Annotated in this window: 49 protein-coding genes and 6 pseudogenes (1 of these 55 running past the window's edge); 38 read left to right on the plus strand and 17 right to left on the minus strand. The window is 68.3% G+C overall.

Features of this window, described 5'->3' with window-relative positions:
• Positions 1 to 855: 855 nt before the first annotated feature.
• Entirely contained in the window at positions 856 to 1707 is an 852-nt protein-coding gene (locus ACWBNA_RS39535) for an aldo/keto reductase (RefSeq protein WP_482709392.1), read from the minus strand.
• 72 nt (positions 1708 to 1779) lie between these two features.
• Here ACWBNA_RS39535 and ACWBNA_RS39540 point away from each other — a divergent pair, with 72 nt between their 5' ends.
• Both ACWBNA_RS39540 and ACWBNA_RS39545 read left to right on the plus strand, forming a co-directional pair.
• On the plus strand, positions 1780 to 2454 hold the full coding sequence (locus ACWBNA_RS39540) for a helix-turn-helix domain-containing protein (protein WP_482709393.1): 675 nt from the start codon (positions 1780 to 1782) through the stop codon (positions 2452 to 2454).
• A 367-nt stretch (positions 2455 to 2821) separates the two neighbouring features.
• Positions 2822 to 2995 (plus strand): annotated as a pseudogene (locus tag ACWBNA_RS39545) (DDE-type integrase/transposase/recombinase); the annotation flags it as partial.
• A gap of 1 nt (position 2996) precedes the next feature.
• On the opposite strand, the pseudogene ACWBNA_RS39550 reads toward ACWBNA_RS39545, so the two are convergent.
• Positions 2997 to 4172: pseudogene (locus tag ACWBNA_RS39550) on the minus strand (IS110 family RNA-guided transposase).
• Positions 4173 to 5923: 1751 nt separating this feature from the next.
• Here ACWBNA_RS39550 and ACWBNA_RS39555 point away from each other — a divergent pair.
• From ACWBNA_RS39555 to ACWBNA_RS39565, 3 genes are all read left to right on the plus strand, one after another.
• The gene (locus ACWBNA_RS39555; RefSeq protein WP_482709441.1) at positions 5924 to 6301 is read left to right on the plus strand and encodes a ribosome-inactivating family protein; all 378 of its coding nucleotides are present in this window, start codon (positions 5924 to 5926) and stop codon (positions 6299 to 6301) included.
• A 17-nt stretch (positions 6302 to 6318) separates the two neighbouring features.
• Positions 6319 to 6501, plus strand: coding sequence for a hypothetical protein (locus ACWBNA_RS39560; RefSeq protein WP_482709394.1), 183 nt, complete (start codon positions 6319 to 6321; stop codon positions 6499 to 6501).
• Between the two features lie 488 nt (positions 6502 to 6989).
• The gene (locus ACWBNA_RS39565) at positions 6990 to 8258 is read left to right on the plus strand and encodes an SGNH/GDSL hydrolase family protein (RefSeq protein WP_482709395.1); all 1269 of its coding nucleotides are present in this window, start codon (positions 6990 to 6992) and stop codon (positions 8256 to 8258) included.
• Positions 8259 to 8476: 218 nt separating this feature from the next.
• Here the strand turns inward: ACWBNA_RS39565 and ACWBNA_RS39570 are convergent, their stop codons facing one another.
• Positions 8477 to 8824, minus strand: a complete 348-nt coding sequence (locus ACWBNA_RS39570) for a DUF4333 domain-containing protein (RefSeq protein ID WP_482709396.1) — start codon at positions 8822 to 8824, stop codon at positions 8477 to 8479.
• 207 nt (positions 8825 to 9031) lie between these two features.
• Between ACWBNA_RS39570 and ACWBNA_RS39575 the strand changes: the two genes are divergently transcribed.
• From ACWBNA_RS39575 to ACWBNA_RS39600, 6 genes are all read left to right on the plus strand, one after another.
• A complete protein-coding gene (locus tag ACWBNA_RS39575) occupies positions 9032 to 9298 on the plus strand; it encodes a hypothetical protein (protein WP_482709397.1) in 267 nt (88 codons plus the stop codon).
• Positions 9295 to 10086, plus strand: coding sequence for an ABC transporter ATP-binding protein (locus ACWBNA_RS39580; protein WP_482709398.1), 792 nt, complete (start codon positions 9295 to 9297; stop codon positions 10084 to 10086). Before ACWBNA_RS39575 ends, ACWBNA_RS39580 begins: the two co-directional genes overlap by 4 nt.
• Positions 10083 to 12086: an FtsX-like permease family protein gene (locus ACWBNA_RS39585; protein ID WP_482709399.1), complete on the plus strand. Its 2004-nt coding sequence runs from the start codon at positions 10083 to 10085 to the stop codon at positions 12084 to 12086. The genes ACWBNA_RS39580 and ACWBNA_RS39585 overlap by 4 nt, the downstream gene beginning before the upstream one ends.
• A 70-nt stretch (positions 12087 to 12156) precedes the next feature.
• Positions 12157 to 13167, plus strand: a complete 1011-nt coding sequence (locus ACWBNA_RS39590; RefSeq protein WP_482709400.1) for a YdcF family protein — start codon at positions 12157 to 12159, stop codon at positions 13165 to 13167.
• 929 nt (positions 13168 to 14096) lie between these two features.
• On the plus strand, positions 14097 to 15140 hold the full coding sequence (locus ACWBNA_RS39595) for an NAD(P)-dependent alcohol dehydrogenase (protein WP_482709401.1): 1044 nt from the start codon (positions 14097 to 14099) through the stop codon (positions 15138 to 15140).
• A gap of 204 nt (positions 15141 to 15344) precedes the next feature.
• Positions 15345 to 16346, plus strand: a complete 1002-nt coding sequence (locus tag ACWBNA_RS39600; protein ID WP_482709402.1) for an aldo/keto reductase — start codon at positions 15345 to 15347, stop codon at positions 16344 to 16346.
• Between the two features lie 35 nt (positions 16347 to 16381).
• Here ACWBNA_RS39600 and ACWBNA_RS39605 read toward each other — a convergent pair whose 3' ends face one another.
• A complete protein-coding gene (locus ACWBNA_RS39605; RefSeq protein WP_482709403.1) occupies positions 16382 to 16690 on the minus strand; it encodes a transposase in 309 nt (102 codons plus the stop codon).
• 772 nt (positions 16691 to 17462) lie between these two features.
• On the opposite strand from ACWBNA_RS39605, the gene ACWBNA_RS39610 reads away from it, so the two are divergent.
• The 6 genes from ACWBNA_RS39610 (at position 17463) to ACWBNA_RS39635 (ending at position 25754) form a co-directional block, all read left to right on the plus strand.
• Complete coding sequence (locus ACWBNA_RS39610) at positions 17463 to 18461, plus strand: LacI family DNA-binding transcriptional regulator (RefSeq protein ID WP_482709404.1); 999 nt, start codon at positions 17463 to 17465, stop codon at positions 18459 to 18461.
• A 547-nt stretch (positions 18462 to 19008) separates the two neighbouring features.
• A complete protein-coding gene (locus ACWBNA_RS39615; protein WP_482709405.1) occupies positions 19009 to 19818 on the plus strand; it encodes an ABC transporter substrate-binding protein in 810 nt (269 codons plus the stop codon).
• Between the two features lie 157 nt (positions 19819 to 19975).
• Complete coding sequence (locus ACWBNA_RS39620; protein ID WP_482709406.1) at positions 19976 to 23128, plus strand: family 78 glycoside hydrolase catalytic domain; 3153 nt, start codon at positions 19976 to 19978, stop codon at positions 23126 to 23128.
• Positions 23129 to 23387: 259 nt separating this feature from the next.
• Positions 23388 to 23717, plus strand: a complete 330-nt coding sequence (locus ACWBNA_RS39625; RefSeq protein ID WP_482709407.1) for a hypothetical protein — start codon at positions 23388 to 23390, stop codon at positions 23715 to 23717.
• A 106-nt stretch (positions 23718 to 23823) separates the two neighbouring features.
• On the plus strand, positions 23824 to 25092 hold the full coding sequence (locus tag ACWBNA_RS39630; protein ID WP_482709408.1) for a sensor histidine kinase: 1269 nt from the start codon (positions 23824 to 23826) through the stop codon (positions 25090 to 25092).
• Positions 25089 to 25754 (plus strand): response regulator, encoded by a 666-nt coding sequence (locus ACWBNA_RS39635; RefSeq protein WP_482709409.1) that lies wholly within the window; start codon positions 25089 to 25091, stop codon positions 25752 to 25754. Before ACWBNA_RS39630 ends, ACWBNA_RS39635 begins: the two co-directional genes overlap by 4 nt.
• Before the next feature lie 415 nt (positions 25755 to 26169).
• On the opposite strand, the gene ACWBNA_RS39640 is transcribed toward ACWBNA_RS39635, so the two are convergent.
• Positions 26170 to 26655, minus strand: a complete 486-nt coding sequence (locus ACWBNA_RS39640) for a MarR family winged helix-turn-helix transcriptional regulator (RefSeq protein ID WP_398429722.1) — start codon at positions 26653 to 26655, stop codon at positions 26170 to 26172.
• An 84-nt stretch (positions 26656 to 26739) separates the two neighbouring features.
• Here ACWBNA_RS39640 and ACWBNA_RS39645 point away from each other — a divergent pair, with 84 nt between their 5' ends.
• The 3 genes from ACWBNA_RS39645 to ACWBNA_RS39655 all read left to right on the plus strand — a co-directional run bounded on the left by ACWBNA_RS39645 (position 26740) and on the right by ACWBNA_RS39655 (position 29122).
• Positions 26740 to 27792 carry an ABC transporter permease gene (locus ACWBNA_RS39645; protein ID WP_482709410.1) on the plus strand — a complete coding sequence of 351 codons (1053 nt, stop codon included), beginning with the start codon at positions 26740 to 26742 and terminating at the stop codon, positions 27790 to 27792.
• A 139-nt stretch (positions 27793 to 27931) separates the two neighbouring features.
• Positions 27932 to 28393 (plus strand): MarR family winged helix-turn-helix transcriptional regulator, encoded by a 462-nt coding sequence (locus tag ACWBNA_RS39650; protein ID WP_482709411.1) that lies wholly within the window; start codon positions 27932 to 27934, stop codon positions 28391 to 28393.
• A gap of 99 nt (positions 28394 to 28492) precedes the next feature.
• The gene (locus ACWBNA_RS39655; protein ID WP_482709412.1) at positions 28493 to 29122 is read left to right on the plus strand and encodes a TetR/AcrR family transcriptional regulator; all 630 of its coding nucleotides are present in this window, start codon (positions 28493 to 28495) and stop codon (positions 29120 to 29122) included.
• Positions 29123 to 29360: 238 nt separating this feature from the next.
• Here ACWBNA_RS39655 and ACWBNA_RS39660 read toward each other — a convergent pair whose 3' ends face one another.
• From ACWBNA_RS39660 to ACWBNA_RS39670, 3 genes are all read right to left on the minus strand, one after another.
• Positions 29361 to 29891, minus strand: a complete 531-nt coding sequence (locus tag ACWBNA_RS39660; RefSeq protein ID WP_482709413.1) for an alpha/beta fold hydrolase — start codon at positions 29889 to 29891, stop codon at positions 29361 to 29363.
• Between the two features lie 165 nt (positions 29892 to 30056).
• Positions 30057 to 30989 carry a quinone oxidoreductase family protein gene (locus ACWBNA_RS39665; protein ID WP_482709442.1) on the minus strand — a complete coding sequence of 311 codons (933 nt, stop codon included), beginning with the start codon at positions 30987 to 30989 and terminating at the stop codon, positions 30057 to 30059.
• 845 nt (positions 30990 to 31834) lie between these two features.
• On the minus strand, positions 31835 to 32599 hold the full coding sequence (locus ACWBNA_RS39670; RefSeq protein ID WP_482709414.1) for a hypothetical protein: 765 nt from the start codon (positions 32597 to 32599) through the stop codon (positions 31835 to 31837).
• 392 nt (positions 32600 to 32991) lie between these two features.
• Here ACWBNA_RS39670 and ACWBNA_RS39675 point away from each other — a divergent pair, with 392 nt between their 5' ends.
• The 4 genes and pseudogenes from ACWBNA_RS39675 (at position 32992) to ACWBNA_RS39690 (ending at position 35296) form a co-directional block, all read left to right on the plus strand.
• Positions 32992 to 33390, plus strand: a complete 399-nt coding sequence (locus tag ACWBNA_RS39675; protein ID WP_482709415.1) for a hypothetical protein — start codon at positions 32992 to 32994, stop codon at positions 33388 to 33390.
• A gap of 43 nt (positions 33391 to 33433) precedes the next feature.
• Positions 33434 to 33574: pseudogene (locus ACWBNA_RS39680) on the plus strand (undecaprenyl-diphosphatase); the annotation flags it as partial.
• Positions 33575 to 34178: 604 nt separating this feature from the next.
• Positions 34179 to 34547, plus strand: a complete 369-nt coding sequence (locus tag ACWBNA_RS39685) for a hypothetical protein (protein ID WP_250293842.1) — start codon at positions 34179 to 34181, stop codon at positions 34545 to 34547.
• An 11-nt stretch (positions 34548 to 34558) separates the two neighbouring features.
• A complete protein-coding gene (locus ACWBNA_RS39690; RefSeq protein WP_250293841.1) occupies positions 34559 to 35296 on the plus strand; it encodes a nucleotidyl transferase AbiEii/AbiGii toxin family protein in 738 nt (245 codons plus the stop codon).
• 138 nt (positions 35297 to 35434) lie between these two features.
• On the opposite strand, the gene ACWBNA_RS39695 is transcribed toward ACWBNA_RS39690, so the two are convergent.
• Together ACWBNA_RS39695 and ACWBNA_RS39700 are read right to left on the minus strand one after the other, a co-directional pair.
• The gene (locus ACWBNA_RS39695) at positions 35435 to 36337 is read right to left on the minus strand and encodes a transposase (RefSeq protein WP_482709416.1); all 903 of its coding nucleotides are present in this window, start codon (positions 36335 to 36337) and stop codon (positions 35435 to 35437) included.
• Positions 36338 to 36610: 273 nt separating this feature from the next.
• Entirely contained in the window at positions 36611 to 36781 is a 171-nt protein-coding gene (locus ACWBNA_RS39700) for a hypothetical protein (RefSeq protein ID WP_482709417.1), read from the minus strand.
• A 20-nt stretch (positions 36782 to 36801) separates the two neighbouring features.
• Between ACWBNA_RS39700 and ACWBNA_RS39705 the strand changes: the two genes are divergently transcribed.
• The 3 genes and pseudogenes from ACWBNA_RS39705 to ACWBNA_RS39715 all read left to right on the plus strand — a co-directional run.
• Positions 36802 to 37668, plus strand: a complete 867-nt coding sequence (locus ACWBNA_RS39705; RefSeq protein WP_482709418.1) for a pentapeptide repeat-containing protein — start codon at positions 36802 to 36804, stop codon at positions 37666 to 37668.
• A gap of 233 nt (positions 37669 to 37901) precedes the next feature.
• A pseudogene (locus ACWBNA_RS39710) lies at positions 37902 to 38357 on the plus strand (transposase); the annotation flags it as partial.
• Positions 38358 to 38499: 142 nt separating this feature from the next.
• Positions 38500 to 39327 (plus strand): annotated as a pseudogene (locus ACWBNA_RS39715) (IS256 family transposase); the annotation flags it as partial.
• On the opposite strand, the gene ACWBNA_RS39720 reads toward ACWBNA_RS39715, so the two are convergent.
• Positions 39319 to 41415: an ISAzo13 family transposase gene (locus ACWBNA_RS39720; RefSeq protein ID WP_482709419.1), complete on the minus strand. Its 2097-nt coding sequence runs from the start codon at positions 41413 to 41415 to the stop codon at positions 39319 to 39321. The pseudogene ACWBNA_RS39715 and the gene ACWBNA_RS39720 sit on opposite strands and share 9 nt — an antisense overlap.
• Before the next feature lie 41 nt (positions 41416 to 41456).
• Here ACWBNA_RS39720 and ACWBNA_RS39725 point away from each other — a divergent pair.
• Positions 41457 to 41945: pseudogene (locus ACWBNA_RS39725) on the plus strand (transposase); the annotation flags it as partial.
• Between the two features lie 408 nt (positions 41946 to 42353).
• On the opposite strand, the gene ACWBNA_RS39730 reads toward ACWBNA_RS39725, so the two are convergent.
• The 3 genes from ACWBNA_RS39730 to ACWBNA_RS39740 form a co-directional block, all read right to left on the minus strand.
• On the minus strand, positions 42354 to 42527 hold the full coding sequence (locus ACWBNA_RS39730; RefSeq protein WP_157961274.1) for a hypothetical protein: 174 nt from the start codon (positions 42525 to 42527) through the stop codon (positions 42354 to 42356).
• Positions 42528 to 42741: 214 nt separating this feature from the next.
• On the minus strand, positions 42742 to 43092 hold the full coding sequence (locus ACWBNA_RS39735; RefSeq protein WP_190154430.1) for a hypothetical protein: 351 nt from the start codon (positions 43090 to 43092) through the stop codon (positions 42742 to 42744).
• Positions 43093 to 43094: 2 nt separating this feature from the next.
• Positions 43095 to 43559 (minus strand): prevent-host-death protein, encoded by a 465-nt coding sequence (locus ACWBNA_RS39740; RefSeq protein WP_406163894.1) that lies wholly within the window; start codon positions 43557 to 43559, stop codon positions 43095 to 43097.
• 300 nt (positions 43560 to 43859) lie between these two features.
• Between ACWBNA_RS39740 and ACWBNA_RS39745 the strand changes: the two genes are divergently transcribed.
• A complete protein-coding gene (locus ACWBNA_RS39745; protein WP_482709420.1) occupies positions 43860 to 44081 on the plus strand; it encodes a hypothetical protein in 222 nt (73 codons plus the stop codon).
• 21 nt (positions 44082 to 44102) lie between these two features.
• On the opposite strand, the gene ACWBNA_RS39750 is transcribed toward ACWBNA_RS39745, so the two are convergent.
• A complete protein-coding gene (locus tag ACWBNA_RS39750) occupies positions 44103 to 44288 on the minus strand; it encodes a DUF3732 domain-containing protein (RefSeq protein WP_482709443.1) in 186 nt (61 codons plus the stop codon).
• On the opposite strand from ACWBNA_RS39750, the gene ACWBNA_RS39755 reads away from it, so the two are divergent.
• Positions 44260 to 45045 (plus strand): class I adenylate-forming enzyme family protein, encoded by a 786-nt coding sequence (locus ACWBNA_RS39755; RefSeq protein WP_482709421.1) that lies wholly within the window; start codon positions 44260 to 44262, stop codon positions 45043 to 45045. The two genes, ACWBNA_RS39750 and ACWBNA_RS39755, sit on opposite strands and share 29 nt — an antisense overlap.
• A 90-nt stretch (positions 45046 to 45135) precedes the next feature.
• On the opposite strand, the gene ACWBNA_RS39760 is transcribed toward ACWBNA_RS39755, so the two are convergent.
• Both ACWBNA_RS39760 and ACWBNA_RS39765 read right to left on the minus strand, forming a co-directional pair.
• The gene (locus ACWBNA_RS39760) at positions 45136 to 45501 is read right to left on the minus strand and encodes a helix-turn-helix domain-containing protein (protein ID WP_482709444.1); all 366 of its coding nucleotides are present in this window, start codon (positions 45499 to 45501) and stop codon (positions 45136 to 45138) included.
• Positions 45384 to 48023: an ATP-binding protein gene (locus ACWBNA_RS39765; RefSeq protein ID WP_482709422.1), complete on the minus strand. Its 2640-nt coding sequence runs from the start codon at positions 48021 to 48023 to the stop codon at positions 45384 to 45386. Before ACWBNA_RS39765 ends, ACWBNA_RS39760 begins: the two co-directional genes overlap by 118 nt.
• 338 nt (positions 48024 to 48361) lie before the next feature.
• Between ACWBNA_RS39765 and ACWBNA_RS39770 the strand changes: the two genes are divergently transcribed.
• The 8 genes from ACWBNA_RS39770 to ACWBNA_RS39805 all read left to right on the plus strand — a co-directional run.
• Positions 48362 to 49189 carry an enoyl-CoA hydratase/isomerase family protein gene (locus tag ACWBNA_RS39770; RefSeq protein ID WP_482709423.1) on the plus strand — a complete coding sequence of 276 codons (828 nt, stop codon included), beginning with the start codon at positions 48362 to 48364 and terminating at the stop codon, positions 49187 to 49189.
• Positions 49190 to 49474: 285 nt separating this feature from the next.
• Positions 49475 to 49864, plus strand: a complete 390-nt coding sequence (locus ACWBNA_RS39775; RefSeq protein ID WP_482709424.1) for a hypothetical protein — start codon at positions 49475 to 49477, stop codon at positions 49862 to 49864.
• A 136-nt stretch (positions 49865 to 50000) separates the two neighbouring features.
• A complete protein-coding gene (locus tag ACWBNA_RS39780) occupies positions 50001 to 51017 on the plus strand; it encodes an NADP-dependent oxidoreductase (RefSeq protein ID WP_482709425.1) in 1017 nt (338 codons plus the stop codon).
• A 189-nt stretch (positions 51018 to 51206) separates the two neighbouring features.
• Complete coding sequence (locus ACWBNA_RS39785; protein WP_482709426.1) at positions 51207 to 51905, plus strand: SDR family oxidoreductase; 699 nt, start codon at positions 51207 to 51209, stop codon at positions 51903 to 51905.
• Between the two features lie 134 nt (positions 51906 to 52039).
• Positions 52040 to 53491, plus strand: a complete 1452-nt coding sequence (locus tag ACWBNA_RS39790) for a DHA2 family efflux MFS transporter permease subunit (RefSeq protein ID WP_482709427.1) — start codon at positions 52040 to 52042, stop codon at positions 53489 to 53491.
• A 681-nt stretch (positions 53492 to 54172) separates the two neighbouring features.
• Entirely contained in the window at positions 54173 to 54778 is a 606-nt protein-coding gene (locus tag ACWBNA_RS39795; protein WP_482709428.1) for a TetR/AcrR family transcriptional regulator, read from the plus strand.
• A 538-nt stretch (positions 54779 to 55316) separates the two neighbouring features.
• A complete protein-coding gene (locus ACWBNA_RS39800; protein ID WP_482709429.1) occupies positions 55317 to 56105 on the plus strand; it encodes an alpha/beta fold hydrolase in 789 nt (262 codons plus the stop codon).
• Between the two features lie 209 nt (positions 56106 to 56314).
• A protein-coding gene (locus ACWBNA_RS39805) for an amidase (RefSeq protein WP_482709430.1) crosses the window boundary here: on the plus strand, positions 56315 to 57671 show its 5' portion. It continues 113 nt past the right edge of the window; the window shows 1357 of its 1470 coding nt (coding positions 1-1357); the start codon lies at positions 56315 to 56317; the stop codon falls past the right edge of the window.

Genomic DNA, 57671 nt, shown 5'->3' on the forward strand with positions numbered 1-57671 from the left:
ACACCACCGTCACCCAATGGCTCACCACACTCCAACCCACCGACACACCGCAGGACCCGAAGCAGTAGTCACCGAGAGCTCCTGACAGAGGGGGAAACAACCACCTTCAGGCGGTGATCCTCGCCGGCGAAACCGGACTCCGGACCGGTCTCGTGTCGCGATCCACCTCACCTCGGGATGCCCGAGGACGGGCGGCAGTGCCCGGTGCGCCACAACGAGACCCCGTCCGGTGCAATGCCGGAGGAGGTCGGCCGTTGAGAGGGTCTACGAACCTGATGTGCTGTCAACTCGCAAGCGGACGGGCCTGGGGGTAAGTGGTGGAGGCAGTCCGCGCAAGCCATGACCGGCTGCGCGACACCGTCACTCGCGAGGCGCCGAAGTGACCGCCTTCGCGGGGTCGCGCTGCTCCCGATCAAAGTCCGCACCGGCACAGTGACGGTCGATGGGGTGACCGGTACAGAACGATTCGATATCCGCGATGCCGAGCTGAGCTCGCGCGCGCCCGGGGGACCGTCCGCGGCCTCGCGCAGCACGCCGAGCACGCCGAGCACGCCTCGCAGCACGCCGAGGGCCTGTCGGCCGGTGTCGCCGACGACCTGCAGGGCCCCCTTGCCTCGCGCGGGTGCGATGTCCGTGGCGCAGGCGCCGGTGTCGGCGAGCAACAGGCAGTGGACGAGATGGTTGACGACGCAGTCGCCCCGTGGGCACCGGCACTGCACCGATCGGTGCTCCGAAACCTCGGGCGGCCGGCGAGATGACGGGCCGCGTGAATACCGTCGTCTCCTGCGGTCGCGCCCGTCATCACGACGATGTTCGTGACGATTGCCTTTGTGGCGTTTCGACGGCCGTCGGATGTCAGGAGAGGTCGGCGAGGTCTTCTTCGCTGAGGGTGATACCGGCAGCGGCCATGTTGTCCTCCAGGTGCGAGAGGGAGCCCGTGCCGGGGATGGCCAGGGTCACCGGCGAGGCGGCCAGCAGCCAGGCCAGGCCGATCTGCGACACGGTGACGCCGTGCCGGGCCGCGACCTTGGCCAGCCGTGCGTCGTCGAGTTCCCGGCCGCCACCCATCGGGTAGAAGGGCACGAACGCGATGCCGGCGTCTTCGCAGGCGGCCAGCAGCTCCGCGTCGTCGCGCTTGGCGGCGTGGAACTGGTTCTGCACCGCCACGACCGGGGCGATCGCGCGGGCCTCCGCGAGATGGGCGGTGTCGATGTTGCTGAGCCCGAGGTGACGGATCAGGCCCTCCTCCCGCATCGCCGCGAGCGCCTCGAAGCGCTCGGCGATCGACTCGCCGTGCGGGGGTTCCATCCGACCGACGCGCAGGTAGACCAGATCAAGGCGGTCCACGCCCAGGCCCTCGAGGTTGGCCTCCACCAAGCCGCACAGGTCGGCCGGAGTGGCTGCTTGACGGAAGCCATCGGGGCGGCGGATGGGGCCCACCTTGGTGGCGATGACCAGGTCGGACGGGTAAGGGTGGAGGGCCTCGCGGATCAGGGTGTTCGCACGCACCGCACCGCCGACGCTGGCGTAGAAGTCTGCGGTGTCGATGTGGTTGACGCCCAGCTCGACGGCGCGGCGCAGTACGGCCCGGCCGGTCTCGGGGTCGCGGGCCGGCCCGCCCATGCCCTCCTTGGACGGCAGGCGCATGGTGCCGAAGCCGAGGCGGTTGACGGCCAGGTCGCCGCCGAGGCGGAATTCGTTACTCATGGGCCCAGCCTGCACGGCCGGCAGCCTGCTGACGAGGCTGTGGCACCTTGCTGCCAGAGGCACAATGGACGCATGCCACAGCACATGGCCCTCAGAGGTGATCTTGAGCTGCACGCGCGGATCGAGCCCTTGGTGGAGTTGTACGACGCGGAATGGGTCAGCGCTGCCCGCGACCTCGACACCTGGCCCAAGGCCCGCGAGTCCGCCCGTCTTCGGATACGCCGTGACAGAGCATGTGGAGCCCGCAAGCTGTTCAGTCCCGCCGCGCTCGCCGACGAGCACGACCGGAAGGTCCTGCGCGAGATGGCCGCCCACGGCATGCAGGTGCGGATCACCACCACCCCGTTGCCCCAGGGAACGGTCTTCATCGACCGGCGGACCATGATTCTTACCGGCCCAGAGAGCGCACCCTCGTCCGCTCACGGTCCCCGGCACCGTATGTACACGATGAGTACCGAGCCCGCCCTGGTCAGCGGGGCGTACGCGCTGTTCGAAGCCGCGTGGGCGACGGCCACCGACCTGGCGGCCTTCTTCGATGCCGACCGGCCCCGTATCGTCGACGCGCAAGCCCGCGAGGTGCTGTACGCACTGGGCTCCGGAATGACCGACATGACAGCCTCACGCGAACTGGGCATGTCGCTGCGCACCTACCGCCGCAGGGTCGCCGAACTCCTCGTCGCCCTGGGCGCCGACTCACGCTTCCAGGCCGGAATGCGAGCGGGCGAGTGGGGCCTGGCCCGCGGGTGAGCAGACCTTCGCCCAAGCCGATGCGAGTCAGGCGTCGAGGTTCGGGCCGTAGCGGTGAACCCGCCTGACCGGAGCCGTCGCCGTCTTCGGCCCGGCATCCTCCGGTGCCCGGTCCAGCCACCCACCAGCACCGCCGGGTCGGCCGTATTTTCGGCGGCTTCCACATCCCTGTGGGCCAGTCGGCCTCGACCGCGCAGCGCGCCAAGCGGAGGCGTCCGGCCTGCCTCGGCAGGGGTGCCTGACTGAAACCACGAAGGTCTTCCGGTTCGGTGCAGACATCGCAATCCATACCGAACCGGAAGACGCTCACCCGTTCAAGACCCCTCAGCCGACCTGGCTCACCCGTCCACAACCTCCCTGGACGAAGGACCTGATCGGCCGCGACTTCACAGCGAGCGAGCCGAACACGAAGTACGTCGGCGACATCACCTATCTCCCGCTGGTCGGCGGGAAGTTCCTCTACCTGGCCACCGTCATCGACCTCGCCTCACGGCGCCTGGCCGGCTGGGTGGTCGCGGACCACATGCTTCCTAATGCTGTTGTCAAGCTGGCGCAGGCACCGGTGGTGTCACTTCGTAGCACCGTCGGTCGCGGATCAACGCCCAGAGGACGTTGACGCGTCGGCGGGCGAGGGGGAGCACGGCCTGGACGTGCTTCTTCCCCTCGGCGCGTTTGCGGTCATAAAACTTCCGCGAGTTCGGGTCGAACTGGACGCTGACGAGTGCGGACGTGTAGAAGACGCGCTGGAGTCTGCGGTGATAGACGATCGGCCGGTGTAGGTTGCCGCTGACCTTGCCCGAGAGTCACGAGGTGCGGGGGCGACCCCGGCGAAGGCCGCCAGGGCGTCCCTGAGCCGAAGTCGTCCAGGCTGCCGCCGACGGCGGCGAGGAACTCGGCACCGAGGGTCGCGCCGATTCCAGGGACGCTCAGGATGATGTCGGCGAGCTCGTGTTCGCGAAACTGGCCCTCGATGAGCTTGTCCATCTCACGGATCTGCTCGTTGAGGGCCATCACCTCCTCGGCCAGGGTGTGGACCAGCCTGCCTATGGTCTTCTCGCCGGGAACGGCGGTGTGCTGGCGTTCGGCGGCCTCGACCGCCGCTTCGGCCAGCGTTCTCGCGTTGCGGACCTTGCGGTTGGCCAGCCACTTTGTCAGTCGCGCCGTCCCGGCCCGGCGGATCGTGGCCGGCGTCTGGTACCCCGTCAGCAGCCTGAGCGGGCCGGTGTTGGTCACATCCAGGGCTCGTTCCAGGGCGGGGACATGCGCAGGAGCGTGCCGCGCAGGCGGTTGACCACGCGGGTGCGGTCCTCGACCAGGTCGGCCCGGCGTCCGGTCAGCAGCTTGAGCTCGACGGCGGCTTCGTCGCCGGGACGGATGGGCCGCAGGTCGCGGCGCATCCTGGCCTGGTCGGCGATCACGTAAGCGTCGCGGGCGTCGGTCTTGCCCTCGCCGCGGTAACCGTCGGAGGCCCGGTTCACCAGCCGGCCGGGAATGTAGAGGACCTCCTGCCCGTGGTTCACCAGCAGGGCCAGCAGCAGTGCAGGCTCCCCGCCGGTCATGTCGTTGGCCCAGGTGACCGGACGGCCGTCGGCCAGGTCGAGGACGTCACCGACCAGAGTCAGCAGCTCGGGCTCGTCGTTGGCGATCCGCCGCGACAGCAGTGTCTTGCCGTCGGTGTCCAAGGCGAGACCGTGGTGGTGGCCCTTGCCGCTGTCGATCCCCGCCCATTCGGCTCATCGTGCTCCTGACGCGCGTGTTCGTGTTGTTCGTGCCACGGACGACCTCGCCGGCATTGCTCTACACAGCGACTTGTTCGCACTTCCTAATCGGCGGCCGAGTCGTCGTGGGGAGCCGGGCGGCCAAGCATGTGGAGCCACAAGGCGGCAGCGCACCGAGAGCCACACCCGGCTTTCCTGGGTGCCACAACCCTACGAATGGCTGGGCCTCCCAGGAGGAAGGTAGAGCGCACCGACCTCGTCACCGACGCCCTGGCCGCCGAACGCACCCGCGGCAGCCTCGCTTTCACTGAGATGCGGCCAGAGAACCGTCACCAGGGATCCGGACACCTACGGAACGTGATCAGACCCTGGTGCTTGTGGGCACGGTGTCGGCGTTGTGCCGGAGCTTTGACACATCGCAACGGCCCGCCGGATGAACCGACGAGCCGTCACGAAAGGTCTACGCCAGAGCGTTAGGGACCACTCTCAACAATCGGCCACCCACGGAGGGGGGTTATCGCAGAAGGAGGGAGGTTCAGGCATGGCTATGTCGCCGCCCGGTGCGCCGTCCGCGTGCGTCTGCGTCTGCGTCTGCGTCTGCGTCTGCGTCACGAAAACTGCTCCCAGTGCGGCAGCCAGGACGGCGGCCATCACTGCCGTCCTCCGGAACCGGTCAATGACGGTACTCATATGCATCTCCTTGAGTGCTCAATGTTTGGTGTGACAGCTTCAGAAATGCGTTCGTATGTGGCCTCCATTCATTCCTTTACTGAGCTCCGCTTGTTGTGACCTTCGCGTCAAGCCCCCTGCGCTACGGGTTGACGGTTAGGACAGTTGTGCCGACGGTGTCCGGGCCGTCGCCGTAGCCGACCAGGCCGAGGTAGACGCCGCCGGCCGGGAGGTTTCGCCAGGAGACGGTGGTCGGGACGGTGTCGCCTCGGGAGACGGGGTGGGTGGCCGGAGTGACGGTGGCCGAGTGGTCGGGGCGTCCGGGCCGATCGGCAACGACGGGTTGCCGGTGTCGAGCCACGCCACCGGGCCGGTGGGCGCGGCCTGCGCGGGCGGGCCGGCGGCAAAGAGCAGAAGGCTGCCGGCCGCTGCCGGGGCCAGGAGCGATACGGCTCTGCGACCGAGGCGGCGACGCCGGCCGGGGTGCGGCTGAGACACAGAGTGGTCCTTCCCCCTGCGCAGGTGTGAGACAGGCATGCGCATGATGTGGAGTGGTCAGTTCCCCGAGGTAACAACCATCCTGTTTCCAATGAGGCAACTTGGGAAGAGTCAAACGCTTGATAGAAGGCAACTGCACAACTTCTCCACGGTGCTGTCGGACCATGGCCATCTGGGATGGTGAAGAACTGCACCTGCCTGGCCCAAGCAGGTGCAGGGGCGCCTGTGGCGGACAGGAAGACGGGGGCTGTTCCGCCGCCCCCGCCGCCATGCGCGGCCAGCTGCGGCCACCCCCTGGCGGTGATGCCCGTTCCTCTCGCCCTCGCCCTCGCCTCTCATAGCGTCGCTGGTCCAACGGCTCATCTCCCACAGACGCCTACGCCTCACGGCCGCGGCCACCATGAGCGGAGCGGCACTGATCACGGGGGTCTCCCTCAGCCCCCACGGGCCTCCGAGCGCGGGAGGCTCACAGGGGCCAGCTGGATGCGCGCCACACCCGGACAGTCCAGGACCGGACACCCGTCTTCTGGTCGACCGGGACCACGTGGGACTACTGGGGCTTCATCAACAACATCCGCCGCGCGCTGCACGCGGACGACAACTACGTTCCCGGCACTACGGCCGCCGTGGATCACACCGATCCGGTTTCGACCGGGTTCTTCGACGTCATGGTCGGCGGGCGGGACCATGCGGTACGCATCCGGCTGCGCCGCAGCGACCTGTACCTGGTCGGCTGGTTCACCGGTAACGACACGTACAGCTACATCGGACCGAGGGACCAGGCAGGAATACCGGACACTCACAACCACCCGGCCACGCCTGGCCAGCGCGGCGAGTCCTGGCAGCTCGCCAGAGTGGCTTCGTACGGCCGCCTCGAAGGGATGGCAGGGGCCCACCGCGCGAACCTGAGGTGGCCCGTGCCGAGGCCGGCGTGGATTGGATGGTCGGCTTCCCGGATGTGAGCGCGACGGAGTTCCCGATGCTCTGGGCCCTGACTCCGTATGGGGACGCGGTCTTCAACCAGCTGCAGATTCCGCTGCTGCTGGCCGAGCTCGACCGGCTCCCCGCTGCCTGCGGTGGCGAATGGGTCGGGCGGGCCCGCGAGTTGTGCCAGGTCGTCGAGCGCGGGACGCACCTGTATCTGTGGTTCGTCGGTGACTGACCGCGGTCAGCCTTCCGTCAACTTCCTTGTCACCGTTGATTGTTGGTCCAGAGCCTGCCAGGCGATGGTGCCGCTCTGGACGGAGTGGTCCTCGTTCGCGCCTCCCACCTCTTCAGTCGGTTTGCTGGCCGCGAGATGCTCCAGGAGCGTGTGGTGGCGGCAGCGATGGCGGCCTGGCCGGATGCACCTCCTCCGTAGGACACGACGCTGCCGCCCTCGTCCTCCAGGCTCCCCCGACTCCCCCGGGCCGGCAGACGCGAGTGGTGCTGCTACCTCCACACGACGGCTTGTGATTCACCATCACCTCCCCGGCAACGCTGCAAGGGCGCTGCGTCTTGCCGCCTCTGCGTGGAGTAAACGGGGAAGATTCTTCCCCCCTCACAACGCTCAGCTGCCGTGCAAGGCTGAACGGCACATCAGCGCGTCTTCCCGCACAGCGGTGTCTACTGGGCTGGGTGAGCGCGTGCAGCGACCTATCGGTGGAGTGGATGAAGATGACATTCGGCACGCGACGCACTCTGAGGGTCACCGCAGCACTGCTGGTGTGCGGGATGCTCGCCGCATCAGCGACGACGACGACGGCGGCCGACGCCGCAGGGCAGCCATGGACCGGTGGCTGGGAAGCCGGCATGACGGCCGGCGGGCCGAGTCTCTCCGACCAGACGGTGCGGATGGTGGTGCACACCAACGTCGCGGGCCGGAAGGTGCGGCTGCGGCTGAGTAACGCATACGGCAGCGCGCCCCTGGTGATCGGTGCCGTGAACGTCGCCGTACGCACCTCGGGCGGGAGTCTCGCCGCCCGCACCCGGCACAAGGTCACCTTTCACGGCGCCACCGGAGCGGTGATCCCGGCCGGGGGCGAACTCAGCAGTGACGCCGTCGACTTCACCACCGCCGCTGACGAGGACCTGCTGGTCAGCGTCTATCTACCCAAGACGACCGGCCCCGCCACCTTCCACTCCGTCGCCCGGGACACAAGCTACATCTCCAGGACGGGCGACCACACCGCGGACACCGGCACCGCGAACTACCCCATTACGACCAGCTCCTGGTATTTCCTGGACGGCCTGGACGTTCTCAACCCCCGCGCACGCGGCACCCTTGTCGCCTTCGGCGACTCCATCACCGACGGATGGGGCTCTTCACCGGGCACCAACACCCGCTGGCCGGACGACCTCGCCCGCCGCCTCGCCGCGCAGCCGGGTGGCAGCCGCCTGGGCGTGGTGAACGCAGGTATCAGCGGCAACCGGGTTCTCACCGACGCACCGGCCGCCGAGCCCGAACTGGGCGTCAGCGGATTGGACCGCTTCACCCACGACGCCCTGGGCGAACCGCGGGTCCGCAGCGTGATCCTGCTCGAAGGCATCAACGACATCGGCAACAACGCCGGCCCCGACGGCAAGGCACTCACCGCCCGGGACCTGATCGACGGCTACCGCACCCTGATCGCCAAGGCGCACGCCGCCCACGTCCGCATCTACGGCGGCACCCTCCTCCCCTACAAGGACGCCGCCTACACCAACACCAAGGGCGACCCCTACTACACCGCCGCCGGCGACGCGATCCGCCAGAAGGTCAACCACTGGATCCGCACCAGTCATGCCTTCGACGGCACCATCGACTTCGCCAAGACGATGGCCGACCCGTCCGACCCGCTGAAACTCCTGCCTGCCTACGACAGCGGAGACCACCTGCACCCGAACTCCGCGGGCGACCAGGCCATGGCCAACGCCATCGATCCCGCGCAACTCCGCTGACCCGCACGCCGCGGTGCCGCCGGGCTTCCGGCCGGCTTCGTCATGCGCCTGGGCGCGAAGAGGGCGTCGCGAACGTCGGGTGCAGTGTCCAGCACCACTTCGCCGCTCTCGTGGATATGCGCGGATGGCGGTGCGGTCGGCGCGGGTGGAGTGATCAATCCCGTCTCGTCATGGTCATGCCGTCCTGACGGCCCTGTTCCGGGCCACGGCGGACAGTCCTAGTCCGCCAGCACCGCGTAGTCGTACGAGACGCTGTTCCCCTTGGCCTTGGTCACGGACACCATGATCTTCTGCTGCTTCCCGTTCCCGGACGTCACAGTGCACTCGACCGAGTCGTTCTGCCACGCCTTGAGACCTCCGGCGCAGCTCACGGATTTCGGCTTCTCCTGGATGAGCGGCACGGAGTAGTTCTCGCGGACCTGCTTTTCGACCTCCGCACGGCTCACGGCCCCGGTGGAACCGACGGTGCTGGTCGACTCCGTGCTCAGCAGCCGCGGTACGGCCACGAAAGCGAACCCGCCCACGGCCACGGCGGCGGTCACCAGGGACACGGCGACGTATTTCATGATTCTCTCCTGCGATGCGTTTGCTGCGGTGAGGCTGTCACCGCAACAGTGGCCCGCCGACGGTGGCTGCGCTTCGGCCGGTCGGCCGACAGTGTGCGGCCGAGGTCGGCCCGCAGGCCGATTCACGGGTCAAGCGGGCGGCAGCCGGCGGTCGCGTACCGCAGTGCCGGTCCGGTTCGCGGCGGACGACGACGTCCGCGCCAGGGCGTGGCGGCGCACGTTCGTCAGCGCCTCCTGCACCACGCGGAGGCCGGGCGCTCCACCTGCCGGGCGGCCCGCAGGAGCAGCATCGGGTCGGCCCGCAGGCCGATACCGGCCGCCCAGGACCGGTCCGGTGGCCGAGGACAGGCGCGTGCGTCCGGCGGGATCGTCGACGGCATGCAGATCCTCACCGTTGTCCAACTGGCCCTGGCGGCGCTCGCCAGGCTGCGCCTCGCCCTGTGCGCCCTCGTCACCATGGAGGCCGCCCGATGAACCCCTACCGCACGACCAACGCCTCCCCCGTCCTGGTGGGCGCCGGTCTGAGGAAGTCCTACGGTCTGACCCGCGCCCTGGCCGGTGTCGACGTGTCCGTATCGGCGGGCGAGTCGCTGGCGATCATGGGCCCGTCCGGGTCGGGCAAGTCCACCCTGCTGCACTGCCTCGCCGGTATCGAACGGCCCGACGAGGGCCAGGTGCTGCTGGCCGGAGAGCGCGTGGACCAGCTGGGCGAGCCCGAGCGCAGTGAGCTGCGCCGGACCCGCTTCGGCTTCGTCTTCCAGTCCGGCCAGCTGCTGCCGGAGCTGCCCGCCGACGAGAACGTGGCCCTGCCGTTGATGCTCGGCGGCATCTCTCGCCGCCAGGCGGTCCAGAAGGCGCGGGAGTGGTTCCCGCCGCTGGGCCTGGCGGGCCTGGAGGAGCGGCGGCCCGGACAGCTGTCCGGCGGGCAGGCGCAGCGCGTGGCCATCGCCCGCGCGCTGGTCGGCGGCCCGCAGGTGATCTTCGCCGACGAGCCGACGGGCGCGCTGGACCAGGGCACAGGCATGGAGGTCATCGACCTGCTGGTCACCACCACCCGCAGGCAGGGAGCCGCACTCGTCGTGGTCACCCACGACGAGGACGTGGCGCGCTGGTGCGACCGCACCATCCGGGTCCGCGACGGCCGCCTGTCCGAGGACCACCGGACGCCGGACGGGGCCGTCACGAGCGCCGTCGCCCACGCCGCCCGGGGCACCGCCGGACGCCCGGCCGGCCACGACACGGACGCGAGGTACGACCGATGAAGGCCCTGGACCGCACCACCTTGACCCTGACCTGGCGGCTGACCCGCGCCGGAGGCCGCACCGGGCTGCTGGCCACCTCCCTGTCCGTCGCCGCGGCCGCCATCAGCACCGCGCTCCTGCTGATCTGCGTGGCCGTCAACCTCGGTTTCCAGCAGCGAGCCGACCGCATCGACTGGCGCACCCCCGTCACGTCCGCGGCTCCGGTCGCCGTCGAGGCGGTCGGCACCACCTTCAGCGGCGGTACCCCCGTCACGGTCGTCGACGTGGCACAGCTCCCGGGCAAGAAGGCCCCCGCCCCGCCCGGCATGCCCCGCTTCCCCCAGCCGGGCGAGGTGTGGGTCTCCCCGGCCCTCGCCGACCTGCTCCACCGCCTTCCCGCCGACCGGCATCCCGTGCCCGGCACCGTGTCGGGAACCCTCGGCCGCGCCGCGGTGGCCCACCCCGGCGAACTGGTCGCGGTCGTCGGCCACCGACCGACCGCCGCCGCCGTCGCCACCCCGCGCGAGGACGATCCGCGCCGCCCCGGCGACATCGTCACCCCCACCCGGGTCGCCGACTTCACCGGACGGCGCTCGTCCGAAGGCATCGGCAGCGGCTACGTGGCTCTCGCGAAGATCGCCACCATCCTCGTCGTCGTACCGCTGCTGGTCCTGGGCGCCTCCTCCGCCCGCCTGTCGGTCTCCCGCCGCGACCAGCGCCTCGCCGCACTGCGGCTCATCGGCGCCACCCCGGGCCGGATCGCCGGGATGACCGCCGCCGAGGCAGCCCTCACCGGCGCGGCGGGCGCGCTGCTGGGCACCATCGGATACGGACTGCTCCTGCCGGCCACCGCGCAGGTGTCCGTGGAGGGCGGCTCCTGGTACACGGCAGACCTGTGGGTGGGGCTCCCACTGCTGCTCGCCGTGCTCGCCGGTGTCGTCGCCATGGTGGTCGTCAGCGCGCTCGTCGGGCTGCGCCAGGTCGTCGTCGGCCCCCTGGGCGTGGCGCGCCGCTCCAAGCCACCCCGCATGAGCTTCCTGCGCGCCCTGGCCTTCGTCGCGGTGATCGTGGGCTACAGCTTGTTCACCCAGGAGCACAAGAGTGATGTCAACGGCCCCCTGGTGTTCTTCGCCCTGGTCTTCCTCGCCCTGTCCGTGATCGGCCCGTGGGTGGTCGGCGTCCTCGGGCGGATCATCTGCGCACTTGCCCAGAAGCCGGCAACCCTGCTGGCCGGCCGCCGCCTGCTGGACGATCCCAAGAGCGGCTGGCGTACGGTCTCCGGGCTCACCCTCGCCGGATTCGTGGCCGGGTTCTTCGCTCTCTTCGGGATCTCCGGCGCCTCGCCGTGGGGACATCCGGACACCCTCGCCGTGTCCGTTCCCAAGAGCCGGGCGGCCGTGGTCCAACAGGATGCGCGACACCGCCTGGAACACGCGGGGATCACCGCCACCATCGGCACGGACACCGACTGGGTCGCCCCGGGGGGCGAGAACACCGTGCAGGTCGTAGCCCACGTGCCCGGCGGCACCGAGAAGCTGGACCGCGCCCGCACCGCGCTGACGTCCGTCGTACCCGGCCAGTACCCCGTCACCGGAACCGACATCAACTGGTCGACCAGGTTGTTCTCAGACGACTTCGCCAACGCCACCCGGGTCGTCCTCGGCGTCACCTTCACCACCGCGATCGCCTCCGCCGGCATCACCGCGGCCGCCTCCGTCCTGGACCGCCGCCGCACCTACGGCCTGCTCCGCCTCGCGGGAACACCGCTGCGGACCCTGGACGCGGCCCGCCGCAAGGAGACCCTCCTCCCCGTGGCCGTCCTCGCCGGCGGAGCAGCCCTGACCGGCATCTTCACCGCCGCCCCACTCACCCTCGGCGAGGGCTCGAGTATCGAAACCGGCGGCCTGGTCCTGCTCGCCCTGTGCTTCGGCGTCGGCGTCGCGGGACTGCTGGCCGCCGGCGCGCTCAGCCGCCCGCTGCTGAGGTCGGTCACGGAGCAGTCGGGCCCACGCCCCGAGTAACAGGCCACCGCCGTCCCCGGATACCGGGCCAGTGCAACGCCCCGCCGATCAGCAAAGGTGACAACAACCCATGCCTACCGTCATTTTCGCGATGCTCGCCGGGCTGGCCTTCCTGCTCCTCCTGGCCCGGACGCGGCAAGACCCCCGCCGCTTCGGCAACGCCGTCCTCCTCGGACTGTCCCTCGTCCTGCTGACCCTGGCGCTGCTCGCCCAAGTGGCAGCCGGCAGCGCGCCCGCACCCCTCCTCGCGGCGGTGACCCTCGCCTTCGTGCTGCTGGCTCTGGGGGTGCTGCCCCTGGCGTTCTTCCTGATCGCGAACGGGGTGACGATGATCCGCAAGGAGGGCCCACGCCCCGCCAACCTGCTCTCCGGGCTGGCGGGACTGGCCGTCCTCGGCTGCGTCACGCTCACCGTGACGGCCGCCGACCTCGACTCGGCGCCGCTGCGGCACGTCGCCGGAGGGGTCCTCCTCGTGGCCGGTTACGTCTCATACGTCTTCCTGTCGTTCCTCACCTACGCCTTCCTCTATGCGCGGCTGAAGGTCCGTCACGACGTGGACTTCGTCGTCGTCCTCGGCTCCGGTCTGATCGGCGGCTCCCGGGTGCCGCCCCTGCTGGCGAGCAGACTGGAACGGGCGCGCGCGGTGTACGAGGCGCAGGCGGCGCGGGGTACGCCGCCCGTGCTGGTCAATTCCGGCGGCCAGGGCCCCGACGAGGACCTGCCCGAGGCCGATGCGATGGCCGATTACCTCATCGCCCGTGGCGTCCCGGAGCGGCATGTCGTACGGGAGAACCGCTCGCGCACCACGGAGGAGAATCTGCGCTTCAGCGAGGCGCTCATGCGCGAACGCGTGCCGGACCACCGGTGTGTGGTCGTCACCAACAACTTCCACGTGTTCCGCGCCGCCCTCACGGCCCGGCGCACCGGCGTGAACGGCCAGGTCATCGGCTCGCCCACCGCCGCCTACTTCTGGCCCACCGCGACGATCCGCGAGTTCGCCGCGATCTTCCTCCGCTACCGGGCGGTCAACCTCGGCTCGTGTGTGCTGCTCGCCCTGATCGGATTCGTTCTCCCCTCCTGAGACTGAGGTGCCGTCGTCCAACCGTGCTGCACGGGCCCGAGTTCGGGCCCCCCTCGGCACGGCCTCGGAACCGTCTCCCCGGCCGGGCTCCCCGCGGAAGGAGATCGGCCCGGGGGTCGAGGCCGATCGACCGCCGGGCCGAAGTGCTCCGGTCGGCTGGTCAGCAGCCGTGTGACCGCGAAAGTGCTGCGGGCGGGTGCGGGTGGCGGAAGGCCTGCGGCCAGGGCTTGGCGATGAGGGGCGAGGTAGAGGCGGACAGTGGCCTCACTGCCGCGGAACCCGCGCGCAGTGATCTTGCGGGAGAGGGCCGCAATGTTGTGTTCGTCCTCGGCCCAGCGTCGGTGCAGGTGTCCCTGGTAGGGGGCAACGATGCCGGCACCGCGGGGCCAGGTCGGGGCGACCTCCTGCCAGGTGACGGTGCGGGCATGCCGACGGACAACGTTGCGGTCCACGTCCAGGTGACGCCCGATCGCACGCAACGCCATCCCTTCGGCGAGCAGGGGCGTGGACAGCGGTGTGCAGAAGAAGGTGCTCTCCAGACGACCTCCCTTTTCTCGCTGCAGCCAAAGCACATCGGCCTCACATACTTGTAACCGCCAAATGGCATACAGAGAGTTGTGACGCGTTAGCCTCGAGTGCATTTCTCACACCGAGCCGCAACCGGCATACCCAGAAACTCGTCCCTTAAGGGGGGAAGGATTTTTCCCCAGGATAAGCCCTTCCCCTTTACATGGATTGCTGACCGTGCAAGCTTTTTATGTATGCCAGCAGCAGCCTCGGCCGGGTATCTCCTCATCCGGACGCATGCCGCATACACGGTCCAGCGAAATGCAGGTTTCCGATCCATTGCGGCAAAGGACGCCCAAAGGAATGCCGAGACAACTGTGGCTGCTGCGGCTACGACCAGTCCCGTCCCCGTTTGGAGAATCGTGTTCACCGTCAACGCGTACGCCGCTACGTCCGCGACCGAACCGCTCACCCGGACCACCATCGAACGCCGCGATGTCGGCCCCCACGATGTCCTGATCGAGATCAAGTACGCCGGCATCTGCCACTCGGACATCCACCACGTCCGTGGCGACTGGGGCCCGGTGAACTATCCCGTAGCCCCCGGCCATGAGATCGCCGGAGTCGTCACCCAAGTCGGCTCGGAGGTCGCCAAGCACGCTGTCGATGACCGCGTCGGCGTGGGCTGCATGGTCAACTCCTGCCGCACCTGCGACTCCTGCCTCAAGGGTGAGGAACAGTACTGCCTGAACGGCGCCACCCTCACCTACGGCTCCATGGACCGGGACGGCGCTCCCACCCAGGGCGGGTACAGCACCCACGTCGTCGTCAACGAGGACTTCGTCGTCCGCATCCCTGACAGCGTCACCCTGGACAAGGCCGCCCCCCTGCTGTGCGCGGGCATCACCACGTACTCGCCGCTGCACCGCTGGGGCGCCGGGCCGAACAAGAAGGTGGCCATCGTCGGACTCGGCGGACTCGGACACATGGGCGTCAAGTTCGCGCACGCGATGGGCTCGGAAGTCAGCGTCCTGTCGCAGTCGTTGAAGAAGATGGACGACGGTCTGCGCCTGGGCGCAGACCACTACTACGCCACGAGCGACCCGGCCACGTTCGATGAGCTGGCGGGCAACTTCGACCTCATCGTCAACACGGTGAGCGCCAAGCTCGACGTCGATGCCTACCTCTCCCTGCTGGCCGTGGGCGGCACCATGGTCAACGTCGGCGCTCCGGCTGAACCGCTGTCGCTGAACGTGTTCTCCCTTCTCGCACGTGGTCGTTCGTACGCCGGCTCGTCGATCGGCGGCATCCGGGAGACCCAGGAGATGCTTGATTTCTGCGGCGAGCACGGCATAGGGGCGGAGATCGAGGTCATCCCGGTCGAGAAGACCAACGAGGCGTACGAGCGCGTCCTGTCCTCCGACGTGCGCTACCGCTTCGTGATCGACATGGCAACGCTGGCCTGACCACGAGGGCGAGGCCGCTGCGGCGGTAACCGGGCGCCCCGGAGGCCGGGCTTCCGAAGCGTACGTTTGGTAGCCCGGCGAGCAGGGCGACACGGCCGCCCGACCGGATACCGCGATGCCAAGAACGACACCCGAGGCTCTTGCGGCCGCCTCACGGCTCTGCAATCCGCCAGCGGGAATGGCTAGTTCGCCAACTGGAGAATCATGAACTACACACGACTTGGAACCTCAGGGCTCGTTGTCAGCCGTCTCGCGCTCGGCTGTATGACCTTCGGGGACACCGCGAGCGGTTTCAGTAAATGGGCACTTGGCGAAGAGGGGGCGGAGCCGGTCTTCCGGCAGGCTGTCGAACTGGGCATCACATTCTGGGACACTGCCAACGCCTACAGCTTCGGCAGCTCGGAAGAGATCGTCGGGCGCGCGATCAAGAAGTACTCGCGCCGCCAGGACATCGTGCTCGCCACCAAGGTCTTCTACCCGATGCACGACGGACCAGGTGGCTCCGGAACGTCACGCAAGGCGATCATGGAGCAGGTCGATGCGTCGCTGACCCGGCTCGGCACCGACTATGTCGATCTGTACCAGATTCATCGCCTCGACTACGAGACGCCCGCAGAAGAAACGATGGAGGCTCTTCATGACGTCGTGAAGGCGGGCAAGGTGCGCTACATCGGCGCATCGTCGATGCTGGCGTGGGAATTCGCCAAGCTGCAGCACACCGCTGATCTGCACGGGTGGACGCGGTTCGTGTCCATGCAGGACCAGTACAACCTCCTCATGCGTGAAGAGGAACGGGAGATGTTCGGTCTGCTCGCAGATCAGGGTGTCGGGAGCATCCCGTGGAGCCCGCTGGCGCGCGGCCGGCTCACTCGGCCCTGGGGTGCGGAGACCCGACGGTCGGAGACCGACCCTGCATACGGGCGCCTCTTCGTCGAAGAAGAATCGAACCGGAAGATCATTGAGGCAGCACAGTCGGTAGCCCAGGCACGCGGTGTGTCCATGGCCACGATCGCACTCGCGTGGGTCCTGGCGAATCCAGTCGTCAGCGCCCCGATCGTCGGGGCCTCCAAGCCGCATCACTTGGCGGACGCCGCCGCGGCCCTCGACATCACCTTGACGAACGAAGAAATCGCCGCACTCGAGAAGCACTACACGCCTCGGCTGGCAACTGGCATGAGCGCCGCTGACCGTCCGCCGGCGCGCTGAGAGCTCCTACTGACTTTGTTGACGTGATGGGTTCGTCAAGGTGGGCCGGTTTCGGCGAGACATCGATCAACGAGGATCCTCCCCTGCTGGATCTTAAGGAGGCCCTGCCCCAACAGGCGCAGGTGGTCAGAGCTGGCGCAAGTGGTGTTCGCCTGGCTGCGGCGAAGCAGCCGTGACCAGATGCCCTCGACAGGGTTGAGGTCTTCGACATAGGACGGCAGGAAGCAGCAGGTGATCCACTCCTGGGTGCCGATGGACTCCCGCAGCCTGGCGGCTTTGTGCACCTTCAGGTATTCCCATGCGAGCACGATCGGCGCGCCGAGTTGTTGGTGGGCGGCGGCCAACAGGTCGCGGTAATCGGCCCAACTGAAGCTGCGTCCGCTGCCCTGCCTGCGATCAACGCGCCGGCATCAGCACGGAGGGTCGCGCCGATGGCAGCGGCCGTCGCAGTGCGTTTCGTCTTCTGAACATGTTTTCGGGACTCTCTCGCCGTTGAAGGTGATCTGTGAGGACAGCATGTGAGCGACAGCCGGTGGATCGGTCGACGCAGACCAGGCGTCCTGCCAGACGCATACGCAGGGCATGCGGCCGCACGACGGTTCTGCATGATGTTGCTGTATGCCTTGGGCCCCCGCCCAAGGCCACCACCCATTCGGTTGATGCGTTTCAGTCAGATCGGCGGCCGGAGGCTCGCGCGCTCCCCGCGGACCGTCAACACCGGGCGCAGCGATTTCCCACATCAGCCGTCAGCCGTCCCGGCATCCCGAAGCGCTTCTCTGCCAACCGGGTGGGCATGTACTCGGCGCGGCGCCGGGTAGGTTCATTGACCGGACCGGACCGGACCGGACCGTGTCGTGTCGTGTCGTGTCGTGTCGTGTCGTGTCGTGTCGTGTCGTGTCGTGTCACCAGCTGATATCGGACCGCTCCCTTACTGTCGGGTCTCCCCCGAACTCACGCATTGGAGCGCTTCAGCACGCGTCATGTATTCTGCGGCTTGTCCGCGATAGCCCTCTCACAGAGAGCGCCTGGCGGTCGCGGACTGAACGACACCGGAGGCCGAGGAGCACTGTGGCAACCGCCCGTCCGCGAGCAGTACAGGGGCATGCCGGTCCGAGCATGCAGGACGTCGCCGACGCCGCGGGCGTCTCGGTCGGCACCGTCTCCAACGTCCTGAACCATCCGGCGAAGGTGAGCCCCGCGACGGCCGAGCGGGTCCGCGCAGCCATCAGCCATCTGGGTTTCGTACGCAACGACGCGGCCCGGTCGCTGGTGTCAGGCTCGACCAACAGCGTTGGCATGGTGCTCGCCGACATCGAGAACTCCCTGTTCATCGACATGGCCCACGGTGCGCAGAACGCCGCCCGCGCGATCGGCCAGAACCTGCTGCTCGCGAACACGGCGTGCGACATGACGCTTCAGGACGACTACCTGGACCTCTTCGACGAGTCCCGGGTCACCGGCGTGCTGCTGGCCCCGATGGAGGACTCCTCTGCCGGCATCGCGCGCATCCGCTCGCACGGGCGCCAGGTCGTGCTCCTCAACTACGCTCCGAAGCCGGGCACGTGCTGTTCCGTGCTGGTCAACAACGAGCACGTCGGCTATCTGGCAGCCCGCCATCTCATCGACACGGGGCGCACACGACTGGCCTATGTGGTCGCGCACGACGACTACCAGCCGGTTCGCGACAGACGCAGGGGGGTACGCGCAGCGGTCGAGGAGGCCGGCACCGGCGTCACCCTGGAGGAGATCGACAGCGGCGGCCTGACCACGCCCCATGGCCATGTGGTCGGGCAGGATCTCGCGCGGAGAGCACCCGGCGATCTGCCGGACGGCCTCGTGGCCGTCACCGATGAACTGGCCATTGCCATCATCCACGAACTGCACACCGTGGCAGGAATCCGGGTGCCCGATCAGGTCGCCGCCGTCGGCTGCGAGAACAACCGCACGGCGGGCGCCGCGGCGGTTCCGCTGACCGCGGTGGACATGCCGGGCCGGGTGATGGGCCGGGAAGCGATCAGGCTGCTGATGGACGAGGTGGCCGCGGGCACGCAGCACCGTCACGCCACGGTCGTGCTGGAGCCCGAGCTGATCGTCCGCGCCAGCGCGCCGCGCTGAAGGTCCGAGGTCGGCGCCCGTCGAGTGATCGTTCACGCGACGCACAGCGCTGATCTTCCGGGCTGACGCGTGGGCCGTACTGTCCCACCCGGCGCCCGGGGCGGCAGCCCCGGGTCGAGGTCCGCGCTGACCGCCCGATTACGCCCGCCACACCGACCGCACACGCCGTGCCACGCTGGACCAGACGCGCTGACCAGCACTCGTCGCGTCACCCTCCGGGCAGCCCCTCAGCCGACCCCCGGCGCCACTCAGGCGCGGTTGGAAACATCCCCGACAGATCCTTGACACACGCCGAAGCGGGTCATAGGTTCCCGTCACCCCTCCATTGAAGCGTTTCAACGCGCTGCGCGCCGAGGAGCACCTGTGCACAAGACCCTCAGGACCCGCCGTGTGGCCCTCCTGGCGACTGCTGCCACCGCGAGCCTGCTGGTGAGCGCTTGCGGTGGCGGGAACGCCTCGGGCAGCGACGTCAAGGCGTTCAGCCTCACCATCAACGATGACAACCACATCGTGCAGCAGGAACTCACCGCCCTGGCCAAGGGCTCGTGTGCGTCGCAGAACAAAGGCTCTGCCACTGAAGATCCAGACGCTGCCGATCGGCAACGTCGACCAGAAGGTGCAGCTTCTCGCCGGCCAGAACGCCCTGCCGGTGCAGTTCGCGGCAGGAGGCACACCGCAGCTGACCAAGACCCTGGACAAGGCCGGGCAGGTCCTCGACCTGGAGAAGGCCCTCAAGGACCTCGGCGTCTGGGACGACATCCAGCCGGCGGCCGTCAAAACGGTCGAGAACCTGTACGGCAAGTTCAACGTCATGCCCTACCAGTTCAACATCGAGGGCATCTGGTACAACAAGAAGCTCTTCGCCGACCACCACATCGCCACCCCGACGACCTACGACCAGCTGGTCGCGGCGGCCAAGAAGTTCAAGGGCGCCGGTGTCACCGCGTTCTCCACGGACGGCAAGGACGGCTGGCCCCTCACCCGTCTGGTCAGCGGCTACATCTACCGCGAACTCGGCCCGGACGCCCTGCAGGCGGTGGCGGACGGCAAGGCCAAGCTGACGGACCCCGCCTATGTGAAGGCCGCGCAGGCCATCGCCGACCTGGGCAAAGCGGGCTACTTCGGCAAGGGCGTCGGATCGATCGACCCACCGCCCGCACAAGTGGCCCGACGACCGGGCCCCGTCCGGGACCTGCCCGCCCGCCGGCCGGCCGGCCGCCCTCCTGAACAGGGTCCAGTTCGAAGACGGCGGTGCCGACACCGCTGCTGGACTCAAGGCCCTGCTGGGCGGCACAGCGGACTGACCCCGCAACGCACATTGCTTCGCGGCCTCGTCAGCCCGCGAACACATACATGAAACGATTCAACAAGGAGATGTCATGCTCCGTGAACGCCCCCTATTGCTCGTACTCCTGAGAGGCCTCGTCATGTGTGCCGTGGTCGCAGGCGCGTCGATCCTGCCGACGGCAACATCCCCCGCGGCGTCGGCCCCAGCATCGGACGCGCCGTTCTCCGTGAAGGCTCTGACTGCCAACGGCCGTGTCAACCCGCTGGGCACCGGTGGTGAAGACCCGGTCCTCGGCTGGCAGTTGACGTCGGCCCGGCGGGCGACATCGCAGACGGCCTACGAGATCCAGGTCGGACGCAAGCCGGGCTCGGCCGATGTGTGGTCGTCCGGCAAAGTGGCGTCCGACCGCCAGGTCGGCGTGCGGTACGGCGGGCCTGCCCTGGAGACCGGCACCCGTTACTACTGGCGTGTTCGGGCACGGGACGACAGGGGAGTCTCGAGTCCGTGGAGCGCTACCGCGTTCTTCGAGACCGGCCTGTTGGCTCCCGGCGACTGGGACGGCGCCCAGTGGATCACTCGCCCCGCGGCTCCGAGCGAGCTGGACAAGTGGACCGACTACACCGCCACGGTCGAGTTCAAGCTCGACAGCGCCGCGTTCGGCATGTTCCTGCGTGCCACGGATGTGAGCAACGGATACATGTGGCAGTTCAACGTCACGGGCTCCACCCCGACTCTGAGGCTGCACAAGCAGGTTCAGGGCAACTACACCGTGGTTCAGGAGGTGGATCTCGCGCCTTACGGGTTCACCGACGCGAGTCTCCTCGCCGACCGGCACACCGTCCGCTATGACGTGGCCGGAACCACCATCAAGACGACGCTCGACGGCAAGCTGGTCAGCACATTCACCGACTCCACGTTCGCGAAGGGCTACATAGGTTTTCGTACCCACGCATGCTGCGGCGAACGCGGAACCGTCTACGACGCCGTTGTGACCGGCGCAGACGGTGGCACGCTGCTGGACACCGACTTCGCATCGGGCCGCAACCCGTTCCCCGGCGGTGAGATCGTCGACTCCACCCTCGTCGTGTCCGGTACCACGGACGCCCTCTACGCACCCGCGTCCCGGCCGCAGCCGCTGCTGCGCAAGGGCGTCGCGACCAGAGCCGGCAAGAAGATCGCCTCCGCGCGCGTCTACGCATCCGCACTCGGCCTCTACGAGCTGGAGATCAACGGCAAGCGGGTCGGCGACCAGGTGCTCGCCCCGGGCTGGACCAACTACCACAAGCGCATCCAGTCCCAGACCTACGACGTCACGAAGCTGCTCGACAGCGGAGACAACGTCATCGGCGCTTCCCTGGCGGACGGTTGGTGGGCCGGCAAGGTCGGGCTCGGCTGGACCCGCCAGTACGGGGACACCCCCGCCCTCGTGGCGAAGATGCGCATCACCTACACCGACGGCTCCGTCCAGTGGATCGCCACGGACGGTTCGTGGAAGGCGTCAAACGGGCCCTTCGTCAAGGCCGACCTGCAGGACGGCGAGACGTATGACGCTCGTCTGGAGCCGTCGGGCTGGAGCCGGCCGGGATTCGACGACGCGAAGTGGGAGCCCGCAGCGAGCCTGGACTCACAGACCGCCCTCCTGGTCCCGCAGAGCGACGAGCCGGTGCGCCAGACCCAGGTGCTCCAGGCCCGGAAGATGACCGAGCCCACCCCCGGGACCTACGTCTACGACCTCGGCCAGAACATGGTCGGCGTGTCACGGTTGAAGCTGACCGGCTCCTCCGGCCAGACAGTCAAGATCCGCTACGCCGAAGTGCTCAACAAGAACGGCACCCTCTACACCGACAACTTCCGCAGTGCCAAGGTCACCGACCGCTACACCTTCGCCGAGACCGGAACAGTCACCTACGAACCGACCTTCACCCAGCACGGGTTCCGCTACATCGAGATCACCGGAGTGAACGAACCTCCCGCTCTCCTGGACGTCAACGGCGTCGTATGGGGATCCGACCTCCCCAGCACCGGCACGCTGAAGACCTCGGACAGCATGCTCAACCAACTGGTGAGCAACATCTCCTGGAGCCAGCGAGGCAACTTCCTCTCCATCCCCACCGACACCCCGGCCCGTGACGAACGTCTGGGATGGACGGGCGACATCAGCCTGTTCGCGCCGACGGCCAACTACCTGGTCGACACCCGCGCGTTCCTCTCCCACTGGATGGCGGACGTACGCAACTCCCAGTACGCCAACGGCGACCTGCCGGCGGTCGTACCGACCCCTCAGGGCCAGTTCGGGGACAGCGGTGTCGGGTGGTCCGACGTGATGATCACGGTGCCGTACCAGGTATGGCGCTCCTACGACGACACCCGCATCCTGCGGGAGAACTACCCCGCCATGCAGAAGTTCTTCCAGTTCGTGCGCACCAGCGCCGGACCGGACCTGCTCGAGCCGGGCCGCACCACATTCTTCACCAACGACTGGCTGAACCTGGACGACCCGACCGAGCAGGGCATCCTGGGCACGGCCTACTACGCCGAGAACGCCCGCATGATGGCGGAGACGGCCAAGGCCCTGGGCAATGACGCGGCGGCGTCCGACTACGGCAAGCTCTCCACGGACATCCGCGAGGCCTTCACCAAGGCCTATGTCGCAGCCGACGGCACCGTCAAGGGCAACTCCCAGACCGGGTATGCGATGGCCCTCGCCATGAACCTGGTCTCGGATCCGGCACTGGTCGACAAGGTCGGGGAGAAGTTCGTGGCCAAACTGGCCCTCACCGACTACCACCTGCGGACCGGCTTCATCGGCACGCCGCTGCTGCTGCCCGCGCTGAGCAGGATCGGCCGGGACGACCTGGCCTACAAGATGCTGCTGCACAAGGACTACCCGTCCTGGGGGTATGAGGTCGCAGGCGGTGCCACCACCATGTGGGAGCGCTGGAACTCGATCATGCCCAACGGCGACTTCGGCCCGGTCGACATGAACTCCTTCAACCACTACGCCTACGGTGCCGTGGGTGACTGGATGTTCCAGAACATCGGCGGCATCTCCGCGCTCGAGCCCGGCTACAAGCGCTCCCGGATCGCGCCGGTGACCGGCGGGAACCTGACGCACGGGACCGGAAACCTCACCACCGTCTACGGCCACCTCTCGTCGAAGTGGAGCATCCACAACGGCGCGTTCGACCTGAAAGTGACGGTCCCGGTCAACACCGTCGCGGAGGTCCATGTGCCCACGAGGACCGCCGCGGCGGTCACCGAGGGCGGCCGTCCGGCCGACGCCGCCAAGTCGGTCCGCTTCCTGCGCATGGAGAAGGGGGCCGCCGTGTTCGAGGTCGGCTCGGGGTCCTACGACTTCGGCATCGACACCGCCGAGTAGGCGGCTGCGGAGCCACGTGACCTGATGGCGGGCCCGGACACTCCGGGCCCGCCGACTGCGTTCGAACAGGCCCGGCACGGCGGGTTCGAAGCTCCGTCAAGTCACCTGGACCCCCTACGTGACGGATGGTGCGTCGCGCACCGACGAGCGCGTGAACCTGGCCCGGACACGGCTCGGCCACGTCGGGTGACCGGGCTGCTGTTACGTGGGCCGACAAGGGAACGCCAACAGCCTTCCAGGGGGCTGCTCCGGTCCAGAATTGTTCCGGGCGCTTGTCGGCACTGCGGTCCACCTCACCGGCGCCGGCCAGATCGGCCTGGCAGTCGGCGTTCTGCTGCGCAGCACCGCCGGAGCGATCATCCTCGTGGCGGGCGCGCTGTTCGTGGTGCCAGGCCTGTTCAAGCTACTTCCGACCAGCTGGAACGACGCCGGCGGCCCGTACCTGCCGCCGAACGCGGCGAACGCGGTCATGAAGATGCGGACGGCCAGTGACTCGCTGTCCCCCGGGTCCGGGCTCGCGGTGTTCGCCGGTTACATTGTTGTGCTCCTGGCCGGTGCGACAGTCATGCTCAGGCGGCGCGACGCGTGAGCCCGGTTGCAACGGCACACCACCGACCCTCGTAGTCCTTCAAGCGTGAGGACGGGCTGCCGCATCTGCCCGAAACCGAGGACCTGTATCAAGGAACGGTGAAGTCGTGATCGGACCGGCGTCGCTGCAACGGGTCCCCGGCGCTCACCCGCGCCTGCTGGACGCCGCCCTCGCCATCCTCGTGGGTGGTCTCGGCCTGCTGCCCCTGCTGTTCGGACGGTGGCCCGACGGTGTACGTCCCTCGGGCGCCGACGCCGTGGCCGCGGCGGCCGCGTTCCTGCTTGTGCTGGCCCGCCGCCGGGCACCGCTGCCCGTCCTGGCGCTGACCGTGCTCGGGGAGGTGGCTTTCACAGTCCTCGAGTCGTATCCGTCGCGGGCGCTGAAGATGGCCGCGTTGTTCGCGGTCTACACCGTGGCCCGAACGGCCCGTCGGCGGATCGCCCTGATCGCCGTCTCGGGCACGGCCCTCACCCTGTACGCCGTCATCACCTACGCGACGGATTCGGCCACCGGCCCGGAGGCCGGCGCCGTGTTCGCCTGGACCGGGATGTTCGCCGCCGTCGGCGCCACCGTACGCACCTGGCACGCCTACGCCGCCGCGATGGAAGAGCGAGCGCTGCGGGCGGAGGCGACCAAGGAAGAAGAGGCCCGCCGCCGGGTCGCCGAAGAGAGGCTGCGCATCGCGCGGGAACTCCACGACGTGATCGCCCACCACATCGCCCTGATCACCATTCAGGCCGGGCTGGCTGATCGCTTCCTGCGAGGCCGGCCGGATCAGGCCGAGGTGGCGCTCGGCCACATCCGTGACGCCGGCCGCATGGTCCTGGACGAGCTGGGCCCGCTGCTGCACGTACTACGACAGTCCGACGACGAGACGGACGAGGTCCAACCGACCGACCCCGTGCCCGGCCTGTCCCGCCTCGGAGCGCTCCTCGAATCGCTGGCCGCGGCCGGGCTGAGCGTCCGCCATCGGCAGGTCGGCCACCCACGTCCCCTGCCGACCGCCATCGACCTGGCCGCCTACCGCGTCATCCAGGAAGGCCTGACCAACGCCCACAAACACGGCGCGACCGCCGAGACGGACCTGCTCCTCGACTACGGGCCCGACGATCTGTGCATCCACATCACCAACCTGCCACACGTCGGCCCGTCCCCGGTGTCGACAGCGACGGGCTCCGGACACGGGCTGACGGGAATGCGCGAGCGCGCCCAGGCGGTCGGCGGCAGCCTGCTTGCCGGAGCAGACACCGACGGCCGCTTTCGCCTCGCCGTGCAGCTGCCTCTGCCCGCGGTCGGCCCACCGACCGGCACCCGCGCATCGGATCGGTCCGGCACGGCCCTGCGCGCGAACGCCGCAGAGGGGAGGCAGGGATGACCATCCGCGTTCTGCTCGTCGATGACCAGGCCCTCGTCCGCACCAGCTTTCGCATGCTCATCGAGAGTGAGCCGGACTTGGAGGTCGTCGGAGAGGCCGCGACGGGCGAGGAGGCGGTCAGGCTGGCCCGCAGCACGTGTGCCGACGTCGTGCTGATGGACATCCGGATGCCCGACATGGACGGCCTCGCCGCCACGCGCGCCATTTCGGCGGACGAAGACCTCGCGGGCGTACGGGTGCTGATCCTGACGACCTTCGAAGCCGACGAGCACGTCTTCCAGGCGCTGCGTGCCGGGGCCAGCGGGTTCTTGGGTAAAAGCGTGGACCTCTCCTACCTCCTCGACGCGATCCGGCTGGTCGCCCGCGGAGAGGCGCTGCTGTCGCCCAGGGCGACCAAGGCACTCATCGCTCACTACCTCACCACACCCGACGTGACGAGCACTCCGGTGCCGGAGCTGTCGAGCCTGACCGAACGCGAGCGCCAGGTGCTCGGCCTCGTGGCCGGCGGCCTGTCCAACGACGCCATCGCCGAACAGCTCCACATCTCGCCCTCGACAGCCAAGACCCACGTGAACCGCATCATGGCCAAGCTCGACGTCCGCGCCCGCGCCCAACTGGTCGTGATCGCCTACCAGACCGGCTACGCCCACCCCAGTGCATGACCCGACGGCAGGCGTACTGGCAAGTTGCCCGACCGTGCTACCAACCGCCCCCAGGAGCGCATGTATCGGCGCCTCGGGGCCGGGTTCATCTCGGGGGCCGTAGGGTCGGCGCAGGCAAGGGCACCATGGTGGCGGCGTCGAGGATCACGGGTCGCCGAGGTGACGCGGACCCGGATCCGGTACGGGTCCATGACGGCCAGGTGCGCGTCGAGCGACCACCGAGGCACCGCGGCCCGAATGACGGCGCCAGGTGCCCGTCAACTGCCGGACGGCGGCTGTATGAGGCTCGCACGCTCGGGCCTTCCGGACGCAGCCCAGGTCCGCGTCCGGAAGAACCGCCACCACGACGGCACGACGCAACGGGGACAACTGCAGGAGAAGGCGCACCAACGCCTCTCTGCGAAGCCCACCCGGATCACGCCGCTCCGGAGTCCGCACCACGCAGATCCAACGGCGGCAAGGCATCAGGATTGAGCTCGGCAAGCACGCGGAGCAGCAAGGAATGAATTGCCGCCTGCTCGGCGGGGGCGAGGACCGCGAGCGCCTCCGTGTCCAGTCGCTCCACTAGTTCCCGCGCCCGATCGGCGAGCTTCGCGCCGCTGTCGGTGATGGTCAGCTGCACGGTTCTCCGGTTCGAAGGATGCTCGCGGCGCGCCAGAAGGCCGCGGTCGACCAGCGCGTTGACGGCGGCACCCATGGACTGGGGAGTTAAGCCGGTCCGACGCGCGATTTCCGCGGCGGAGGTTCCCGGCGTCCAGCCGACGTGCTGCAACGCGTTGTGCTGCGCCGCCGTGAGGTCGAGCGAACGCAACGCTCTCTCAAGCCGCGTTCCCATCACGTGGACCACCTGCCATGCCAGATAGCCCATGCGCGTGGACGGATCTGCGTACGTGCGGCTCACGAGCGACTCCGATAGTAAGGTGCCTGATATTTCTATGATACAACTATAAGACACCTTCTAATCAGAGATGGAGAACCTTCTCCCATGTCCACATCACCCACCACTTCCGCCGAGGCGCGGCCCGCACCCCATCACCACGCGATGGACGCCGCTCCAGCGCCGCAAGGTGCCACCGGAGTGAAGGGAGTTCTGCTACCGGTCGCGGTCGTGCTGGTCATCGGCTCGATCTTCGTCAGCGTGTTCCTGGCCGCCTTCCACGCCCCCCGGCCCCACGACCTTCCGGTCGCCGTCGTCGGGACGACCCAGCGACTCGAACAGGTCACCGGAGGGCTGGAGCTCGGGCTGTCCGGCGGCTTCGAGGTGAAGCGCTACGCCGACGAGAACACGGCCCGCCGCGCGCTGCAGGACCGCAAGGTGTACGCCGCTTATGTCACCGGCCCCGGGAAGTCCGCCACACTGCTGTATGCCGGAGCCAACGGTCCTTCGGTGACCTCGACGGTCACCGGCGCCTTCTCCGGTGTCGCCAAGGCGAACAATGACCGGCTGACCGTGCGCGACCTCGTGCCGGCCTCGGCGGGCGACACCCGCGGCATGTCGGTGTTCTACGCCGGGTTCGGCGTCGTGCTGGCCGGATTCCTGTTCGGCATGATGACCTACCAGATGGCTCCGCGACTGGAGTACCGGTGGAGGTTGGCCAGCCTGGCCACTTTCAGCGTCCTCGCCGGCGTCCTCGTGGCGGCGATGGCCGGCAGCCTCGGCTTCGCGGCACTGCCCGGGCCCTTCCTGGGCATCGCGGGGATCATCGCCCTGATGGCCGCGGCCGTCGGCAGCGCGACCATGACGTTCATGCGCCTCTTCGGCCGCGCCGGGATGTCGCTGGCCGCCGTGGTCCTGCTGACCTTCGGCAACAGCACGAGCGGTGGCACGCTGCCCACCGCCTACCTGCCGGACTGGCTGCGTCCGCTCTCAGAGGTCCTCCCGGTGGGAGTCGGCGTACGAGCCGTCCAGGGCTTGTCCCACTTCAACAACGACGGTCTCACCGCGGGTATCGTCGTCCTGGTGGCATGGATCCTCGTCGCCGCCGTGGTGCTCTTCTGGCTCGATGCCCGCGGATCCCGCCGCGCAGCCGTCGGCTGACCCGGCTCCTGCCCTGCCCCGTGCCCAGGCACCGTCCGTGGGGAACGGCAGTGATATTGGTCCATGGCACGGGGACGCAGCTCGGCTGCCCGACAACGACCCGGCGAGCAACACACCTCGCTCTCGTAGACTGCGGCCCGTGACCGACGCCGCGTTCCCCACCACCGGATACCTCGCCTGGCAGTTCTCCCAGATCATCGCCGGACGGCTGGAGCGGGCACTGCGCGCGGAAGACCTCACACTGGCGCAGCACAACGCTCTGCAGCAGGCCCTCTGGACGCCGGGGGTGTCCGCCGCCGAGATCGCGCGCCGCTCGGGCATCACGGCCCAGTCCATGGGAGCCGCAGTGAGTCAGCTCGTGGAGAGAGGACTACTACGACGTGAGCCGCACCCGACCAGCCGCCGCAGCGTGCGCCTGTTCGCGACCACCGAGGGAGAGGCGACTGCCGCTCGTGCCGCTTCGATCGCCCAGCGGATCGAACGGGAGACGACCTCACCACTCTCCCCGGACGACAAGGACAGCATTCACCGTCTGCTCTACCGTTTGGTCGAGGAACTGAACCCCGATGCCCTCGCCATCGACAGTCGCTCCTCGAACTAGCCCTGGAGCCCTGGCTGTCCAGCCGATGCCCCTGTCGGCTCCGCCGCGTCGATGTGAGCAGAAGACAAGAGACATGGAGAGACTGAGCGACGGAGAGCCATGAACCGTGCCAGAAGCCGTCCGCCGTCGAACGGCTCCGCCCGCGGGCGCCCCCGCAGCAAGGCCGTGGAACAGGCCATCCTGGAGGGAGTGATGAACCTCCTGGAGGACGGCGTGCCACTGGGCGATCTCTCCGTCGAGCGGATCGCCCGCACAGCCGGCGTCGGCAAAGCGGCCATCTACCGCCGCTGGAGCGACAAAGAGGATCTGTTCGTCGACGTCATACGCGCTGCCGAGTCCGCCGTACCCGCGCTCCCCGGCACCTCGATGCGGGACGACCTCGTCGTTCTGCTGGAATCGCTGCGGCAACGCAGCATGGTCGGCCGCTTGTCGGCGATCCTGCACAACGCGCACGCCCAGACGACGAACAGCCCGAAGATATGGGCCGCCTACCATGCCGGCGTGATCACTCCCCGGCGTGACCTCGGACTGGCGATCCTCCGTCGAGGCCGGACGAACGGGGAACTTCGTACGGACGTCGACCTGGACCTGGCCGTCGAAATGTTCGTCGGTCCTCTGCTCATGCGCTCGTTCGCCGGCCCCGAGCCCGACCTCCCTGACGGACTGCCCGCGCAGATCGTCGACACCGTGCTCCACGGCCTACGGCCCGTCAACTCCCCGAGCGCTTGACCAGGATGGGCCGCCGGAGCGGTGTGGAAAACCTGAGTCCACAGGCCTCGGCAGCACCCTCGGTGCTGTGAGCGACGAACCGCCGCAGGCCGTATCGGCCACGGCACCGTGAGGTGAATCGCCGATGACCAGTGCATCCCCGGATGGGGCGCCGTTCACGGACCGCCAGTAACCGTTGCGTACGTGGGCATTGATCCGCTCTGCGGCCGATCGGACGCTCCTGAGCGATGTCGAGTGCTCAACCGGCCAGGCGGGGCAGTGGGCGTTGGGGGTGGTCAGGGACTGCCAGGTGGTGCCCCGCCACGGGGGGTGCGGTGTCGGCGAAGGTGGCGGTGTGTAATGGGAAGTCGACGGCGGTGCCCGGCGGCAAGAGCGTGAACTGCCCCATCGCACGGGGCGAGATGACGTCACCCACGCCGAAGACGGTCAGCCCGAGCAACGGCCATGCGAGTGTCTGGGCAGCCGCTATGTGCACCGTGATCGCTCCGCCGATCGAATGGCCAAGCAGCACGATGCCGGGGCGAACGTCGCCCAGCCGCTGCCAGGCATCGGCGATCGCTTCGGCGATGATGGCAGCGGCCTCGGTGAACGATGGTTGCCGCCGAGCGGACTCCTCGTCGGCGGGATGGCCGGGGGCGTGTGAGTGCGCGTGCCGGGAAGTCCGCACCAGCTGCCCGGCTGAGCGGCGAGGAACCGGGGGCGCGAAGTAGCGGCTGTCGTAGCCGCCACCGTGCAGACCCACCAGGAGCGGGGTGTCCTTTCGTTCCATTGTGGTCCCACGTCCGTCAAGGGGCATCGCTTGGCCGAAACAACCCTCATTCACACCAGACACCCGTGCGCATCCCGTTCTTCGCTGGCGACCGTGGCGATTTCTGCATCAGGTCGGCGCTTCGGACACCGTGATCGATCGTCGGCCGGAGGCACGGGTCCTGGTTTACGGCACCAGGACGATTTTTCCGCTGGTGTGACCGGTCATGATCTCGCGATGGGCGGCAGCGGCTTCGCTGAGCGGGTAGCTGCCGGCGATCAGGACTCGGAGTCGCCCGGCCTCCGCAGCCTCGGTGAGCTGCAGGCGGGCGGCGGCACGGATGTCCGTACCCGGATCCGCGCCGGGACTGCCGCCGAGAAGCTTGATACCGGCCTGGGCCCCCCGCACGATGCCCGCGATCGTGGCGATGCGGGAACGGTCCGCCACCAGTTCCACCGAGACGTCCACCGCCTCGTCGGTGCCCACCAGGTCTGCCGCCGCATGGACGCCCTCCGGGGCTGCCGCGCGTACCCGGTCGGCCAGACCCGGCCCGTACGCGACCGGTATCGCCCCCAGCTCGCGCAGCAGGTCGTGCTTGGCCGGGCTTGCAGTTCCCAGGACAGTGGCGCCGCGCGCGACCGCCAGTTGCACGGCCATCAGACCGACTCCGCCGACAGCGCCATGGATCAACACCGACTCGCCCTTGCGCAGGCCGATCGCCTCGAGAGCGTGTTCGGCGGTAACGCCGGCGATCATCAGCCCGCCGGCCTGTTCCCAGGACAGGTTGGCGGGCTTCGGCACCACCGAGGAGGCCGGGACGACGAGTTCGGCGGCATAGGCGCCGGGCGCACGGTAGGCGATCACCTCGTCGCCGACCTCGACCGGACCTGCGGGGCCGGTCGCTTGGTCGCCCGCCGCGGTCACCACTCCTGCCGCCTCGAGACCGAGCCGTAGTGGCAAGTTCCCCGGATCGGTACCGAAGGCGCCGCTGTACACCTTCTGATCGAAGGGGTTGACGCCAGCGGCACGGACCGCGATGCGCACCTGGCCCGGCCCGGGCTCGGGTACGGCTTCGTCGATCACCGACAGCACCTCAGGACCGCCGTACGCACTCGCCACTACTACTCGGGCTTCGCTCATGTCAGAGGCCAACTCTGTATCGGAGGGGTTCGCCCTGCTCACTGGTGGTCACTTCCTATCCGTGCAGCACTGTGCGTCGCGTGCGTTGGGTTATCGGTGTTTGACACCGGTTCGGGCCAGCTGGGGCGAGCGTGAACATCTCGGCTTGCGCGGGGCAACCAGCCGTCGCTGTTTTCCGCGGGCGTCGTTCCCGGGCAGACCGGCCCTCCTCCAGGCCGGAGACGCAGATCGCCTCTCCCGGGCGAAGCCCGGGGAGGCCAGCTCGCGCGACGTCCTCGGCGGCCATGACGGGGACGGCTTGTCCCATGCTCTGGTGAAACTCGGTGGCCACCAGGCCGGGGCCGGCAGCGGGCAACGAGGCGATGGCGCCGTCTTCGGCGGCGAGCATGCCTGGGAGTGCGGCGCCGGCGAGTTGGAGATGCGTCTCGGCCCGGCACCAGCGTCGCTGATCAGGAGGTGGACAGCCCCAGCGCTCAAACGGTGCTTCACCATGGCGATGCCCTCGCGGGTGGAAAGGTCCGCGGGAAGGGATTCCACACCTGCGCAGGCCTTACGGAGTTCATCAGCCAGGCCCTGCAACCGGTTGACACGGCGGGCCATCAGGACGACATCCGAGGTGCCTGCCAGGAGGCGGGCGTGCGCGGCATCAATGCCGGAGGACGGGCCCGTTGTCAGAGCAAGGGTCCGAGTCATGTCCTCAAAGTACTTCAGGGGACCGCCTCTGATCAAGCATTTGATATTAATCAAGGTGCCTTATACTCAAGCCTAGAAGCGGAGGCGGCGATCCGGCCGCCTCCCTCGTGCCGCTCGGTCGCAGAAGCAGATCAGTAGTCCAGGCCCTGGTGCCGTCGTTCTGCCTCTTGGTCCTCCCGGCAGGCGTCCGCTTCGTACGACTCTGCAAGTCCTTTGAGCAACTTCCTGGTTCGTGGCCACGCACGTGCTCGTTCGGCCTGTTCCCGGAAGGCCCGGGCCAGCTCCGACTCCTGAGCTCCGCCGTCCAGGAGTCCCCGGCTGGTCACACTTCGTTTGTTGTAGATACCGATGTCGAGACCTCGTTCGAGATCGCTACTGTTGATCTCTTCGAGTAGGTCTCGGACGGCTTCCGGTATCTGCAGGCCGTCCTGGTCGCGCGGGGCGAAGGCACGTACCTGACCGATCTGCACGTCACCTACCTTGGCACGATCTCTGGCAGCCAGTTCCGCCCGTGCCGTAATCACCCACGTGCGCAGTACAACTGAGTCGGGGGTCCCGTCAGCCGTAAGTCCGGGACATCTACGCAGAGCATGGAGGAATCTGTAGGCGTGGCTCGCGATATCCCGCCTGTTCTCGTTCTCGACGGTATCTGCTAGGTCCTCCTCGGCACTGGTGCTGGGGCGGAAGGACCACGTCACCAATTCCGCGAACGCCTCAGGGTCCTCGACGAGCGTCTGTTGGAGGCTTGGAGCCTCAGCGTCGAGCCCGAGCGCAGGAATGAGTTGCCACTCCAGATTGAGGATGCGTTGACGCCCGATGTGCTCGTGGTGCCGGGCCAGCAGTGCGAAGAGATCCTGGAAGCGTGAACTGAGTCGCCCGATCTCAGGATCATTCAACGTAGCTGCGATGAGGTCTTCAAGTCCGGCGACGACAATTTCAGCGGCCTCTTCGCTGCTGTTCCCCCTTCTGTCGTATAGGAGGATCAGGTCCAGCGCCGCTGCTGGACGTCCAGCGATGCTGGCACGCTGTGTCGTTCCGCTTCCCGGACATCCAAGGACTCACCCGCTGGAGGGCGTACCACTTTTCTGCTCTGCTCCGCCAGAAACGGCATCCGCACAGGACGAGGAACAGTCCGACGGGGAACAGGATGAGGCTGACAGCCCTGTTCGTGACGTCGGGTGACGTGTCAAAGAGGATGTTTCCTCAGACGTTGAGGACGAATCCGACGGGGAGGATGACCAGCCGCCAGTGGATACGCACCCCTGCGGTCACCTGATGTGCGAGCGACATGGCCTCATCGTCGGGCCCGGCACCCGAACGCGCCGTAACCACCTGGACGGACTTCCTGCGCTCCCAGGCCGATGCCCTGCTGGCCTGCGACTTCTTCAAGGCCATCACTGTGTCCGGGACGCGGCTGTACGTGTTCGCCGTGCTCGGGCACGGCAGCCGGCGCATCCGGGTCCTGGGCGCCACCGCACACCCAACCGCCTCCTGGATGACACAGGCCGAGAAGAACGTCGTCATGGGCCACGAGGCCGTCGGCGTGGAAGGTCTTTACTCGCACGTCACCCTGACCATGGAGCAGGAGATTGCCGATTCGCTGCAAACCCGGTGGCTGCGGCTTCGCGGCCAGCGAGGGAGAGCACTGGAAAGTGCCATCTCCCACTGCTCTCGCATTCGATCTTGAAGAGTGGTGGAAAACAGCAGGTCAAGTCCACTCGGTCAAAGTCGTCATAAGTTCGTTCATGAAGTTCATCTCGCACAAGAGCTTCATGCCGTTCGTCTGGTACCGCATCGCCTTGGGCATCCTGGTGATCGTGCTGGTCAGCATGGGTGCGCTGAGCCCCCACGCGGGCGAATCCGGCGGCTGAACCATGGCCGCACAGGTAGCGCTATCGAGCATTTTCTAGCGCCTGATTGCAGCACCACGCCATGATCATCTCCCACTTGTCTCCCACTCATCTCCCACCGGGGAGGCGGGATACACCCCACTAGGACGTGTGCGTCCGCGAAGCAGGGGATGACGCGGAAGGGCCCGCACGGCTTGCCGACGCTTGCCGTGCGGGCCCTTCCGTACCCAGGGTGGGGCGGGTCAGCTGAGGTTCATGTCCGGCCCAGGCCGCAACCCTCGCCACGAGAGAAACGCAGCCGGTCATCCACCGTGTCCCAGGCATCGCCGGTGAGGTCGTCCAGCGCGGCGGCGGCCGTGAGGATGAGCCGGACGAGGCGCGCTTCCGGCGTCCGCCGCGGCCGGTTCGGTCACGTCCAGCGGCGCCCCGGCGCCAGGGCGACCGTCAGGGCAGAGCGCGCCTTGACGCACGGCCACGGAGGTTGGCCTCCGCCGCCCCGAGCCCCCGGGTCCAGGGGCCACGCTCGCGGTGAAGCCTGCGCACGCTTCACCAAATCCCCGAGCAATCTGGACCTGGATGTCAGACCGTTCCTGCCAACGGGCGTCGATCGGGGATAATCGACGCCATGTCGCTCCCCGAAGCCGTCGCACTCGCCCCGGGCGTCGCCGACCCGTACCGAATCAAGTTCGTCCGGCGGCTGCCCGGCTCCCTGGACGAGCTGCGCGGACCGGTGCACGGCGTGGTCGAGCTGCCGCTGACGGTGGCCTGGTCCGGGCTGCGCTCCTTCGACCTGGACCGGCCGCGGCTACGGATGAGCCTGTACCGCACGGTGCTGTCCGAGGGCATGCGCGAGGACCTGTGCCGCTTCCTCAACGCCGACCTGCTGATCGAGCTATGGCCGACTCTGCGCACCCTGATCGGCACCGCCGTCCGCGACGCCTGGGAGGGCGCCTTCCCCGAGCTGCGTGAAGCCGGCCAGGCCACCGCCGCGTGAAGAAACCACCGATGCCGGAGCTGCACGCCCGGCTCCTCGAAGACGTCCTCGCCCTCGGTTCGCCCTACCCGCTGGTGCTGACCGGCGGCTACGCCGTCCAGGCGCACCAGCTCGTCGACCGCCCCAGCCAGGATCTGGACGTCGCCACCCAGAACCCTGCCCCCATGGCCGACATCGCCCACTACCTGGTCGACGGTCTGACCCGGCTCGGATGGCGGGCCGAGACCATCGAGGTTTCCCCGCTCTCCGCCCGCTTCCTGGTCACCGATCCCGACAGCGGTCAGGAGTGCGAGGTCGACATCCTCAAGGAGGTCTTCTGGCACCCCACCGTCCCGACCTCCTACGGTCCCGTCCTGTCCGAGCAGGACGTCATCGGCACCAAGGTCCGAGCCATCGCCGAACGCGGCGCCGCCCGCGACCTCATCGACGTCTACGCCGCCTCCCACCGCTGGACCACCGCCGACCTGGAAGAATTCGGCCGTCGCCACGCCCGCCCCGACACCCTCTTCGGCCCCGCCGAACTCCAGGCCCGCCTGGTCGGCGCCGACTGGATCGACGACACCGAGTTCGCCGCGTACGGACTCGACGAACAAACCATCGCCGACCTGCGCACCTGGGCCCGCGCATGGTCCGATGCCATGGCGCGCCGGGCCGCGGCCGAGAACGCGTACGAGAAGGAGTACGGCGAAGCAGGATCCGTACAGGAAGATCCGTACGACAGTTTCGACCCGGACGAGTACGAGAACTGAGTTCCCCGCCCGTATAGCGTCGCCGAAGGCGCCCGTCCAGCAGCCACGCTCCTTCCGGCCCGCGATGCCTCGGCCCTTACAACCTTGGGAGCGATTGAGTTCGGGGCGTGCTGGCCTGGCGTGTTGGCTGGTGGGTGATCAGCAGGCGGCCTGCCGGGCGAGCACCAGTTCGGTGCTCGCCTTGCGGCGGGTCGCCCGCCGGGCGGAGCGGTCAGAGACCAGGGTGGCGATCGCGAGGTGGGTCTCGGCGTAGGTCTCGCGGCGGCCGGTGAACCGCTGCAGGGGCCGCCACTGCTTGTACTCGGCATTGGTGTGCTCCACGCAGATCCGCGCGGAGGACTGGCGGCGTCGCTGCTCGCGCCAGGCATGGTGCTCGCCCAGCGGCGCGTCGTCCTTCGGCTTCTTCGGCGGGGCGCTGACCTGGCCGGGGAACTCGTTGGCCAGGCCCCGGTAGCCCTCGTCGACTACAGCCTTGACCTTGGGGTGCCGGAGGAACTGCTCGGCGATGCCCTCGGTGCGCACGGCGGTCTGGTCGTGCATGCGGCCCGGCCGGACCACGCCGCTGAACAGGGTGCGACCCTGCGGGTCACTGAAGGTGGTGGTCTTGATGGTGTTCTGCTTCTTCTTGCCGGAGACGAACGCCTTGCGGCCGGGGCGGTGGGCGCGGGGGCGGCGGACCTGCACTTCGGTGCCGTCGATGCGCAGGTCAACGCCCTCCGTGCCGGCGTAGGCGAACAGATCCTCCAGCGTGCGCAGCCGCACCCCCGGCCGGTCCGGGACGGCGAAGCCGCGGGCCGCCAGCAGCGGGCGGACCTCGCGGATCGCTCCGGAGACGGTGGAGCGGTCCACTGCGTACAACTCGGCCAGAGCGGCGTGCGGGATCCCAAGCCGCAGGTGGACCAGCGTGACCAGGAGCCGGTCGACGAAGACCAGGCGCTGCTTGGGCCCGGCGCCGGCCGCCCGTCTCCGGGCTCCGCCACGCCGCTCGTGTAGCGCCGACTCCCGCGCGGCCTGCCATCGGGGCGCGAGTTCTTTGAGCAACTCGCCGAAGTGTGCGCGCGGGACCCCGGACAGGGCAGGATGGGAACAGGCCGCACGGGCCCAGGTAAACCTCACAACTTACCCAACCCGTAAGGCCGTTCTCATGTCACGGGCCAGTGCCACAGCACTCTTGATCGTTTACTGAGTGGAGCTTAGGCTCCTGTGCCCATGGAGATGGGGGAACCGGACCGCGGGCGGCGGGCATGGCGCGACGGGCTGGTCAGGCGTCGTGCAGCCGTGGCTCTGCTGGCCGGGGCGGCGGGGCTGGTCGTTCTAGGCACGGTGTTCGTCGTACTGCCGGGTGTGGTGGTCGACCACGATCTCGCCGGGGCGAGCGTCGCCGCACAGGATCGACTGAAGGCGGTGAACGATGTCCGTACGACGCTTCTGCAGGTGGTCGGCGGCCTGGTCGTGCTCTTCGGCGCGTACGCCACCTGGCGGCAACTGCGGGTGAGTCAGGACGGTTGCGCGCCACCCAGGAGGGCTACGTCACCGACCGATTCAGCCGGGCCGTCGACCAGCTCGGCAGCGACAAGCTGGATGTGCGCATCGGCGGGTTGCACGCGCTGTGGCGGATCGCGGAGCAGTCCGCCCGCGACCGGGAGGCCATCATCTCCATCCAGGCCGCGTATCTGCGTACGCACCTGCCCTGGCCACCCGCCGGGCCGGAATCACCGGCGGCAGACGTGCCTATCAACGACATCGCACCCCTGGAGACTCGCGCCGCCGACGCCCAGGTGGCGCTGACCGCGCTCGGCGTGCTGTGCCAGCACCGGGAGCAGTCCTGGGTCAATCTCAGCATCACCGACTTGCGCCGGGCCGACTGCGACGGACTCTGGTTCCCCGAGGTCAACTTCGACCGCGCTTGCATGGAGGCCGCAGGCCTGTACCACGCCAATCTGACCCAGGCGTCCCTGGTCTCGGTCAACCTGCGGCACGCCGACCTCACGACTGCGATTCTCCGCCGGGCTCGCTGCATTCTGGCCGACCTACGGGGCGCGAAGCTGGTCGAAACCGACTTGCGTGACGCCGACTTCACTGAGACCGACCTGCGCGAGGCGAACCTGCGCAAGGCCGTCGCCCACGGCGCGGTCTTCCAACGCGCCGATCTCCGCATGGCCGACTTGCGCGGCACCGACTTGCGCACCGCCAACCTTGTCGAAGCACGCCTGACCGGCGCCGTGGCCAGCGAGCGCACCCTCTGGCCCGCCGACTTCGACCACACGGCCGCCGGAGTCGTCGACACCGATGACCCCGGCCCCGAGCCCTCGCCCCTACTCCAGCCCCCGGGGATGACGTGGCAGGCGCCGCCGCTGCGGTCCACTCCCTGACCAAGACGCGCCGGTCAAGACAGCGGCGACCGCGACCCGCCTGACGGCACCACTCCTCCTCAGCGGCGTCCTGATCGCGCAGGGGCCCAGACCGCCAGGCAGATCCGGGAGCTGGTATCGCTCCCAAGGTCGTTATAGCAGCTGCATGCGGCTACTGCGGCCGCCGCGCCAGCTGCGGTCTCGTCGTAGATCGTGGGCGATCTTGCGGACGTGGGCGCCCGACCGTGCGAGACCGTCTGGCCTTTCTGCTGGCCGATCTGCCCGTGGAAGTGCTGGGCCGGATGCGTTCTGACCGCGTCCTGTTCTTTCCGCCGCCGCCCCAGCCCGCGGGCAAGCGGGGACGCAAGCCCCGGCATGGAGAGGGGTTCGTCTTCGAGGATCCGAGCACCCATCCTGTCCCGTCCCGCACCACGGTGAGCGACACCATGCACTACGGACAGGCCCTCGCTACCGCCTGGGACCGCCTGCACCCGCTGCTGACCCGGCGCTCGGCCTGGGCCGGCCACCTCGCCCAGCTGCCGGTCATCGAAGGCACCGTCATCCGTCTGCAGGTCGACCACCTGCGCGGCGACCGCAATCCCAAGCCGATCTGGCTGTGGTGGTCCGCCACCGGCGCCAGCGCCGCAGATGTGGACCGCCTCTGGCAGGCCTTCCTGCGCAGATTCGACCTGGAGCACACCTTCCGGATGGCGTCCCTTGTCGTGGTGTAGCCGATCACGGTTAGGGAGTGCGCCGGGGGCGTGTGCTGATGGGCTTTCGCTCCCTGCCCGTAAGGCGGGCCATCGTGCAACTCTCCGTAGTGAACGGGCAGTTCAACGCGGGAGGTGCAGGATGGCCCTGTCTCAGCATGACTTACTCCGGCTGCTTGAGTCACTACGTTCGGCGGACGGGCTCGAACTCGTCCGCAGTGTGGCTGAGCGGATGCTCCAGGAGCTGATCGAGGCCGAGGCCACGGCCCGGATCGGCGCGGAGTGGAACGAGCACACCGAGACGCGCACCGCGCTTCGCAACGGCCACCGCGACAAGACGCTCAGCACCCAGGCCGGCGACCTGGACCTCGCGATCCCCAAGCTGCGGTCGGGGAGCTTCTTCCCCGCGCTGCTGGAGCGACGACGACGCATCGACCAGGCCCTGTACGCGGTCATCATGGAGGCCTACGTCCACGGCGTGTCCACGCGGTCGGTCGACGATCTGGTCAAGGCCCTCGGCGCGGAGACCGGGATATCCAAGAGTGAGGTCTCGCGGATCTGCCAGGACCTGGACGGTCGGCTGACCGCGTTCCGTGCCCGGCCCCTGGACCACGTCCGCTTCCCGTACGTCTATCTGGACGCGACCTACTGCAAGGCAAGGGTCGAGCACCAGATCGTGTCCCGCGCCGTGGTGATCGCCACCGGGATCACCGAGGACGGCGGCCGCGAGGTGCTGGGCGATGGGGGTCCTCCCGCTCGAGCGAAGTCGAGAGTGGGGGAGGTCGGCGACAGTGAGACCGAGGTGTTCTGGACCGAGTTCCTGCGTCACCTGCGCGAACGCGGTCTGACCGGGGTCCGGCTCGTCATCGGCGACCACCACTTGGGACTGGTCAAAGCCATCCGCAAGGTCATGCTCGGGGCCGCCTACCAGCGCTGCAGGGTTCACTGGACCCGTAAAGAATCAACTCAGCGTATTTGTCGTCGAGATGGAGGCGAGCAGGGATTCGGCGGTGTGGTGTTTGAACGGGGCAGGTGGCAGGTGGAACCCATCCGCATCGAGGAGGGGACGGACGTCGCGGAAGGCGTTGCCGATGGTGCTCCGGTTCACCTGGAACAGTTCGGCCAGTACTTCGCCGGTGCAGACGCGGCGGTGGAACAAGACGGTTGCCAGGACACGTTCCGGGTCGGTGATCTTCTGGGCGAACACGCCGCCGCGGGTGCCCGGTTGGCGCGGTCTGCCGCGCTGGGTGTGACGGCGCCCCTCGACGAGGGCGGCCTGACGGGGTGCGAGGTGTTCGATGAGTTCCTGCAGGTCCGTGCGGCTCATCCCGGTCAGGGCCGGATCGCAGAGTTCTTCGGGCAGCGAGGTGCGGCTTCGGGCGGGAAGAGCCCCGGTGCTGAGGAACCCGATCAGTTGGCCCGGCTCGGTGAACAGCAGTGTTGTCGGTTCCACCTTGACCTTGTGGCCGTCCAGGAGGCGGCGGGTCTCGGTGATCACCGGGCTGATGACCCGGTCGGTGACCTCCAGCATCTCAGCCAGGACGCGTTGGGGACAGACCTGACGCAGGTAGAGGAGGGTCAGCAGGATGCGGTCGCGGCCGGTGAAGAGGGGCTTGCCGTGGTCGGCGGCCGCCTTGCGACGCGGTCCGCCCCGCTGCTGGAAGCAACGCCGCTCGCGCTCCGCCTCCTGGGCGGGGGCGAGCCGAGCTGCCACATTGTCGAGTTCGGTTGCGCTCATCCCGGTCAGGCGGGGGTCGTCCAGCAGGTCCAGGACTGTTCTGCGTCCCGGCACCGTTGCAGTCGGCCCGCTTCCGGGCGGCGCCGGCTCCGTGGTGGTCAGGGGCGCGGGGTGGAGCGTGTAGTTCCAGCTGCCGCGGGCCTTGTGGGGTTCCAGGGGCAGGGCTTTCATACGGGCCTTGCTGATGGCGACGCCGAGCGGGTAGGAGCGGGTGTCGAGCTCGGCCTGGACGCGCAGCCCGCTGCGGGTGGTGGTGGAGGCGATCGCGTTCACGATGACTTCGTGGCTGGTCAACGGCCTACCGCGCCAGTTCATAGTGATGTGGGAGAAGAGCCGGTGCTCGATCTTGTTCCACTTCGAGGTGCCGGGCGGAAAGTGGCAGACCGTGATCGCCAGCCCCGTTTCGGCGGCGAGCGCGGCCAGTTCCGCTTTCCAGGCGCGGTAGCGGTAGCTGTTGGAGCCGCCCGCGTCCGCGGTGATCAGCAGCCGGGTGGCGGCCGGGTAGTCGAGCTGGCCGCGGGCCTGCCACCAGCGGCGGATCGTGGCCACGGCGAAGGCAGAGGTGTTGTGATCGACTCCGACGCTGACCCATCCGGTGTCAGCGGCCAGGTCGTAGATGCCGTAGGGGATCGCGGTCTCGCCCTTGGGGCCGGTGAAGAAGCTGTGATCCTCGACCTGGACCGGCTCGCCCTTGGGCCGCCACTCGCGTCCAGTGTTCGGCAGTTGCCCGAGCATCTCCTTCTTCTTGGCGTCGACACTGATCACCGGCTCGCCCGCGGCCTGGAACTGCTTGACCTGATCGTTGATGTAGTGGAACTGCGCGTCCCGATCCGGATGCTGGTCTCCTTCCAGCGTCTTGGCGTTCGCCTGCAGGCTGAAGCCGTTCTCCCGCAGAAGCCGGCCGACAGTCACCGGCGAGACACGGTGCCCTCGCCTCGTGAGCTCCGCCGCGAGACGCCGCAATGACTTCGTCGTCCAGCGCAGCGGCGAAATCGGATCGCCGCGTTCGTCCGGCTCGACCAGGCTCAACAGGGCGGGCAGCAGCGCCGGATCCAGCTCGGTCGCGGTCTTGCGCCCACCGCCCGGCCTACGGATCCGACCCTCCGCCAGCAACTCGCCGCCCGCCTCCAACTCGAAGACGCCCTTGCGTACGGTGCTCTCGCTCGCCCCGGCGATCCTGGCCACGGCCCGCACCCCGCCGTGGCCCAGCAATCTCGCCTCAGTCGCGAGCGCGAGTCGACGCTGCCGCTCGTTCAGGTGGGGCAGCAACACCTCGAATCGAACAGCGAGTTGAGCCAGCACCGCGTCCTTGATCGCCATACCAGGTCAACGAGACCGGGCTCAGAAAGCAATACCTTGTTCGCGTACGGGTCCACTACGCCCGCAACCTGCTCAGCGTGATCAACAAGGAAGCGGCCGAGATGGCCGCCGCCACGATCCGCACGATCTTCGCCCAGCCCACCGCCGACGCGGTCCGCACTCAGCTCGACACCGTCGCCGACATGCTCGGCAAGCAGTTCCCCAAGGTCAAAGGCATGCTGCTGGAGGCGAAGGACGACCTGACCGCCTTCGCCGCCTTCCCGGAGCGACATTAGAAGAAGATCCAGTCCACCAACCCGCTGGAGCGGATCAACCGCGAGGTCAAGCGCCGCACCGACGTCGTCCAGGTCTTCCCCAATGACGACGCGCTCCTGCGGCTGGTCACCGCCGTGCTCTTCGAGCTACACGACGAATGGATCGCCTTCCCCCGCCGCTACCTGCCCGAGGGAAGCATGGACCAGCTCTACCCCTCCGAGCGCCCCGAAAGCACCCCCGCGCTACCCAACACCACCAACACGACCGCCGGATGATCGGCTACACCACGAGAAGGGACGCGACCCAGTGGCCGGCCCGCACAAGGTCATACACGGCCCCGCAGTCCATGTTGGGGCCTTGGGTCAAGGCCCCCCGGATGGACGGACGCCCCGACCCGGTCTCACGCGAACGGCCCCCGGCGAGTGCGCCAGGGGCCGTTCCCCGTCCCCCATGGGAGACGGATCTTCCCCATCAGGGCTAGCCAGAGCAAGTGGAGGCTAAGCAAGGCTAGATAGCGGGTCGGATAGAAGCAGGTAGGGACGCTGGCCGGGCTTTGCGTCGGCGCAACCGTTGATCCAGACGATCATACGTATCTTCTCGGCGGCGATCACCGACAGGGATGAGCCGTCGGTGAGACGTGTGAGAACGGGAGTACGCCGATTGCTGCGCAGTCGGTCCAGGAATTAGGCGCGGGTCGCGGTAACGGAGGCGAGGAAGTCGTTGCCGTCGAAGCCCTGGTCCCACAGGACGAGCATGTCCGGCCGCAGCAGGCGCGAGGCATAGCTGGTCTCGTTCTCGGCGGTGGGACCGAACACCGCGCCGAGCAAGGCTCGTGTGCCGGTCTCGACCAGCGTCATCAACTCCAGTGTGTGATAGCCGTGAGCGCTTGTGCGGGGTGGCCTGGATTGGGCCGACATTGGCGGTGTGATCCGGTTTGTCGAATACGAACGGATCAAGCCCACTTTCCCAAAGGCGTGCCGCCCTCGGGTGAAGTCAAAGTCCCCGGTCGCGGCAGTCACACAGCGATCATCCCAGTCGGATGCGCGCTCACCGACGATGTGCGAAGCTGGTCTACTTCGTCTCGTTCGGGTGGCTCGTGTGCACCTGCTCCAGGAAGACCGTGCGCTCGTGGACGTAGAACCAGATGCGCGCGGTGCCCTTCGCAGTCGGTTTGTGCTGCCACCGCTCATGGGTCGCGCCGCCACGCTCGATGACGCCGAGCTCACCCTTGAGCCGATAGTTCGTCGGCGTCGTGGACAGCGGCGTCCGCGTGAGGAAGTCCCAGGTCTCCGTCATGGAGTTGCGGATCGTCGCGACGAGGTCGCGCCATCCCTTCTGCGCGTCGGCTGTGGCGAAGCGGATCTCGTACTCGATCTTCTTCGGAGGGCGAGGAACCAGCTCGCCCTTCCTGGCGGCCGCCACGGCTACGGACGCTCCACGGTCTCATCGTCGTCGAACCACTCCAGACCGGCGCTGCCGCTGCTGAGCCCGGCCGCGACGGCCGTGGCCGTCTCCTTCCAGGAGGTCAGCTCTGCGATCGCGAGGTGCGGCTGGTCGGTGGCGAACGACGCGCGCGCCGCATCGACGAGGTCCTGCGCGCAGGACTCCCGGTCGGCCGGCGACAGCGCGAGCATCCAAGGAAAGGCCTTGGACATCCGCTCGGCGAGCGAGCCGCGGTCGTCGAGGGTGACGGTGATGAGCTGCGCGGCAAAGTTCAGCAAGCGGGCACGACCTTCGGCCTCGCGCTGCGACATCAGGACCAGAGCCTCGCCGTCGCGCCGGGTCACCGTCACGGGGTGGTCCTCGGCCTCGGCGAAGACCTCGGCGGAGTGCTTGCTCAGGTCCGAGGAGCGCCGAGTCGCCACGGGGAGGCCTGCTGCGATGGTCATGCATCCATAGTATTCGGAACGTATTCGGAAGTCCAGTGGAGGCCGCAGAGTGCGTGCGCCAGACTCGACCTCCGGATGCGGTCCGATGCCAGATCTCAGCCTTCCTTGATGCTTGAGTCAGACCCGAACTCACAGCCGGTCGATCGTCGAGATGGGGCGCGCACTTACAGAGCTGCTTACCTTGCGCCTGCCGAAAAACTCATCCGTCCTGGTGGGGGCTGGTGTACGGATGGTGTCGAGCGCGGGCGTTAGGGCGGGTGCTCTGGGCGCCTGGTGAGTGCCCCGGCAGGATGATCTGTCGTGCTGCTGCGACTGACCTATCTCGCTGTGACGAACGTGTTCGCCCTGCTGCGCCTGCTGGTGATGAGCGACCATGGCAAGGACATCGAGATCCTCGCGCTGCGTCATCAGAATCGGGGTACTGGAGCGCCAACTCGACGGCCGGAGAGACCGTCGACATTCCGGTGGCCATACAGGAAACCGCCGTTCGCAGGCGTAGTTCAGGCGCTGTCACCTGGCTGACGGCCCCCCTCATGCGGGGTCCTACGGGAGAGGTTGAGGGGAACCTGCTGCGTCGGCCCAGTGGTCGGGAACGAGCTTTTCGCTGTGGTGCCATCGGTGTACGACAGCTTCTTGAAACCACGGCGTCGGGAAGTCCACGTGGTCGCAGACGATGACCTGCAAGTCGGGGGCCAGGTCCTTGGCTACTTCGTCGATCAGCTTGAACAGCTCCTGTGCTGAGGGTCTGTTCGTTTCAGTGTGGTCGTCGCCATCTTGGCTGGTGGAGGGAAACTCACCCGCCGCCCCGGCCGCCGCCGAGCTGCTGACCCGGTTCGAGGCCCGCTACGGGTTCCCCCTCGTCGAGGGATACGGCCTGTCCGAAGGAACCTGCGGTTCCACCATCAACCCCGTCAACGGCCCTCGACGTGCCGGGACCGTGGGCCTTCCCTTCCCCGGCCAGGAGATCCGGATCCTCGGCGCCGACGGCAGCGAAGTGACGCTGGGCAAGGACGGAGAAGTCGCCGTGCGGGGCCCCAACGTCATGCGCGGCTATCTCGGCCGTCCGGACGAAACGGCCAGAGTCCTCGTCGACGGCTGGCTGCACACGGGCGATGTGGGCTATCTCGACGCCGAGGGCTATCTGACCCTGGTCGGGCGCTCGAAAGACATGATCATCCGTGGCGGGGAGAACATCTACCCCAAGGAGATCGAGGACGTGCTGGCAGGCGACCCGTCGGTGCTCGAGGCCGCCGTGATCGGCGTACCCGACGAAAAGTGGGGAGAGGTGGTGGTCGCCTACGTCCAGCCTCGGCCGGGGTCGACCGTCGAACCGTCGGCACTGAAGGCCCTCTGTGCGCGCAGCCTCACTGGCTACAAGCGCCCAACGGCGTTCTTCCTGGTGGAAGCCATCCCGAAGAACGCGGTCGGCAAGATCGACAAGGGCTCGTTGCGTGCCGGCCACGCTGCACTCTCAGCCCCGTCCTGATGATCAAGTGGATGAACGACGCGGTAAGCAGGTACCACGAGGCGAATCCAGGCACCAGCCAGCCGGACGCCCCCAAAACGCCGTCGCCGGTCAGCCGATCAGACGCAGCCCGTCCTCGAAGTCGACGCGGGCGAGGTCGGCGCGCGAGAGGATACCGAGCTTGGGATACACGTTGGCCAGGTGATGACCCACCGTACGAGGGCTGATCAGCAGCTGTGCTGCGATCTCCTTGTTGGTGAGCCCCTGCGCGGCCAGCCGTGCGACTCGCAGCTCCTGCGGCGTGAGGACAGCTGCGGTGTCCCGGGCCGGTGCGGAGTCGCGGCGCGGTTGCTGCCCCGTCAGCTCCTGTTCCGCCCGGGTGCGGGCAAGCAGCGGAACCGCGTCCAGTCGCCGGAAGGTCTCCGCGGCTTCGGCCAGCTGTGTCCGGGCGTCGGTACGGCGCCGGGCCCGCCGCAGCCACTCGCCGTACAGCAGGCGCGTCCGGGCGTAGNAACCGCGTCCAGTCGCCGGAAGGTCTCCGCGGCTTCGGCCAGCTGTGTCCGGGCGTCGGTACGGCGCCGGGCCCGCCGCAGCCACTCGCCGTACAGCAGGCGCGTCCGGGCGTAGTTGAAGGGCCGCGACCGGGCTCCGGGAACATCCAGCGCAAGCCGGAACTGCTTCTCCGCATCCGCCCCCGACGCCAACAGGGCATGGACCAGGTGCGTTGTGGAGATGGCCCACGCTGCGTCGGTCCGCTGGGCACACCGCCGCAGCAACTGCGCCTGGTCCTCGGCCGTCGCGCGCTGCCCTGCCTGGAGGGCGGCTTCGGCGGTGTCCGCCGCGGCGAGCAGCGCGATGGTGGGGTGCGCCGCGTGGTGCCCCGGCTCGGTCAGCCGGACCAGGCGGTCCAGCGCCTCCTCGGCCCGGCCGGCGACGAGCGCCGACATGCCAAGGCTCCACTGCGCTGAAGCGCTGAGGACGCGCACTTCGCGCGGCACCGACATTTCGATGGTCCGGGCGGCGAAGTCCGCGACGGTCCGCTCCTCGCCTCGCGCGGCCGCCAGCCATCCGAGAGAGCTGCGGCACTGCGACGCCAAGTGGTCGTCTCCGATCTCCTCGGCCACTTCGAGCCCCTGAAGGGCGTTCGCCTTGGCGAAGGTCCACGAGCCTTGCACGATGTCGAGCGCCGCGGTCTGGGCCAGCGCCTGGGCGAGGGCGGTCACCTGGTCCGTGTGCCGCAGCCTGTCGGTCTCGCGCTGAAGTGCCTCCCGCAGCACGTCCTCGATGCCCCAGACCATCCCCAGCACTGCCGGTGGCATCTGGAGCCAGGAAGTGCCGCTGAGCCGCGTGAGGATTTCAGCGCCGGGGACCACGCCCTGCTCGCGGTCATCAGCGTCCTCCTCTTGGTCCTCCGTCCACCATTGACGCAGCAGCGGCAGCAGATCGGCGTTCGGGAAGCCTCCCTGCCGGGTCCGCCGCTCGAGCCGTTGGAGCGCCTCGCGCTGAAGTCCGCTGTGACCAGTCGCCCAGGCTGCCCTCACCGCCATGTTTCCGAGATTGGACGCCTGCCCCGGATCGGCCACGCGCTCCATGTCCCCGGTCAGATGGCGGCTGGCGTTCTCCAGGTTCCCGTGCGCGAACTCGATCAGCCCGCGCAGTCCGTCGCTGTGACCCGCAGCGGTCGCTTCGGAGGACATTTCCTCGGCCCGGTCAAGCATTCCCCGCGCCACATCCACCTGCCCGGCCTCCCAAGCCGCCCTCGCCCCGTGGGCCAGCCGTCTGGCCGCGTCGTCCATGGCGGGAGACAGCGTCGCGGCACGCCGCAGGGCACGGCCCGCCGTGGCACAGGCGCCGCGTGCCCATGAACGGTGAGCCGACTCTTCGAGCAGCCGGGCCACCTCCTCGTCGGTTCTGCCTGCGGCCTGGATGGCGGCGGCCAGGTGCCAGGGCCGCAGTTCGCCGGCGTTCTCACCGGTCAGTACGGCGGCGAGCGCACGATGAACGGCCTGCCGGTCCGCGGGGGGCGCCTCCTCGTAGACCACCGCACCCATCAGCGGGTGCCGGAAGCAGATCCGCCCACCCGAGCGCATCGTGAGCAGGCCCGAGTGCAGGGCCTCCTCCCATGTTTCCGCGTCGAGGCCGAGCGCATCCCCGGCCTGGTACACGGTGTTGCGATCACTACGGTCATCGGCAGCGGTGAGAAGCAGGGCGATACGGGCAGGAGCGGACAACCTCTCGATCCGAGTGGCGAAGGCACGGCGCAGGCGGGGCCCGACGGCGATCCGTTCGTCGGCGAGAGGGAGCGCCGAGATGTCGCCGGCTGCCACGGATGCGGGCAGCTCCTGGAGTGCGAGCGGGTTGCCGGCTGCCGCGCGGACCGTACGGCGGATCACCGCTTCATCCGCGTGAGGAACGACGGCACGGGTGAGAAGCCCAGCGTTCTCGTCGTCCAGCCCACGGACCTCCATCGCCGGCAACTTCTCCCATGCTCCCTCGCCAGGGTCGTCGTGGCCGGTGCAAAGCATGGCCACGGACTCGTCGCGCAGTCGGCGAGCAACGAAGACCAGGCACTGGGCGGACGGCTCGTCCAGCCACTGGGCGTCGTCGGCGATGAGCAGCACCGGCCGCTCCCCGGCCAGTTCGCGGAGGAGCGTCAGTACGGCCACGCTGATCAGGAACCGGTCCGCCACATCGCTGCTGGTGCCGAGCGCCCCGTTCAATGCCCTGGCCTGCGGCTCCGGGAGCGTGCTGATCCGCTCCATCGCCGGCCAGAGCAGTTCGTGCAGGGCGGCGAACGCCAGCCGCGACTCAAGACGAGTTCCCCGGCACCTCATGATGGTGAAGTCCGCGGCAGCGGATTCGGCCACATATTCGAGCAAGGCGGTCTTGCCGATGCCGGGTTCTCCCCACAGCATCAGGGCTGTCGCGTCGCCCTGGCGAGCAGTGTCAAGGATCCGGTCAAGGGCCGCCTGCTCCTGGCGCCGTCCATAAAGGTCCATTGCCTTGAAAGCCTAATGGCTGGCTGCTGACGCCCGAGCACTCGAGATACCCGGGTAGCGAACTTCACCACTCCGTGACCGATACGGTGACAGATCCGCTTGCGGCTCGCTGTCCGTAGCGTCGGACGTGGTCAGCGCACTCGCGCGCACCGCGGGAGACGACAGGGCGACCGCGATCATCGAAACCGGAAGCAACGACAGGATGTGGGCGGATCCGGTGGTGCAGGGCTCAAAGGCACCCGTGCATCAGCAGCACATAAATGCGCGACCGGTCCAGCGCCTTCGTGAGTTTCCGACTGCCGCGTAAAACCCATTGCCCGCTATGGAACGGAGCCCCCATGAGCCAACCCAGCACGATCCGTCTCGAGCGCACCACCCCCCAGACCGCCAGGATCACGTTCGCGAATCCTCCTGTGAACCTCATGGTTCCAGCGGACGTCGTGGCGCTGCACGAAATCGTCCGCGGACTCGACGAGGACCCCGACATCCAGGTCGTCGTCTTCTCCAGCGAGATCCCCGACTTCTTCTTCAACCACTTCGAGGGCGACGTCGCCGACCTCCCCGCACCCCAGCACGAGGACGACGCGCCGGTCTGGACCGACATGGTCCTGCGGTTGAGCAAGGCTTCGTACGTCAGCATCGCGGCCATCCGTGGTCGCACCCGCGGCGCCGGCAACGAGCTGGCCCTCGCCTGCGACCTGCGGTACGCCAGTCGCGAGAAGGCATTTTTCGGCCACCCCGAGGTCGGCCTCGGAATCGTTCCCGGCGGAGGTGGAACCGAGCGACTCCCCCGCCTCATCGGCCGCGACCGCGCGCTCGAGGCGATCCTCGGCAGCGCCGACTACGACGCCGACGCGGCCGAGCGCTGGGGATGGGTCACGCGAGCCCTGCCCGACGCGGAACTCGACGCCTTCGTCGATGCGACGGTCGCTCGCCTCGCCTCCTTCGACCGGCAGGCATTGGCGACCGCCAAGGCACTGACCAACCGAGCGACACTGCCGCCGGACGCCGACCTGGTCACCAGCTACGGCGAGTTCGTGGACTCGCTGACCAACCCGGGATTCCTGGTTCGTCAGGCGGCGGTCGTCGCGCTGTTTGCCGACAAGGGTCTCGACGTCGAATACCAGTTGGGCGAGTACATCGGCCAGGCCAACCAGACCTCCTGATCACTTCTCGTGAATCTCTGGTCGGCTGGACGTGACCTGTACATGCGGAATAGCGCGTGCGGCGGCACTCACCTTCGCGCAACTCCGCGGAATTTCTGACCTCGCCAGCTACGGCGTTTCCGGATGCCCAGTTCACAGGAGGTCTCCGCGCTGACACGGCGGAATGGTCCAGCGCCACGAGGAGGACGACGTGCGGGTGCACAGCTACATGGCTCCGGACGACTGCCTGAAGGTCACCACCCAGCCGATCGCGACTCCGGGGCGCCGCATCGCGGTGACGCCCCGGTGGCTGTCAAGTACGCCAAAGGGCTTGGCAAGCCGCTGGACCGGATCGTCATTGCCCATGCGCAACCGGGTCACTTCCAGGACGAGCCGCTTCAACGTGCCCATTCACGCACCGCTGGCGCGTGTGAGCAGTTGGCTGCTCGAGGGGACCCGGACCCTGCCCGTGTTCCGGTCCGGCAGGAGACCACCGACGGTCTGCTGATCCTGCTGCTCGAGCACAGTGTGCTGTCCGGCTACGGACGCCCGCGGGACCAGCATCCTTCGCCTGCCTCAGACACGTCCGGCTACCTGACCGTACCGGCCGACGACCGGCGTACCAACGACGACTGGCGTACCAACGACGACTGGCGCTCCTGGGAGAGCGCTGAACGAACTGCCCCAGTTTCCTGACTCCGTCGGGTCTGCGTCGCCCGGCGTGCCTTCCGGCTGTCGGTTCGATTTCTCATCTCACCAGCCAGACCTACCTGTTCAGAAGACAGACCTTCTGTCCGTTTTGGAATGAAGACCTCGCGAAGGGACCACCCACATGTCCGAGCAGGCGATCCCCACCACCGCACGCGCCTGGCACCTGGACACCCGCCCGGAGGGCTGGCCGACGGCGTCCGACTTCTCGCTGCGCGAGGTGGACCTCCCCGCGCCCGGCCCGGGACAACTCCTGGTCACCAACGAGTACCTCTCGGTCGACCCCTACATGCGCGGCCGGATGAGTGACAAGAAGTCCTACATCGAACCCTACGACGTGGACGCACCGATGGACGGTCCGGCGGTCGGCCGCGTGCTGGTGTCCCACGCCGAGGGATTCACGCCGGGCGACTATGTGGTCCACGCCCTCGGCTGGCGCGACCACGCGGTCCTCGACGCGGCGACCGCCCAGAAGGTGGACCCGAACCTCGCGCCGCTCACCGCCTACCTGGGTGTGCTGGGCATACCCGGCCTCACCGCGTACATCGGGCTCCATCGGTTCGCGAAGATCAAGGAGGGCGACACGGTCTTCGTCTCGGGCGCGGCAGGCGCCATCGGAACCCAGGTCGGCCAGATCGCCAAGCTGAAGGGCGCTAGCCGGGTGATCGGCAGCGCGGGCTCCGACGACAAGGTCAGGCTGCTCATCGAGGAGTACGGCTACGACGCGGCGTTCAACTACAAGAACGGGCCTGTCGCCGAGCAGTTGGCACAGGCGGCGCCGGACGGCATCGACGTCTTCTTCGACAACGTCGGGGGCGAGCACCTGGAAGCGGCGATCGGCGCTCTCAAACTGCACGCACGGATCGTGCTGTGCGGGATGGTCTCCCAGTACAACGACGAGAAGGTCGTGGGGCCGCGGAACCTGTGGAACCTGTCGGTGACGCGTTCCGACATTCTGGCGTTCATGGCGACCGAAGAGCTGGACCTCCAGCCGGACTTCGTCCGCGAGGTCGGCGGGTGGCTCGCCCAGGGCAAGCTCCGCTACCGCGAAACCGTGCGGGACGGCCTCGACAACACCTTGGACGCCTTCCTTGCCATGATGCGCGGCGAGAACGTCGGCAAGATGATCGTCAAGCTCTGAACACATCTTCGACGGACCGCGAGGACCGCCTGCCGTGCGTACGGCGGGTCCCTTCCGCGTCAGCCGCGGGCACGGTCGACCCGCCAGAGGCAGGGGTGCGCCTCTCCCCACAGATCGCTTGCGATCACCGACACTCCTACTTAATATTATGACCGTACTTCAATAGGCCCACTTCACCAGGAACTCACCATGGACCTCTCCACCAGCACCGCCCTCGTCACCGGAGCCAACCGTGGCTTCGGCCGCGCCCTCGCCGCCGAACTGCTCAGCCGCGGCGCCACCGTCTACGCCGGCGCCCGCAACCCCGACAAGGTCGACCTGCCCGGCGCCACGCCGATCGCACTCGACATCACCGACCCCGCCTCCATCGCGGCCGCAGCCAAGGCCACCGGCGACGTGACCCTCCTGGTCAACAACGCCGGATCCTCCACCAACGCCGACGTGCTGACCGCCGACCTGGAGGACATCAGCCTGGAGATGAACACCCACTACCTGGGCACCCTCTCCGTCGTCCGCGCCTTCGCACCCCAGATCACGGCGGGCGGCGGGGGAACGATCCTGAACATCCTCTCCGGCCTGTCCTGGGTCAGCTTCCCGCAGTTCGGCGCCTACTGCGCCGCCAAGTCCGCGGAGTGGTCGCTCACCAACACTCTGCGTCTGCAACTCGCCGACCAGCACATCCGCGTGGCCGGCCTGCACGTCGGCTACATGGACACCGACATGGTCCGAGCCGTCGACGCACCCAAATCCGACCCCGCCGACATCGCCCGGATCGCCATCGACGGCATCGCCGCCGACGCCTACGAGATCGTCGCGGACGACGCCTCCCGCCAGGCGCAGGCCGCCCTCGCCGGAGGCGTCTCCGTGCTCTACCCGCAGCTCCCCTAAGACAGGCACCCAGGAACCCGCACCGAGCCCGCTCGACGCCGATGCTCGCTGTCACCCCCATGCCGTCGCCCGCCGGCGCCCACGTCCATTGATCCGTCACCACATACGTCTGCCCAGGGAATGTAAGGAACGCCATGAAACAGCAACGGAAGCAACGGGGTGGGGGCGGCGGCGCCTTCTGGGCCGTGGCCATCACCAGCGCGGCGGGATTCATCACGGCCCTCGACAACCTGATCGTCACCACGTCCCTCCCCTCCATCCGCGAGGACCTCGGCGGCGGCCTCGAGGACCTCGAATGGACGGTGAGCGCCTACACCCTCACCTTCGCGGTCCTGCTCATGTTCGGCGCTTCCCTCGGTGACCGATTCGGGCGCCGGAGAATGTTCGCCATCGGGCTCGCGATCTTCACCACGGCCTCGGCCGGTGCCGCACTCGCACCCGGGATGGGCGAACTGATCGCCGCGCGTGCGGCGCAGGGCGTCGGGTCCGCGATCGTGACGCCGCTGACGCTCACCCTGCTGTCGGCCGCCGTCCCCGCCGAACGGCGCGGCGCGGCCCTGGGTGTCTGGGGAGCGGCCAGCGGTATCGCCGTCGCCACCGGACCGCTCATCGGCGGCGTACTCACCGAAAACCTCTCCTGGCAGTGGATCTTCTGGGTGAACGTACCCCTCGGTCTGGCGCTGATCCCGCTCGCCCTGCTACGGCTGAACGAGAGCCGCGGCCCGAACCCGACCCTCGACGTCGTCGGCACCGTTCTGGCCAGCGGCGGTCTGTTCGGCATCGTGTACGCCCTGGTGCGCGGCAACGCCGACGGCTGGACCAGCACCCCGGTGCTGGTCGGCTTCTTCGTCGGTGCCGCCATGCTCGTCGGCTTCGTCTTCTACGAACTGCGCGCAGAGAACCCGATGCTGCCGATGCGCCTGTTCCGCCACCGCTCCTTCAGCGCCATCAACGCCGCAAGCCTGCTGATGCTGCTGGGCATGTTCGGGTCGATCTTCCTGCTCAGCCAGTACCTGCAGACCGTCGGCGGCTACTCACCGATGCAAGCCGGCATACGGATGCTGCCCTGGACCGCCATGCCCATGATCGCCGGACCGCTGGCCGGGGCGCTGTCCGACCGCATCGGCGGCGCACCCGTCGTCACGGCGGGCATGACCCTCAACGCCACCGGCCTCGGACTGTGGGCACTCACCGTCAAGCCGCACGAGGCCTACTCCCACATGCTGCCCGCACTGATCGTCTGCGGCATCGGCCTGGGCATGTTCTTCGCCCCCAGCGCGAACCTCGTACTGAGCACCGTCCGCCCGGAGGAGCAGGGCATCGCCTCCGGCGCCAACAACGCGATCCGCGAAGTCGGCGGCGCCATCGGCGTCGCGACACTGGCCGCGGTCTTCTCAGCCCAGGGCGGCTACGGATCCGCGTCACAGTTCGTGGACGGGCTGATCCCGGCCCTGTGGGTCGGAGCCGGTGTCGTCGCCCTGGCAGCGGCTGTGGCCTTGTTCATGCCCTGGCAGCGCAAGGCCGACGGCCCGGCTGCCGGCCTTGCGGCAGGGAATGCGTCGGCCAGCGCCCCGGTCGCGACCTGAAGCCCGGACCGAGGGGCGGCCCAGCCGGTTACGGCGGGGCCGCCCCTCAGCTGTCATGCCCTGCCCCCTCCAGGCTCGTTCGTCGAGGTCATCACACCGTGGTCATCACGCCGTGGGTCGAAGCCTCTCGGACAGGGCGCCCCTCAGATCGGCGCTCGCGCCTCTGAGGGGGCACCGCTTTCGTCACCGTGGGGCTCACCGACTCGTCCTGCTGGCCAGGAAAGGCCGCAGATGCGCCAGCAACGCCTCCGGTTGAGGACGAGCACTGATGGCCACCCCGATCCGCACCATCTCCGGCGCCCACGGCGTGACGGTGCGGTCCCGACAGCGAATCAACCTCTCCCGGCGCCCCTCCCGCGTAGCGAGCCCTCGAACGCGACGCACCGCACGAGGCCACCGCCTCCGGGGCACGCCGGCCACCGGCCGGGCCTCGCACCATGGCGTCACGGACATCCTCGCGCGGCATCTCGAAGACGTTCGACAGCACAATCGCCCGCACGCGGGGTCCCGACCAAGGGGGGAGGGCTGCCGTACAGGCGGATATGCGAGCCGGTGGCGACCACCGATCACCCAACGAACAGGCATCAACACCGTAGGATTGTTACATTACGTTCGAAATAAGATGTTGTGAGGGAGCGGGCTGAGGGCGAGCGGCCCTCCTGCACAGCGAAGGAGTACGGGGTGCGATACGGGAAAGAGCAGAAACCGTTGACCAGGCAGCGCATCATCGAGACGGCCGGACGCCGGCTCAAGCGGGACGGCATCGACGGCTCGAGCGTCTCGACGCTCATGAAGGACGTAGGGCTGACCAACGGCGCCTTCTATACGCACTTCACGCCCAAGGACGAGCTCGTCGCCACCGCGGTCGCCGACCAACTGCGTACACAGAACGTGAACATCGTCGCGCACGCGGCACCCGGCCGCGACGGACTCGAACAGATCGTGCGGTGGCACCTGTCCGCCCAGCACCGCAACAGCCCTGACGACGGCTGCCCGTCCGCCGCCCTGTTCGACGAGATCGGGCGCTGCACCGATCCCATCAGGCAGGCCTACACAGACGGCGTACTGATCGTCGTCGACGGCATCGCCGTCCGCCTGGCACACAGCGATCCACACTCGGCCCGCACCAGGGCACTGAGCGCCTACGCCATGATGGCCGGGACTCCGCAGCTCTCCCGGGCGCTCGCCGACGAGCAGCTTGCCGATGAACTCCTCGAGGAGGGCATCCGTAACACCCTCGATCTGCTGGACGTGACGAATGAGCCCGCCAGAAGGGCCTTCAACTGACGCGCCCTCCTTCGCGGCAGCAGCTGGTCGCCAGTAAGCACGACATGTTCGAGCGTCACCACACAGGGCCCCGAGCGATTCCCGATCCGAGACCCCGCCTCGCCGACCGGCGCCGCGCCCGCCACGAGACATGGCGCACGCGACAGAACAGAAGGACCCCTCTTGCGCCTCACCGACTGGACACTTAGAATGATGACCGTAATTTAATGGGTAGAGCCCGGCGTCATCACTCGCAGCCATGACGTCAGGCGAGGCTCCCCCGAAGAGCTCTGCCAACGACGCGAGCCCGAGCACTGCACCGGGTGCGCCTGACGCGTGCTCGCCACCTCGGGGCTGCCGCCCCACTGCCAGCCATGAACGAGCCGCGAAGGGCGTGCGAAGGGCGACCAGTTCGTCGCAGGTCCCCTTTCATCCGGTAACGAGACCGCTCTGACACCCCTATCAGAAGGACCTGGACATGAGCGCACCGCGGAACTCCCCATCCGCCTCACGATCGGCATACAAGAACGCGCCGACCCACTCCGTGGCGGTCGACGGGGTGGACTTCGCCTATCGGGAGCTCGGCCCCGAGGGCGGCGTGCCGTTGATCCTCCTGGTTCACATGGCCGGAAACCTGGACAACTGGGATCCCCGCATCGTCGACGGGCTCGCCGCGGAACGCCGAGTGATCACCTTTGGAAACCGCGGGGTGGGCCGGTCGGGCGGCTCCACGCCTGACACGATCGAAGCGATGGCCCACGACGCTGTGCGGTTCATCCGTGCCCTTGGCCTCGACCACGTCGATGTGTTCGGTCTGTCGATGGGCGGGTTCGTCGCGCAGGTCGTCGCGGAAGAAGAACCGCGCCTCGTCCGCAAGCTCATCCTCGCGGGCACGGGCCCCGCCGGCGGCGTTGGCATCGACAAGGTCCCGGCAGTTGCCATCAGGGCGACGATCAAAGGCAACCTGACCCGTCGGGACCCGTTGCTCTCCCTCTTCTTCACCGACACCGCAGGCGGGCGACGGGCAGGACGCGCCTTGCTCAAACGGCTGAAGGAGCGCACGGACGACCGGGACAAGGACATCTCACTGCTGACCGTCCGTGCCCAGATGAAGGCCGTCAAACGATGGGGCCGCCAGGCACCGACGAACCTGTCGATGATTCGCCAACCGGCCCTCGTGGCGAACGGTGAGAACGACCGGATGGTACCCAGCCAGAACACACTCGACCTGGCCGCGCGTCTACCCAAGAGCGAACTTGTGCCCCCCTACCCGGACGCCGGCCACGGGGCGGTCTTCCAGTACCACGAGGACTTCGTCACCAGGGCACTTGCGTTTCTCGGGTCCTGAGTTTGATCGATGCCGCCGGAGCGAGCCTCACCCGGACCACGGGCGCGAAGGGATCTCCGGCCGATCTCGCACCGGCGGCACTTCATGAGGGAGTCCAGAAATTGACGTATGACCGTAATAGCATGACCGTTCGGTATTGAGGTGCCAGGGGACCTCCCACCTCTCAACCTCTGGGCCGCCACATCAACGCCTACAGAAACGAGGCCTCCGTGCGTGATCTCCCGTTCCAGTCAGCCGCGGACCAGCTGAGCGCGCTGGCCTCGGGGAAGGTGTCGAGTGAGGAACTGCTCGATGCCTATCTGAGCCGCATCGACGCCCACAACGGGACGCTGAACGCGATCGTCACCCTTGATGTCGAACGGGCGCGGAGCGCGGCCAGGGACGCCGACGCTAAACGCGCGAGCGGGGCGGAACTCGGCCCGCTGCACGGTCTACCGATCACGCTGAAGGACAGCTACGAGACCGCTGGTCTACGGACCGTCTGTGGTCGGCCCCACCTCAAGGACTACGTGCCCGAGCAGGACGCCGAGGCGGTACGAAGGCTCCGTGCCGCAGGTGCGGTGATCATCGGTAAGACCAACATGCCCGGCGGGAACCAGGACGTCCAGGCGGACAACCCGGTGTTCGGACCGACGCTGAACCCGTGGAACACCGCACGCACGTCCGGAGGCTCCGCAGGGGGCGGCGCCGTGGCTACGGCCGCGGGGCTGACCGCTTTCGACTTCGGCTCGGAGATCGGCGGATCCACCCGGATCCCAGCACACTTCAACGGCCTCTACGGACACAAGGCGACCTGGCGGTCCATCCCGCTCATCGGCCACGTACCGGGCGGACCCGGTGTCGGGCGGTGGGGGGAGATCGACCTCGCGTGTGCGGGCGCCCAGGTACGTGAGGCGCGCGACCTTGTCCCGATCCTCCACGCTACGGTGGGACCGCCCGAGCGCGACGGCGGTTTCAGCTACACCCTCGCACCTCCCAGGGCGAGCGAGCTGGACGGCTTCCGGATCGCGGTGTGGCCCGAGGACCCCTCGTGCCCTGTCGACCACGACGTCGCCACGGCGATGGACGACGCCCTGAACGCCCTCAAAGCGGCCGGCGCGAAGGTCGAGGTGCGGCCCTCCGGCCTACCGGGCGACATGGCGACCAGTCATGACATCTTCCTTCGCCTGCTGTTCGGTGCGTTCACCTACGACCGGTCCGGACTGACGGCGGCCTCCAACACGGCGCTGCTCGCGCGTCTCGCCCAGCAACCGCGTGGAGAGGCTCTCTACGCCCTGCGCGGGACCCTCCAGTCCCACTACAGCTGGCTCCAGGCGGACGTGGCACGCCATGAGCTGCGGCAGCGGTGGACCGAGTTCTTCCGGGACTTCGATGTCCTCCTGATGCCCGTCACACCGACCACGGCACCGCCTCATCACAACAAACCGATCGACAGATTCGGACGGCGGATCCAGGTCGACGGGCGGTCCCGCCCGTACTGGGACCAGGTCAAGTGGAGCGCCATCGCCAACGTGGCCGGGTCTCCGGCGACGACCGTTCCCGTCCGAACCGGCCGGGACGGTCTGC

Source organism: Streptomyces sp. Q2 (genome assembly GCF_056820935.1).

Excerpts from the sequence above, each read along its gene's own strand:
- ACWBNA_RS39740 (WP_406163894.1), bottom strand. The coding sequence starts at position 43,559 with ATGACCATCGCAGCAGGCCTCCCCGTGGCGACTCGGCGCTCCTCGGAC.
- ACWBNA_RS39790 (WP_482709427.1), top strand. The coding sequence starts at position 52,040 with ATGAAACAGCAACGGAAGCAACGGGGTGGGGGCGGCGGCGCCTTCTGG.
- ACWBNA_RS39635 (WP_482709409.1), top strand. The coding sequence starts at position 25,089 with ATGACCATCCGCGTTCTGCTCGTCGATGACCAGGCCCTCGTCCGCACC.
- ACWBNA_RS39600 (WP_482709402.1), top strand. The coding sequence starts at position 15,345 with ATGAACTACACACGACTTGGAACCTCAGGGCTCGTTGTCAGCCGTCTC.
- ACWBNA_RS39730 (WP_157961274.1), bottom strand. The coding sequence starts at position 42,527 with ATGACGCTGGTCGAGACCGGCACACGAGCCTTGCTCGGCGCGGTGTTC.
- ACWBNA_RS39655 (WP_482709412.1), top strand. The coding sequence starts at position 28,493 with ATGAACCGTGCCAGAAGCCGTCCGCCGTCGAACGGCTCCGCCCGCGGG.
- ACWBNA_RS39560 (WP_482709394.1), top strand. The coding sequence starts at position 6,319 with ATGCTCTGGGCCCTGACTCCGTATGGGGACGCGGTCTTCAACCAGCTG.
- ACWBNA_RS39685 (WP_250293842.1), top strand. The coding sequence starts at position 34,179 with ATGTCGCTCCCCGAAGCCGTCGCACTCGCCCCGGGCGTCGCCGACCCG.
- ACWBNA_RS39645 (WP_482709410.1), top strand. The coding sequence starts at position 26,740 with ATGTCCACATCACCCACCACTTCCGCCGAGGCGCGGCCCGCACCCCAT.
- ACWBNA_RS39535 (WP_482709392.1), bottom strand. The coding sequence starts at position 1,707 with ATGAGTAACGAATTCCGCCTCGGCGGCGACCTGGCCGTCAACCGCCTC.
- ACWBNA_RS39570 (WP_482709396.1), bottom strand. The coding sequence starts at position 8,824 with ATGAAATACGTCGCCGTGTCCCTGGTGACCGCCGCCGTGGCCGTGGGC.
- ACWBNA_RS39590 (WP_482709400.1), top strand. The coding sequence starts at position 12,157 with ATGCCTACCGTCATTTTCGCGATGCTCGCCGGGCTGGCCTTCCTGCTC.
- ACWBNA_RS39585 (WP_482709399.1), top strand. The coding sequence starts at position 10,083 with ATGAAGGCCCTGGACCGCACCACCTTGACCCTGACCTGGCGGCTGACC.
- ACWBNA_RS39580 (WP_482709398.1), top strand. The coding sequence starts at position 9,295 with ATGAACCCCTACCGCACGACCAACGCCTCCCCCGTCCTGGTGGGCGCC.
- ACWBNA_RS39565 (WP_482709395.1), top strand. The coding sequence starts at position 6,990 with ATGAAGATGACATTCGGCACGCGACGCACTCTGAGGGTCACCGCAGCA.
- ACWBNA_RS39540 (WP_482709393.1), top strand. The coding sequence starts at position 1,780 with ATGCCACAGCACATGGCCCTCAGAGGTGATCTTGAGCTGCACGCGCGG.
- ACWBNA_RS39720 (WP_482709419.1), bottom strand. The coding sequence starts at position 41,415 with ATGGCGATCAAGGACGCGGTGCTGGCTCAACTCGCTGTTCGATTCGAG.
- ACWBNA_RS39660 (WP_482709413.1), bottom strand. The coding sequence starts at position 29,891 with ATGGAACGAAAGGACACCCCGCTCCTGGTGGGTCTGCACGGTGGCGGC.
- ACWBNA_RS39675 (WP_482709415.1), top strand. The coding sequence starts at position 32,992 with ATGGCCTCATCGTCGGGCCCGGCACCCGAACGCGCCGTAACCACCTGG.
- ACWBNA_RS39785 (WP_482709426.1), top strand. The coding sequence starts at position 51,207 with ATGGACCTCTCCACCAGCACCGCCCTCGTCACCGGAGCCAACCGTGGC.
- ACWBNA_RS39610 (WP_482709404.1), top strand. The coding sequence starts at position 17,463 with ATGCAGGACGTCGCCGACGCCGCGGGCGTCTCGGTCGGCACCGTCTCC.
- ACWBNA_RS39690 (WP_250293841.1), top strand. The coding sequence starts at position 34,559 with ATGCCGGAGCTGCACGCCCGGCTCCTCGAAGACGTCCTCGCCCTCGGT.
- ACWBNA_RS39780 (WP_482709425.1), top strand. The coding sequence starts at position 50,001 with ATGTCCGAGCAGGCGATCCCCACCACCGCACGCGCCTGGCACCTGGAC.
- ACWBNA_RS39770 (WP_482709423.1), top strand. The coding sequence starts at position 48,362 with ATGAGCCAACCCAGCACGATCCGTCTCGAGCGCACCACCCCCCAGACC.